General features: G+C 40.3%; 54 protein-coding genes (2 of these 54 only partly in view). 36 read left to right on the forward strand and 18 right to left on the reverse strand.

The window, feature by feature from the left end:
- The 3 genes from trhP to yiaA form a co-directional block, all read right to left on the reverse strand.
- On the reverse strand, nucleotides 1–170 hold the 5' end (the start) of the coding sequence (gene trhP, locus NDN11_RS07490) for a prephenate-dependent tRNA uridine(34) hydroxylase TrhP (RefSeq protein ID WP_251111271.1). It extends 1198 nt beyond the left edge of the window; only the first 170 of its 1368 coding nucleotides appear in the window; its start codon is at nucleotides 168–170; the stop codon falls past the left edge of the window.
- Nucleotides 171–315: 145 nt separating this feature from the next.
- Complete coding sequence (locus NDN11_RS07495; protein ID WP_016539803.1) at nucleotides 316–744, reverse strand: hypothetical protein; 429 nt, start codon at nucleotides 742–744, stop codon at nucleotides 316–318.
- 236 nt (nucleotides 745–980) lie between these two features.
- A complete protein-coding gene (gene yiaA, locus NDN11_RS07500; protein WP_251111272.1) occupies nucleotides 981–1448 on the reverse strand; it encodes an inner membrane protein YiaA in 468 nt (155 codons plus the stop codon).
- A 238-nt stretch (nucleotides 1449–1686) separates the two neighbouring features.
- Between yiaA and prfA the strand changes: the two genes are divergently transcribed.
- Complete coding sequence (gene prfA, locus NDN11_RS07505) at nucleotides 1687–2775, forward strand: peptide chain release factor 1 (protein ID WP_004653992.1); 1089 nt, start codon at nucleotides 1687–1689, stop codon at nucleotides 2773–2775.
- Nucleotides 2775–3593: a peptide chain release factor N(5)-glutamine methyltransferase gene (gene prmC, locus NDN11_RS07510; protein ID WP_167246596.1), complete on the forward strand. Its 819-nt coding sequence runs from the start codon at nucleotides 2775–2777 to the stop codon at nucleotides 3591–3593. Before prfA ends, prmC begins: the two co-directional genes overlap by 1 nt.
- Here prmC and NDN11_RS07515 read toward each other — a convergent pair.
- The gene (locus tag NDN11_RS07515; RefSeq protein ID WP_251111273.1) at nucleotides 3590–4222 is read right to left on the reverse strand and encodes an FMN-binding negative transcriptional regulator; all 633 of its coding nucleotides are present in this window, start codon (nucleotides 4220–4222) and stop codon (nucleotides 3590–3592) included. The genes prmC and NDN11_RS07515 overlap by 4 nt on opposite strands.
- Nucleotides 4223–4237: 15 nt before the next feature.
- Complete coding sequence (locus NDN11_RS07520) at nucleotides 4238–5296, reverse strand: AraC family transcriptional regulator (protein WP_167246600.1); 1059 nt, start codon at nucleotides 5294–5296, stop codon at nucleotides 4238–4240.
- Nucleotides 5297–5439: 143 nt separating this feature from the next.
- Between NDN11_RS07520 and NDN11_RS07525 the strand changes: the two genes are divergently transcribed.
- Both NDN11_RS07525 and NDN11_RS07530 read left to right on the forward strand, forming a co-directional pair.
- Complete coding sequence (locus NDN11_RS07525; protein ID WP_251111274.1) at nucleotides 5440–6210, forward strand: 3-hydroxyacyl-CoA dehydrogenase; 771 nt, start codon at nucleotides 5440–5442, stop codon at nucleotides 6208–6210.
- A 181-nt stretch (nucleotides 6211–6391) separates the two neighbouring features.
- A complete protein-coding gene (locus NDN11_RS07530; RefSeq protein ID WP_251111510.1) occupies nucleotides 6392–6934 on the forward strand; it encodes a hypothetical protein in 543 nt (180 codons plus the stop codon).
- Nucleotides 6935–6974: 40 nt separating this feature from the next.
- Here the strand turns inward: NDN11_RS07530 and NDN11_RS07535 are convergent, their stop codons facing one another.
- Together NDN11_RS07535 and NDN11_RS07540 are read right to left on the reverse strand one after the other, a co-directional pair.
- Nucleotides 6975–7550: a flavin reductase family protein gene (locus NDN11_RS07535; RefSeq protein ID WP_251111275.1), complete on the reverse strand. Its 576-nt coding sequence runs from the start codon at nucleotides 7548–7550 to the stop codon at nucleotides 6975–6977.
- A gap of 56 nt (nucleotides 7551–7606) precedes the next feature.
- Nucleotides 7607–8626 (reverse strand): helix-turn-helix domain-containing protein, encoded by a 1020-nt coding sequence (locus NDN11_RS07540; RefSeq protein ID WP_251111276.1) that lies wholly within the window; start codon nucleotides 8624–8626, stop codon nucleotides 7607–7609.
- Between the two features lie 278 nt (nucleotides 8627–8904).
- On the opposite strand from NDN11_RS07540, the gene NDN11_RS07545 reads away from it, so the two are divergent.
- The 9 genes from NDN11_RS07545 (at nucleotide 8905) to NDN11_RS07585 (ending at nucleotide 15928) form a co-directional block, all read left to right on the forward strand.
- Nucleotides 8905–9921, forward strand: coding sequence for a lipase family alpha/beta hydrolase (locus tag NDN11_RS07545; RefSeq protein WP_167246610.1), 1017 nt, complete (start codon nucleotides 8905–8907; stop codon nucleotides 9919–9921).
- 84 nt (nucleotides 9922–10005) lie between these two features.
- Entirely contained in the window at nucleotides 10006–11037 is a 1032-nt protein-coding gene (locus NDN11_RS07550; protein WP_251111511.1) for a lipase secretion chaperone, read from the forward strand.
- A 57-nt stretch (nucleotides 11038–11094) separates the two neighbouring features.
- Entirely contained in the window at nucleotides 11095–11538 is a 444-nt protein-coding gene (locus tag NDN11_RS07555; RefSeq protein WP_251111277.1) for a hypothetical protein, read from the forward strand.
- A 317-nt stretch (nucleotides 11539–11855) separates the two neighbouring features.
- Nucleotides 11856–12584 (forward strand): HesA/MoeB/ThiF family protein, encoded by a 729-nt coding sequence (locus NDN11_RS07560; protein ID WP_502801371.1) that lies wholly within the window; start codon nucleotides 11856–11858, stop codon nucleotides 12582–12584.
- Between the two features lie 56 nt (nucleotides 12585–12640).
- Nucleotides 12641–13939 carry an ABC1 kinase family protein gene (locus NDN11_RS07565; protein WP_251111279.1) on the forward strand — a complete coding sequence of 433 codons (1299 nt, stop codon included), beginning with the start codon at nucleotides 12641–12643 and terminating at the stop codon, nucleotides 13937–13939.
- Nucleotides 13940–13965: 26 nt separating this feature from the next.
- Nucleotides 13966–14346, forward strand: a complete 381-nt coding sequence (gene folB, locus NDN11_RS07570) for a dihydroneopterin aldolase (RefSeq protein WP_167246614.1) — start codon at nucleotides 13966–13968, stop codon at nucleotides 14344–14346.
- Complete coding sequence (locus tag NDN11_RS07575; RefSeq protein WP_167246616.1) at nucleotides 14303–14737, forward strand: 2-amino-4-hydroxy-6-hydroxymethyldihydropteridine diphosphokinase; 435 nt, start codon at nucleotides 14303–14305, stop codon at nucleotides 14735–14737. Before folB ends, NDN11_RS07575 begins: the two co-directional genes overlap by 44 nt.
- A 40-nt stretch (nucleotides 14738–14777) precedes the next feature.
- The gene (locus NDN11_RS07580; RefSeq protein ID WP_004806464.1) at nucleotides 14778–15329 is read left to right on the forward strand and encodes a DUF2799 domain-containing protein; all 552 of its coding nucleotides are present in this window, start codon (nucleotides 14778–14780) and stop codon (nucleotides 15327–15329) included.
- A 140-nt stretch (nucleotides 15330–15469) separates the two neighbouring features.
- Complete coding sequence (locus NDN11_RS07585) at nucleotides 15470–15928, forward strand: hypothetical protein (RefSeq protein WP_251111280.1); 459 nt, start codon at nucleotides 15470–15472, stop codon at nucleotides 15926–15928.
- A 60-nt stretch (nucleotides 15929–15988) separates the two neighbouring features.
- On the opposite strand, the gene coq7 is transcribed toward NDN11_RS07585, so the two are convergent.
- Together coq7 and NDN11_RS07595 are read right to left on the reverse strand one after the other, a co-directional pair.
- Nucleotides 15989–16624, reverse strand: a complete 636-nt coding sequence (gene coq7 / locus NDN11_RS07590) for a 2-polyprenyl-3-methyl-6-methoxy-1,4-benzoquinone monooxygenase (protein WP_167246620.1) — start codon at nucleotides 16622–16624, stop codon at nucleotides 15989–15991.
- A gap of 3 nt (nucleotides 16625–16627) precedes the next feature.
- A complete protein-coding gene (locus NDN11_RS07595) occupies nucleotides 16628–17947 on the reverse strand; it encodes an MFS transporter (protein WP_167246622.1) in 1320 nt (439 codons plus the stop codon).
- A 162-nt stretch (nucleotides 17948–18109) separates the two neighbouring features.
- Between NDN11_RS07595 and NDN11_RS07600 the strand changes: the two genes are divergently transcribed.
- The 7 genes from NDN11_RS07600 to NDN11_RS07630 all read left to right on the forward strand — a co-directional run bounded on the left by NDN11_RS07600 (nucleotide 18110) and on the right by NDN11_RS07630 (nucleotide 31930).
- Complete coding sequence (locus NDN11_RS07600; RefSeq protein ID WP_251111281.1) at nucleotides 18110–20827, forward strand: autotransporter assembly complex protein TamA; 2718 nt, start codon at nucleotides 18110–18112, stop codon at nucleotides 20825–20827.
- Between the two features lie 51 nt (nucleotides 20828–20878).
- Entirely contained in the window at nucleotides 20879–25384 is a 4506-nt protein-coding gene (locus NDN11_RS07605; protein ID WP_251111282.1) for a translocation/assembly module TamB domain-containing protein, read from the forward strand.
- A gap of 609 nt (nucleotides 25385–25993) precedes the next feature.
- The gene (locus NDN11_RS07610; RefSeq protein WP_251111283.1) at nucleotides 25994–26737 is read left to right on the forward strand and encodes a hypothetical protein; all 744 of its coding nucleotides are present in this window, start codon (nucleotides 25994–25996) and stop codon (nucleotides 26735–26737) included.
- Nucleotides 26738–27647: 910 nt separating this feature from the next.
- Nucleotides 27648–28115 carry a DUF4124 domain-containing protein gene (locus NDN11_RS07615; RefSeq protein WP_167246630.1) on the forward strand — a complete coding sequence of 156 codons (468 nt, stop codon included), beginning with the start codon at nucleotides 27648–27650 and terminating at the stop codon, nucleotides 28113–28115.
- 102 nt (nucleotides 28116–28217) lie between these two features.
- Nucleotides 28218–28577 (forward strand): hypothetical protein, encoded by a 360-nt coding sequence (locus NDN11_RS07620; RefSeq protein ID WP_251111512.1) that lies wholly within the window; start codon nucleotides 28218–28220, stop codon nucleotides 28575–28577.
- Between the two features lie 260 nt (nucleotides 28578–28837).
- Nucleotides 28838–31477 carry a bifunctional aconitate hydratase 2/2-methylisocitrate dehydratase gene (locus NDN11_RS07625; RefSeq protein WP_065342178.1) on the forward strand — a complete coding sequence of 880 codons (2640 nt, stop codon included), beginning with the start codon at nucleotides 28838–28840 and terminating at the stop codon, nucleotides 31475–31477.
- A 231-nt stretch (nucleotides 31478–31708) separates the two neighbouring features.
- The gene (locus NDN11_RS07630) at nucleotides 31709–31930 is read left to right on the forward strand and encodes a hypothetical protein (RefSeq protein ID WP_251111284.1); all 222 of its coding nucleotides are present in this window, start codon (nucleotides 31709–31711) and stop codon (nucleotides 31928–31930) included.
- A 110-nt stretch (nucleotides 31931–32040) separates the two neighbouring features.
- Here NDN11_RS07630 and NDN11_RS07635 read toward each other — a convergent pair whose 3' ends face one another.
- On the reverse strand, nucleotides 32041–33498 hold the full coding sequence (locus NDN11_RS07635) for a DASS family sodium-coupled anion symporter (RefSeq protein ID WP_251111285.1): 1458 nt from the start codon (nucleotides 33496–33498) through the stop codon (nucleotides 32041–32043).
- Between the two features lie 258 nt (nucleotides 33499–33756).
- On the opposite strand from NDN11_RS07635, the gene NDN11_RS07640 reads away from it, so the two are divergent.
- From NDN11_RS07640 to NDN11_RS07665, 6 genes are all read left to right on the forward strand, one after another.
- Nucleotides 33757–34740: an ion transporter gene (locus NDN11_RS07640; protein WP_251111286.1), complete on the forward strand. Its 984-nt coding sequence runs from the start codon at nucleotides 33757–33759 to the stop codon at nucleotides 34738–34740.
- 296 nt (nucleotides 34741–35036) lie between these two features.
- Nucleotides 35037–35993 carry an ABC transporter permease gene (locus tag NDN11_RS07645; RefSeq protein WP_251111287.1) on the forward strand — a complete coding sequence of 319 codons (957 nt, stop codon included), beginning with the start codon at nucleotides 35037–35039 and terminating at the stop codon, nucleotides 35991–35993.
- Entirely contained in the window at nucleotides 35983–36939 is a 957-nt protein-coding gene (locus NDN11_RS07650) for an iron chelate uptake ABC transporter family permease subunit (protein ID WP_251111288.1), read from the forward strand. Before NDN11_RS07645 ends, NDN11_RS07650 begins: the two co-directional genes overlap by 11 nt.
- Nucleotides 36930–37694, forward strand: a complete 765-nt coding sequence (locus NDN11_RS07655; protein WP_251111289.1) for an iron ABC transporter ATP-binding protein — start codon at nucleotides 36930–36932, stop codon at nucleotides 37692–37694. The genes NDN11_RS07650 and NDN11_RS07655 overlap by 10 nt, the downstream gene beginning before the upstream one ends.
- A gap of 9 nt (nucleotides 37695–37703) precedes the next feature.
- Complete coding sequence (locus NDN11_RS07660) at nucleotides 37704–38657, forward strand: siderophore ABC transporter substrate-binding protein (protein WP_251111290.1); 954 nt, start codon at nucleotides 37704–37706, stop codon at nucleotides 38655–38657.
- A gap of 95 nt (nucleotides 38658–38752) precedes the next feature.
- Nucleotides 38753–39361, forward strand: a complete 609-nt coding sequence (locus tag NDN11_RS07665) for a DUF2238 domain-containing protein (RefSeq protein WP_251111291.1) — start codon at nucleotides 38753–38755, stop codon at nucleotides 39359–39361.
- A gap of 21 nt (nucleotides 39362–39382) precedes the next feature.
- Here the strand turns inward: NDN11_RS07665 and NDN11_RS07670 are convergent, their stop codons facing one another.
- Entirely contained in the window at nucleotides 39383–40603 is a 1221-nt protein-coding gene (locus tag NDN11_RS07670; protein ID WP_251111292.1) for an MFS transporter, read from the reverse strand.
- Nucleotides 40604–40798: 195 nt separating this feature from the next.
- On the opposite strand from NDN11_RS07670, the gene NDN11_RS07675 reads away from it, so the two are divergent.
- Nucleotides 40799–41590, forward strand: coding sequence for a DUF4198 domain-containing protein (locus NDN11_RS07675; protein WP_251111293.1), 792 nt, complete (start codon nucleotides 40799–40801; stop codon nucleotides 41588–41590).
- 51 nt (nucleotides 41591–41641) lie between these two features.
- Here NDN11_RS07675 and NDN11_RS07680 read toward each other — a convergent pair whose 3' ends face one another.
- Nucleotides 41642–42337 (reverse strand): epoxyqueuosine reductase QueH, encoded by a 696-nt coding sequence (locus NDN11_RS07680; protein WP_167246654.1) that lies wholly within the window; start codon nucleotides 42335–42337, stop codon nucleotides 41642–41644.
- 390 nt (nucleotides 42338–42727) lie between these two features.
- On the opposite strand from NDN11_RS07680, the gene NDN11_RS07685 reads away from it, so the two are divergent.
- Nucleotides 42728–43648 (forward strand): LysR family transcriptional regulator, encoded by a 921-nt coding sequence (locus NDN11_RS07685; RefSeq protein ID WP_251111294.1) that lies wholly within the window; start codon nucleotides 42728–42730, stop codon nucleotides 43646–43648.
- A gap of 89 nt (nucleotides 43649–43737) precedes the next feature.
- On the opposite strand, the gene NDN11_RS07690 is transcribed toward NDN11_RS07685, so the two are convergent.
- Nucleotides 43738–44193, reverse strand: a complete 456-nt coding sequence (locus tag NDN11_RS07690) for a DUF441 domain-containing protein (RefSeq protein ID WP_005204306.1) — start codon at nucleotides 44191–44193, stop codon at nucleotides 43738–43740.
- 168 nt (nucleotides 44194–44361) lie between these two features.
- The gene (locus NDN11_RS07695) at nucleotides 44362–45216 is read right to left on the reverse strand and encodes a hypothetical protein (protein ID WP_251111295.1); all 855 of its coding nucleotides are present in this window, start codon (nucleotides 45214–45216) and stop codon (nucleotides 44362–44364) included.
- A gap of 448 nt (nucleotides 45217–45664) precedes the next feature.
- Between NDN11_RS07695 and NDN11_RS07700 the strand changes: the two genes are divergently transcribed.
- Nucleotides 45665–46225 carry a TetR/AcrR family transcriptional regulator gene (locus NDN11_RS07700; protein ID WP_251111296.1) on the forward strand — a complete coding sequence of 187 codons (561 nt, stop codon included), beginning with the start codon at nucleotides 45665–45667 and terminating at the stop codon, nucleotides 46223–46225.
- 134 nt (nucleotides 46226–46359) lie between these two features.
- On the opposite strand, the gene NDN11_RS07705 is transcribed toward NDN11_RS07700, so the two are convergent.
- Complete coding sequence (locus tag NDN11_RS07705) at nucleotides 46360–47139, reverse strand: ferredoxin--NADP reductase (RefSeq protein ID WP_004806522.1); 780 nt, start codon at nucleotides 47137–47139, stop codon at nucleotides 46360–46362.
- A gap of 118 nt (nucleotides 47140–47257) precedes the next feature.
- On the opposite strand from NDN11_RS07705, the gene tsaA reads away from it, so the two are divergent.
- From tsaA to NDN11_RS07730, 5 genes are all read left to right on the forward strand, one after another.
- A complete protein-coding gene (tsaA, locus tag NDN11_RS07710; protein ID WP_171526004.1) occupies nucleotides 47258–47971 on the forward strand; it encodes a tRNA (N6-threonylcarbamoyladenosine(37)-N6)-methyltransferase TrmO in 714 nt (237 codons plus the stop codon).
- A gap of 48 nt (nucleotides 47972–48019) precedes the next feature.
- Complete coding sequence (tfpB, locus tag NDN11_RS07715; protein ID WP_251111297.1) at nucleotides 48020–49798, forward strand: type IV pilus assembly ATPase TfpB; 1779 nt, start codon at nucleotides 48020–48022, stop codon at nucleotides 49796–49798.
- A gap of 88 nt (nucleotides 49799–49886) precedes the next feature.
- Nucleotides 49887–50252, forward strand: coding sequence for a NirD/YgiW/YdeI family stress tolerance protein (locus tag NDN11_RS07720; RefSeq protein ID WP_251111298.1), 366 nt, complete (start codon nucleotides 49887–49889; stop codon nucleotides 50250–50252).
- Between the two features lie 100 nt (nucleotides 50253–50352).
- Complete coding sequence (locus NDN11_RS07725; RefSeq protein WP_167246668.1) at nucleotides 50353–51012, forward strand: response regulator transcription factor; 660 nt, start codon at nucleotides 50353–50355, stop codon at nucleotides 51010–51012.
- A gap of 4 nt (nucleotides 51013–51016) precedes the next feature.
- Nucleotides 51017–52351 carry a sensor histidine kinase gene (locus NDN11_RS07730; protein ID WP_251111299.1) on the forward strand — a complete coding sequence of 445 codons (1335 nt, stop codon included), beginning with the start codon at nucleotides 51017–51019 and terminating at the stop codon, nucleotides 52349–52351.
- Nucleotides 52352–52446: 95 nt separating this feature from the next.
- On the opposite strand, the gene hemP is transcribed toward NDN11_RS07730, so the two are convergent.
- Nucleotides 52447–52617 carry a hemin uptake protein HemP gene (hemP, locus tag NDN11_RS07735; RefSeq protein ID WP_004653932.1) on the reverse strand — a complete coding sequence of 57 codons (171 nt, stop codon included), beginning with the start codon at nucleotides 52615–52617 and terminating at the stop codon, nucleotides 52447–52449.
- Nucleotides 52618–52794: 177 nt separating this feature from the next.
- On the opposite strand from hemP, the gene NDN11_RS07740 reads away from it, so the two are divergent.
- Nucleotides 52795–53706: an NUDIX domain-containing protein gene (locus NDN11_RS07740; protein WP_251111300.1), complete on the forward strand. Its 912-nt coding sequence runs from the start codon at nucleotides 52795–52797 to the stop codon at nucleotides 53704–53706.
- A gap of 2 nt (nucleotides 53707–53708) precedes the next feature.
- On the opposite strand, the gene NDN11_RS07745 is transcribed toward NDN11_RS07740, so the two are convergent.
- On the reverse strand, nucleotides 53709–54266 hold the full coding sequence (locus NDN11_RS07745; RefSeq protein WP_251111301.1) for a tetratricopeptide repeat protein: 558 nt from the start codon (nucleotides 54264–54266) through the stop codon (nucleotides 53709–53711).
- A gap of 19 nt (nucleotides 54267–54285) precedes the next feature.
- Nucleotides 54286–56697, reverse strand: a complete 2412-nt coding sequence (gene mrcB / locus NDN11_RS07750; RefSeq protein ID WP_251111302.1) for a penicillin-binding protein 1B — start codon at nucleotides 56695–56697, stop codon at nucleotides 54286–54288.
- A 234-nt stretch (nucleotides 56698–56931) separates the two neighbouring features.
- Between mrcB and NDN11_RS07755 the strand changes: the two genes are divergently transcribed.
- Nucleotides 56932–57671, forward strand: the 5' portion of a protein-coding gene (locus NDN11_RS07755; RefSeq protein WP_032858932.1) for an NAD(+) kinase. The gene runs 169 nt beyond the window's last position; the window shows 740 of its 909 coding nt (coding positions 1–740); its start codon is at nucleotides 56932–56934; the stop codon falls past the right edge of the window.

Below are 57671 nucleotides of genomic sequence, written 5' to 3' on the forward strand. Positions count from 1 at the left end.
AAGGCGTGGGCTTCATCAATCCCGATTTTTAAATTGTCATGGTCAAATTCATTGTTGCGTACGCGTAAGCTATAACGTGGCTGACCTGCATAGACCGCATCGGCACCATAAGCAAAGGCATAACGCATATTTTTAAGTGAACCAGCAGGAGAGAGTAATTCAGTCTTCATAATGCAGCATAAAAGGCATATAAAAAATATGGAATTATTCTAAAAAGTTCAGCACGAGGATTCAACCTAGCATTTTGCTCAGGATTTTATAGATGTTTATGGAAAATCTAGACCATAAAAAAGCACCCGAGGGTGCTTTTTAGAATTAGTGATGACGATGCTTTCTTTTTTTCTTGTATTTTTTAGACTGGTAATTGTCATAGTCGCGGTCTTGACCGACTTTACGGCCTAGAGCAGAACCACCCGCTGCACCTGCTGCAGCACCAATATAACCTCCTGTAGTGCCACCAAGGTTTTTGCCGACAGTATAACCACCAACGCCGCCTAGACCACCACCAATAGCAGCTTCTGTACGGGTACGTTTGCTACTTGCAGCAGCTGCACCACCAGCACCACCGAGTGCAGAGCCAATCATTGCGCCACTATTTCCACCCATTTCTTTACCAATAGCAGTACCTACAACACTACCAAGTGCAGACGTCGCAGCAACACGGGTTGCATTATCAGCATGAGCAGCCGTAACCAGTGACGAGCTTGCAAAAATAGCAGCACATAACCAAGCATTTAATTTCATTTTTGACTCCGTGTCCGAAACATAGCGGACCTCTTTCTAATGGCAGCAAATGTAACAAAATTTGCATATGAAAGTGTGGAGAAGCTTTCCTTAATTATTACTCTTTAGTTTCTGGATTGTAGTGTTTTGTTGCTGAGAATGACGAGGAATGAGGGTTAAGTTTGATTAAACAATAAGATAGTCTAAAAGCGCACAAAAAAATGAAACCTTATTTTAAGGTTTCATTCATTTTTTAATTAATCTAATTGATCATCTTTTACAGCTTGTTCTTCAAGTTTGAGTTGACGAGGATTCAGTTCAGTTTGTAAGCGTAGATAGTTCATGTCACGAATATTCTTTTGGGTGGCAACCACGCCAAATAGACTGAGCAAGAATGACATAATATAAAAGCCCTTTTCACTCATGGTGAGTTCTGCATTCCATAAGCTAATCAAAAGCAGCACAATACACACCGCCATCGAAGCCCAACATAATCCGTAATAAATGGCAGTCACAGGAATTTCTTCAAGCTGATCACGGACCGATTTTTGTAAAGATGCAGCAGAGAAAAGGCCGTAGAGCAAAATCACAAAATAATAGCCTTTCTCGTGTAGTGGCATGTTGGCATTCCATAAGCCAATCATAAAGCCAGCCCCACCTGCGAGTAAGGCAACCCAGCTTGCAGCAATAAAGGCTGATGTGGGACGGTTTATAAAATTATTCATAGATTATCCTGTTGTTTTATCTTTCTATTTATCCTTCATTATTTATATATAAGCCTTGATCAGAGAACAAGCTATGAAAACTAAAACTGAACAATTTGTGATGAAATGGGTGAGGAATAGTAAGTTCCCCTGATTCTCTATGTCTTTTAAGCAGTAGAGTCTGTAAACTATGCGCAATTTTTTGATTTTGCTCGTGCTTCATTGGCACTGAGTCTTTAGATTTTGAGATATTCCGCCCATGAAAGCATCACTCCGTTTAAGACTCGATCAACTTTGTGATCGTCATGAAGAGCTGACTGCATTACTCGCTGATGTAGAAGTAATTTCGGACAATAAACGTTTTCGTAAACTGTCTCGTGAACACAATGATTTAACTGAAATCACTGAGGTTTGGAGCAAATATCGTCAAGCTGAAGAAGATATCGAAACTGCTGAAATGATGAAGTCGGATCCTGATTTCAAAGATATGGCAGAAGAAGAAATTAAAGAAAACAAAGCACTTTTGGTTGCACTTGAAGAGCAATTGAATGTATTGATGATTCCGAAAGATCCAAATGATGCCAACGCGGCCTATCTTGAGGTGCGTGCGGGTACAGGCGGTGATGAAGCTGCGATCTTCTCGGGTGATTTATTCCGTATGTATAGCAAATACGCAGAAACACAAGGCTGGCGTATTGAAGTGCTTTCTGAAAATGAAGGCGAGCACGGCGGCTACAAAGAAATCATTTGCCGTATTGATGGCGAAGGTGTTTATGGTCGTTTGAAATTTGAGAGTGGTGCACATCGTGTACAACGTGTTCCTGCGACTGAATCACAAGGCCGTGTACATACTTCGGCTTGTACCGTTGCGATTCTGCCAGAAGTTGATGTGGATACCACAGTAGAAATCAATCCAGCCGATTTGCGTATTGATACCTATCGTGCATCTGGTGCGGGTGGTCAGCACATTAACAAAACCGATTCAGCGGTGCGTATTACCCATATTCCATCGGGTGTGGTAGTGGAATGTCAGGAAGAGCGTTCACAGCATAAGAACAAAGCCAAAGCGATGGCTTTGTTAGTCTCACGTTTAGAAAATGCAAAACGTGCGGCTGCTGATGCAGCAACCTCAGAAATGCGCCGTGACCTCGTTGGTTCAGGTGACCGTTCAGAGCGTATTCGTACTTATAACTACCCGCAAGGTCGTATGACCGATCATCGTATTAACCTGACTTTATATAAGTTGGATGCGATTATGGAAGGCGATTTAACGGAACTGTTAGATAGTTTGCATCGCGAATATCAAGCAGATCAGTTGGCGATGCTTGCACAGGAAAATGGCGGCTAATGAATATTGCTCAAGCATTAGAAATCAAAGGCGAAATAGATAGCTATGAACGTCAAGAGGCGGCATGGTTACTCGAGCATCTTTTGGGGATTAATGCCTTAGAACTTAAATTAAGACTTGAGCAAGAACTAACAGAAATACAAGAGCAAGCTTATTTAGATGGGCTGGCTCGTATCGAACAAGGTGAACCTTTGGCCTATGTCACTGGTTCACAACCTTTCTGGACACTCGATTTAAAAGTCACCCATGATACTTTAGTGCCACGTCCCGATACTGAAATCCTTGTCGAAACAGTATTAAAGCTTCCAATTGATCAACAGGCCAACATTGTCGATCTAGGCACGGGAACGGGGGCGATTGCTTTGGCACTTGCGAGCGAGCGTCCACACTGGCAAGTGACTGCAACTGATATCTATGCACCAACTTTAGAGGTGGCTCAGGACAATGCCGTGCGACATGGTCTCATGCAGGTCAAGTTTGCTTGTGGTGCTTGGTTTTCGGCTTTAGAACAGCAACAGTTTGATCTGATTGTATCTAATCCGCCTTATATTGATCCTGACGATGTGCATATGCAAAAGCTCAAGTCGGAGCCTGAGCGTGCATTGATCGCAGATAAGCAGGGTATGGCAGATATTGAGATTATCATCACCCAAGGTAAAGACTGGCTTAAACCGAACGGCTGGATTGTGCTTGAACATGGTTATGACCAAGGTCAAGCAGTACGAGATATTTTTGAGCAGCATGGCTTTAGCCAGATTAAAACCATTCAGGATTATGGTGGTAATGATCGTGTCAGCTTAGGACAAAAGCAGGCTTAATCCTCAATATAGTGTTGTACTGCATTGGCTAAACGGCTTTCACCTTGTAGTTGCAGTCCATCCACCACGCCCAAAGCATCTGGCTTTTCCCGATTTTGGCTGAGTTTAAACTTTCCTGTGATCTGTGAGATTGGAATTTCGATCCCGACAATGCCTTGCAATTCCTGAGCAATATATTCGTCTGGTGCATCCGACATTTTCCAAGGCGTTGCTTGTTTGGCTTCATGGGTACGTGTCAGTCTGGCCAAGATGCCGCGTAGTGCTTTTTCATCATGTAAGAAATTGATGCTTCCTTTGACGTGAACCACTTGATAGTTCCATGTGGGTACATGTCGATGGTGTTGTTGCTTGCTTGGATACCAATTCGGTGAGATATAACCTTGTTCACCCTGAAAAATAATTAAAACTGTTGCACCATTTTCAATTTGAGTATGTAGCGGATTATTCTTGGCAATATGTGCAATCAGCGTCGCTGCGTGGCTGTGCTCATCACGTAGTAAATGAAAGGGTAAATGATTGGCTTCTAAGCCTTCAGAACTATGACTTATTAGCGTGGCAAAAGGGTAGTCCTGAATCAGTTGGTATAATTTTTCAAGATCTGTTTCTTCAAATATTTCAGGTAAATACATAGCTTATTCCTTCGATTATTCTAAATGCCCCAAGCGTTTCTTTTTATTGGGTGAAGACTTTCTGTAGCTGCCGGGACTGACACCCGTCCATTTTTTAAAGGCACGATGGAAAGCACTGGGATCATGGAAATGCAAATCATCACTGATGTTCTGGATTGAATCATTACTTTTACTCAGTCGTTCAATGGCAATATCACAGCGAATATCATTTTTAAGCTGCTGATAACTGACGCCTTCTTGCTTTAGGCGGCGTTGAATGGTGGCAGTCGACATATTCAATTGCTGTGCAATCTCTTTCAGCTCGTCCCATTGTGATGGTGGCTGTAGCAGCAGTTGACGGCGGATTTGCAAGCTTAACGAGTTCTCATTTTTAAAGCGTACAATCAGGTTATAAGGCGTGTGTTTGAGAAAATCTTTGAGTGCTTGTTTATCTTTTTTGATTTTATGCTTGAGATAATGCGCGTCAAACTCGATTTGGTTTTGCTCGGCATTAAATTGAATGTTCTCGCAAAAACGCACCCGATAATCTTGTATTTCCACAGGCGGGTGGCATCTAAAACTCATTTTATGAAAGCCAATGCGCTGATCACTCAACCAACACATCAAACTATGCACCAACATTAAATAGGTTGAATAGGTAAACATCCGTTTTGGGTGCTCACGATCATGCAAGATCAGATAGGCCTTACTGCCTTTTTGAATCAATTCACCCCGAATATCATCCAGCACCAAACTTAAAAATTTTAAAATTTCTTGGATGGCTTGCTCCAGCGTTTCGGCATTAAACGCTAATTTGGCTAATAGGCTATAACTGCCTCGGCGCATGGGATGAGTGTCCATACCGAGAAACTCATCATTCATACTTTCAGCAAGCTCGACCCATAACTGAGCACATTGGGTCACAGGCACTCGCGCCTTGGAGGAGGTTAAGAGCTCTGCTGAAATACCTGCACGATTGGCGATATTGACAATATTCAACCCACGACTTGCAGCAACACTTAATGCTTCACGAATTAAAGCATTTGAAATAGTGTCCTTAGCCGAATTAAGATCGAGGTTGAGGTTTTTGTTCATATATCAATAAAATACAGGAGAAGAATGAAATCGAATGCTCAAAAGCCGCAGCAAATTTGCTACTTTTTGAAATTGTATCGGAAAATACTTGCCTTTAGGCTTAGTTATAAAAATTTATATCTTTAATTTGATAGGAAACGTAAATGAAAATTCAGGGAAAACATTTTGTTATTACAGGTGGCGGTTCGGGCCTAGGTGCAGCAACAGCAGAATATTTAGTTGAAAAAGGTGCTTCTGTGACACTCGTCGATATGAATATCGACGCTGGCGAACAACAAGCGCAGACCTTGGGTGCAGCAGCAGAATTTGTAAAACTGGATGTGACCGATGAAGCGGCAGCAGAACAGTTTTTTAAAGATGTATTGGCGAAACATGGCAGCGTTTATGGTTTGATCAACTGTGCCGGCATTGGCCCATCTGCAAAAGTCGTCGGTAAAGAAGGCGTACATGATTTGGCGATGTTCTCTAAAACCTTGCACATCAACGTGACAGGTACATTCAATATGTTGCGTTTCGCAGCGGAGGCCATGAGCAAAAATACTGTTGCTGAAGGCGATGAAGATCGAGGCGTGATTGTAAATACAGCGTCAGTGGCTGCCTTTGATGGTCAGATTGGACAAGCGGCTTATTCAGCATCAAAAGGTGCTGTGGTGGCGATGACTTTACCGATTGCACGTGAGTTAGCACGGCATGGTATTCGTGTCATGACCATTGCTCCAGGGATTATGGAAACCCCAATGTTGAAAGGCTTGCCTCAAAATGTACAAGATGCCTTAGGACAAATGGTACCTTATCCATCACGTTTAGGTCGCCCAGAAGAGTTCGCGCGTTTAGTGGCGCATATTGCTGAAAACTCTTATTTGAATGGTGAGGTGATCCGTTTGGATGGTGCAATTCGTATGGCAGCGAAATAAGTTTTATTTTGATTCGGACATTAAGCTCTGGTTTGATTAAAAAACCGTTGTGGATCTCACAACGGTTTTTTACTTTGGTATTTAATATTGTTTCCGAATCGATTTCGCTTTAAGGTCGAACAAGAATACTTATTTGGATGATAATAACAACGATGAAAGCAATGATTTTTTATCTGCTGCAATGACTGTGTCTTTAGCAGGCTGTGTGGGCAATATGAACCCGACGGGTGGCAATTCAAGACCGAATTATCCCTACTATGTGACACAGCAACCGATGTTGGTTAAAAAAATTCATGTTCCAGCTGGAACGACCTTGGTCTATAAGGAACAGTACTTCAAAAAAGGCAAACAAGACCAGATTATGTTAGAAAATAAACTGACCGATATTCGATTGCCCATTGGTCAAAGTATCGATTGGGGTGGTGTGCCAGTCACCATGATTTCGCAGTTTTTTAATTCAGCTATGCGCGGCTATTCTGTACATGCCGATTTTAAAAAACTAGATGCAGATAAACGAACCAGATTTTCTCAGCTATGGCAGAGCTGTGATGATGATCTAGGTATCAGCATCATAGATCGAAAGGATTGGTCATTTAATAAAGCCAATATTGCTGATGTGCAAAGCTGTAGTGTTCTTTATCAACGTTACTTTAAAAATGACCAAGAACAGCAGCAATTTTTAGATCTTATGTATCGTGAATTGATGAAAATCAATGATCAATAAAAACAGGCAAAGCTGGTTTGGCCTTGCCTTATAGCAAAGACTATTTGGCCTTAACTTCATCACCAATCAGATAAAATGTACCGCCTGCAATATAATGCAGACTACGCAACGCTTTACTGGTTTCTTGAAAGTGCCAATGCCCATCACGAAATACCCGTGAATCAGCCCAAGCACCCACCACCGAGCCGATAAATAGATCATGCGCTTGTTGATTGTGTAGTTCTGGAATCACTTTACAGATCAGCCAAGCCAGACTACCTGCTACCAGTGGGACAGGAAAATCATCTTGGTAAAACAATTCAGTTTCACAATCTTCTAATTTATTCGGTTGATCAAACTGACTGATAGTTCCGAGCTGATGCACCATATCAATTTGCGCATAGCAGGGAATTTGTAAGGCAAAATAGCCACTTTGCTCAACCAATTGGCGAGTCTTGGTACTTTTATCCAAGACCACAGTGACCTTTGCAGGTGTTAATTCTAAAGCACATGCCCAAGCTGCGGCCATGACATTGCGTTCTTGCCCATACTGAGCAGAAACCAAAACTGTCGGACCATGATTGAGCAGGCGATAGGCTTTGGATAGTTCAACAGCGGTAATTTCTGGGTGACTCATATAACATCCACAAGGTTGAGACATCGCTCCATTGTTACATAAACTTCCCTAAAATTTTATTCAATTTCCCAACGTTTATAGGCACGATTAAAACTTGAAAGAGAGGAATACCCCAGCTTTTTAGCCAGCTCATCTTTGGTCATAAATGGATTCAGCATCAGTTTCTTGGCTTTTTCCTTTCGGACTTCATCGTACAGCATTTGAAAGCTGATCATTTTTTCTTGCAACATCCGTTGTAAAGTTCTTTTGGTCAGGTTTAGCTTTTGAGCAACTTGATCAATACTCAGTAAGCCTTCTGTTTTATCATCAATTAGATATTTAACCCGTTGTAAAATATCCTGAGTCGCAAGCAGTTCATCCAATTCTTTTTGGCACAGTAATTTAAATTTTTCTGCGGTGAGTGGATCGGCCATACTGAGTGGTGCATCTAGAAAAGTTGCAGCGGCAATTAAGCGGGTATAAGGCTGTTCATAACGTATGTCTGCAAAAGTCGATGTCAATATCTCCGTAAAACGAGAAAAATACGCTGGATATTTACATTGTAGATCAACACTTGGTTTGAAATCTGGAATAAAGAAACGGACTAAATGTACAAAACCAGTCAGAAAGAAAATACAGCTAAATTCGTAGGCTTGTGTGTCTGATTCATCATTAAAATTCAGCAAGGAACGATCATAAGCGATACTGTAATAGGCGAGCTCATTTTCAACTTTAAAATTTAGTTCGACAAATGAACATTGCAAGCTGACAAATTGATTAATAGTTTCAATGGCTTCTAAAGCATTTTTTGAAATGGCAACGGTAAAACCGAGTAAGCCGTGTGAACTAATCTTTAACTGCGTACCTGCATAAAAACCGATGCCTTGTTCTTGTGTTAACTCAATGGTTCGGGCAATTACTTTTTTAAAGGCATTCAGGCTAATTTTATCATTGAGATCAGATAGTTTTTCGATCTCAACACCAGTGCCCCAAAATAAGGTTTCAGCTGAAATATTCCATTGTGATACCACCTCACTCAGTAGATGTGCATAAGAGCTGCTAATAAAATGCTGATTATGAAGACGGGGAATACTCATAGTGCGAAGTAAATTCCATTTTAAAGCTGATCCAATTCATTCTGAAATTAAAGCAGAGTGATGGATTTGAAAATGTGCATTCATCGGAATTTTTTCAATCCAGCGTAATTTTGGCACGAATTGTTATGATTTTGGCACAGTTTGTTTTAGTCTAAAAATCACACAATATTTCGAAGGAGTATAATTTTTGCCAGTCGTTTGTATGCTCGGAATGATTCCAGATACGAAGAAAAAGACTAAATCGTTGTAATAAAAATGAAAAATGCTAGGAGCAAAACGTGAAGAAAAAATATTTAAATGTCATGGCGCTAATGGCGGGCATGTTGGTGAGTAGTGGATCTGTGGTACATGCAGGTTTGTTCGATTTTTTTGCACCAAAGGCATCATGGCAAAACTGTAATGTGAACTCTTGTTCAGTCGGCGGTAGCACCAGTGTTACATCAAGCTATGCAAAAACTAAGTATCCAATTCTACTTGCGCACGGGATGGCAGGCTTCTCTGCTGTTGGTCCTTTGCAATATTGGAATGGCATTACCGAGGACTTGGTGGGTAATGGTGCGAATGTCTTCGTTGCACAGCAAGCTTCTTTTAATTCATCGGAGGTACGCGGCGAGCAATTGTTGCTACAGGCGAAGCAAGTATTGGCAATTACAGGTGCGGAGAAAATTAACTTAATTGGCCATAGTCATGGCTCTCAATCGGTTCGTTATGTCGCAAGTTTGTTGCCTAACAAAGTTGCGTCAGTCACAGCAGTGGGTGGTCCAACCAAAGGTTCAGATGTTGCAGATGTGGTTGACTCAGTGGTTAAGTCACCTGTGGGTCCAGTACTCGCACCCGTGATCGCAGCAGGGGTAAATGCCTTCTTCTCATTGGTGGGTATTGGTTCAGGGCATTATTATGATCAAGATGCACTGGCGGGCTTAAATTCATTAACCACCAGTGGTTCAGCTAACTTTAACCAACGCTTCCCAGCAGGTGTACCAACCACAGCATGTGGTTCAGGAACAGAACTGGTCAATGGTGTGCGTTATTATTCATGGAGTGGAACCAGTCCATTTACCAATGCTTTAGATCCAATGGATTATGCATTAACAGCAACTTCTTTACTGATTTCTGGTGAAAATGATGGCTTGGTGCCACGTTGTTCAAGTCATTTGGGCACCGTGATTCGTGACAATTATGCATTTAACCATTTGGATGAAGTGAATCAGATCCTTGGTTTAGTCGGATTCTTACAAAACCCAGTGACACCATATCGTACTCAAGCAAATCGTTTAAAAAATCAAGGTTTATAATTCATTTGCTAAAGGGGCAATCCGTTGCTCCTTTAGTTCTTAACGGTTCAAACAAAGAAAGAATGATAAATAGAGCAAGGGATGATGAACGGTAAATTTTTGAATAATAAAACCATCAGTATAGTTTTAATCGCATGTTTATTGCTCTTATTGGCTTTAATCTATTGGATATTTAAACCCGATGCTCAAAATAGCCAGCATGCGCCGAATCAGCAAGCTCAATCACAGGTTTCAGAAAATGGCTTAGAGGCAAGTCAGCAAAATAATCAAAAAGGCAAAATGCCTGAATTGGCATCTTCATTGCGAGGCACCGAAATTGACTGCCCGATTCAGGTTGATGCCAATGGTAAATTGATTTTAACGGTTGGTATTCGCAGCTGTTTTGATTATTTCTTTTCTAGTTTAGGTGAAAAAACAGAAACAGAATTGATTGCCGATATTCGACAGTATCTCAGTGCGACTTTACCTGACACGGCTTCAAGTTATGCCAGTTATCTGCTAGATCAATATGTTGCCTATACGCACGCTTTAAAAAATATAAAACCGACGGGTAATTTTAAAACGGGTGATATTGATGGTTATCAAAAAGTGGTTGAGCAGATGTACAAAGTACAACAGCAGTTTTTTAATGCCGCTGAGATCAATGCTTTATTTGGCAATGAACGTAATTTGAACCAGTTTAATATCGATCAAATGCGTATCCATGCCAATAAAACCCTAACCGCTCAGCAAAAGGCGGCTGAGTTGGCGAAATTGATTGATCAACTTCCAACAACTTTGGCTGATGGTGTTCGGGTTTCGATGCAATTTGCTGAATTGCAGCAACTGACGCAAGAGGTACGGGAAAAGGGCGGTTCTGCACAAGAGCTTCGCAATATGCGTGAAAGTTTATTAGGGCCCGATGCAGCTGATCGTTTGGAAAAGGTTGATCAAGAAGAAGCAGGATGGCAAACGCAGGTGAATGGATATTTGGCTGAACGTGACCAAATTTTAAAAAGTGATGCGAGTGATGCCAGTAAGCAGCAATCGATTAGTCAGTTACGTAATCAATCCTTTGGGACTAAAGAAGATTTATTAAGAGCGCAGTCTTATGAAATGATGCATGATCGGAAGTAGAGTCAAAGTAATAGATGGAAATATAATCGGTAATCATTTTATTAGGCAAAGTTGAATATGTATGTGGCTGATTATATTGGTTTAGAATCGATCCAAGATATGACAGATAAGTGTTCGCCTCAGTCTGAAGTGATGATTAAGGGGAAAAAGACAGGGGTTATGGTTGAGGGTAAAGTGTTAGAAGGTGTGGTATGTGTATATTCTCACTGCTATCTTCTTTTCCTTAGCCATGATTGTATCTTTGAGGAAACTTTAACTTTGGCGTTAGTCGATCTGGATAAAAATATATTGTTGGAGTCATTATGGATAGGGTTAGCTTATCAGACAGATATCTTTACTGGCCCGAGGATATGTGATGATAAGATCTTATTTGAATTTTTAGCTGAAAAAACATGGGTTCTTCAAGTATTACAAACTGCCAGATTTCGATTTCCTATTTCTTTAAATGCTTTGATACATCGTGGTTTTCGATTTAAATCTTATCTCCAGTTAGAACATTAATTTATGTGATGTATGCCGTCATGAACTATAAAATAATGAAAATAATATAAGCTAAAACATAAAGTTAAAATCAAAAAGGCATAAATACCCAAAGTTTTTAACTGATATAGTAACTTATTGATTTTATTAAGCTGTTAAGGAGTAAGAAAAATATTGGGGTAAAAATAGCTTTTTGTCAAAAGAAAATAGTGTTCGTTCCAATTTATTACTTTCCTCAAATCCTACATCGACTTAAAATCAGCATTACCCTTGATGATAAAGAAGCAAGTCACGTGTCAGACCATTTAGAAAACGAATTTGAGCTAAGCAATGAGGAAATGCATCTCTATAGTCGTCAGATTTTATTAGATGGTTGGGATATCGAAGCACAAGAAAAACTCAAACTTGCCAATGTACTGATTATCGGTGCAGGGGGAATTGGCTGTACCAGTGCTGAGCTACTAGCACGCGCAGGTGTGGGGAAAATTTCCATTGTTGATGCTGATACTATTGAGATAAGTAATCTTCAAAGACAAATCGCATTTACAGCAAATGATTTAGGTCGATATAAAGCCGAAATTTTGGCAAAACATCTACAAGACATTAATCCACATATACAGGTCAGCTATCAAAATATACGATTCGATGAAACGAATGCTGATGAACTCGTACAGCATCAAGATGTAGTCTTAGATGGCTGTGATAATTTTACCACCCGTTATCTGGTCAATGCGGTGTGTAAAAAGCATCAAGTACCACTCATCAGTGCTTCAGCCATCGGTTTTGAAGGGCAGATGTTTATGGTGGAATCGGATTCAGCTTGTTATGAATGCCTCTTTCCAAAAGAAGAGCATGCCAATGAAGGCCTACGCTGTGCAGAGTCAGGTGTATTGGCAACTACGCCTGTAATGATAGCGTCATTACAAGCACATCACACTTTGCTGTTTTTAGGGCTTGGTCTGATGCCACTCAAGCAAAAACTGTTGCTTTGGAATGGTTTGAATTTATCGCAACGCATTCTTAAATTTGAAAAAGATGTAAATTGTCCAGTTTGTCAGGCAACTTGATCGGTAAATTGAGCAAAATTTGCTAAACTAATGCCATCTGTGAGGCAAGAAAGATTATGAAAAGAAATATTTTATTCGATGGATTACGATCTGTTGCACGTATTGGTGAAACAGTGGTGGTTGCAGCACAAGCAGGTGTGAAATATGCAACTGAAAAACCAAGCAACGCCAAACTTATGCGTGAGACCTTTGAGTCGCTTGGCTCGACTTATATCAAACTGGGACAATTTATTGCCAGTACGCCGTCTTTATTCCCACGTGAATATGTTCAGGAATTCCAAGGCTGTTTAGATCAAACGCCTACTTTACCGTTTAGCTATATTCAAAAAGTATTGGCAGAAGAGTTCGAAGGTCGCAATCTCAATGAAATTTTCAGTTTTATTGACGAAAAACCTTTGGCTTCCGCCTCAATTGCACAAGTCCATGCTGCTCGATTAGTCACGGGCGAAGATGTGGTATTAAAGGTTCAAAAACCTGGTGTAGAAACCATTTTATATACCGACTTAAATGTGGTGCATTGGGCGACAAAACTTTTAGAAAAAGCTGTGCCAAAAATCAAGTTTGCGTCGCTTTCTGAAATTGTAGATGAGATCAAAACACGTATGGTACGTGAAGTTGATTTTATTGAAGAAGCTCAGAATTTGGATGATTTTATCCAGTACTTAAATGTGTCTGGTAACCAAGCTGCAACTGCGCCAAAAGTTTATCACCAGTTTTCGACTCGCCGTGTGCTCACGATGCAGCGTTTATATGGTGTGTCATTGACTGACTTTGATGTGGTGAAACAATACGCTAAAGACCCGACGCAAGTCTTGATTACTGCGATGAATACTTGGTTTGGCAGCTTAATGCTATGTAAGAGTTTCCATGCGGATTTACATGCAGGTAATCTGATGTTACTTGAAGATGGGCGTATTGGTTTTATTGATTTCGGTATTGTTGGGCAGTTAAACCCTGAAGTATGGACAGCATGTATGGCGTTTATGGATGCTTTACAGCATACCAATTACAACGCAATGGCTGAAAACATGCTGAAAATGGGTATGACCCATCAGAAAATTGATACCCAAGTATTGGCTGATGATTTAGAGCGTTTATTTAGTGGTGTGTTATTGGCAGATCCACAAGAAATTCTCAGTTCCAATCCAGCAGATTTGAATGACATCATGATGGACATGGTAGCTGTAGGCGAGCGTCACGGTATCAAATTCCCGCGTGACTTCGCTTTGTTATTCAAGCAAATGCTATATTTTGATCGTTTCATGCGTGTTCTCGCACCATATATCGATATTTATGCTGACCAACGTTTAAAAATGGTTCACAATATTGAACCTGCTTCGTTTTTAAAGCATTAATTTATTTATCGGTTCATTAGGTCATTATGGATGCCATTATAATTGAAGGATTGAAGGTTGATACTGTGGTTGGCTGTTTCAATTGGGAACGCCAGATTATTCAACCTTTAATGCTAGATCTCACCATTCATAATGATCTATCACAAGCTGCACACTCGGATGAGCTAGAAGATACGCTAAACTATGCGCAAATCTGCGAGCTTGCAGCTCAAGTCATACAAGAGGCGAAACCGAAACTGATTGAGCACGCTGCTCAATTGGTACTTGAATGTCTATTTACGACTTTCCCCTCGATCGAATCGATCAGTATCACCATTCGCAAACCCGCCATCATTGCACAAGCCAATGCAGTAGGAATTCGCCTTGAACGCAACAGAAACAATTTTTGCGCTCGCACTGGCGAGTAATGTCCAGCAACAACAAAATTTCACTTTTGCTTATGAACAGCTCTCAAGTTTGGGCGCAGTGGAATTTTCTCCGATTTATGAAATTCCATGTCGGGATGGGATCGGGGCTGATTATTGGAATTCTGCCTGCCTATTAAAGAGTCGCCTTTGTGTCGATGAAGTGACGGAAATCCTTAAACAATTAGAAATGCAATCTGGTCGAGTTCGTCCATCACACCATATCAGTTTGGATATTGATGTCATCGCATGGGGTGAAACTTTAGATCATATGCAATTTAATCCAAAAAAGTTACCATTGGCTTTGGATGTAAAAATTCCTCTATATGATTTATGGCAGCACGCAGATTTAGCCTATCTTCAAAGCATGCATTATCCTGTCATTACAATGTAATACTTTAATGAGGTAACACTATAATAATAGGAAGTTTTTTATGAAACTTATTTTAATTTTATCGACTTTAACGGTTTTACTTTCGGGTTGTGCGGCGATGAGTGTCGAGCAATGCAAAACAGCAAATTGGTTTAATGTGGGTGAAAGAGATGGCTCCGATGGGCATGAATCCCGTTTAGATAAATACTATTCTTCCTGTCAAAAAGCCAATATTGTGCCCAATCAAAAGTTATATGAGCAAGGGTATCAAAAAGGTCTAGGCTATTATTGCCGACCAGAAATTATATTTAGTGAAGCGCTCGAAGGTCGTGGTGATATTCGGGTTTGCCCAATCGAAAAACGTGAATCCTTGCGCAGCTACTATCAAGTTGCCAATGAATATTATCAAGCAGATTCAGAGTTTGATCGTTCTCAAAATGATATGAACCGTTATTTGAAAGAGCTGGAACGTAAAGACCTTTCAAGTAAAGTTCGGGATGATTATCAAAAACGTTTATATGATTTGCGCATCAATAGTAGTTGGGTACAGTCACGTTACCATCAAGCTGTTCGAAATCTAGAACGCTTTAAGGCCGAACATGGTTTGTATTAAGCAGTGATGCTTGAGTGATGATTTAAAAATCCATGGCTGCGTCCATGGATTTTTTGTTTGCGACGAACACACTTGAGTTACATACGCCTGTATACAAGGATGTTTAAATAGATAACAAGCGAATAATGAAGGAATTATTTATGCAAGCCAAGTTACTTATTGCTGTAGGGATTATCCTCTGTGGCAGCATGAACTCAGCCTATGCAATTGATGCCAAATATCGACAACAATTAGAACAATCAGGTTGCACCCAAGTCAGTGAAGCACAGGGCTGTGATATAACGAAAAGCAAAGAGGAAAATAGCCAGGCGGGATTTGTCGAGCAAACGGTAGAAGTACCTAGTTCGAGTATATCGACACAACAACCACAGTGGATTGCAGAAAGATCAGATGGTTCAACATTGGCTTTGATTAAAATTGATCAGCAGCAGCGGGTTTGGGTGAATGACACGCGTGTTATTGCAGTAAAGAAGAATGATCAGTTGAGTTTTAGACAGGGTAAAATCGACTACACGATTTTTACTGATTTAGATAAGCAGTCGCAAAGCTTTTGGAGTGACCGTTATTCAACTGATAAAGGCAAAATTATCTTTCGTTAATTTTTGATTGTATCTGTTAAAACAAAAGGGAATTACCTCGCAATAATTCCCTTGGATAACTTAAAGATAATAACTGGTTTTAGTCATGAGTTTTGAAATGGCAGTCATTGTAATCCGTACAGGCGCAGGTAAGTCTACACCACCTGCTTCTAAGGCGGTATCACGATGATGCAATTCATCTTCATTCATCTGGACTAAAATTTTACGTGAACGTTCATCATGTGCAGGAAGTTGTTGAATGTGTTCCTGTAAGTGTTGGCTAACTTGACGTTCAGTTTCTGCGACAAAACCTAGACTATATTTATCGCCTGCAATCCCTGCAATCGCACCCATACCATAAGATAGGCCATACCAAATTGGATTTAATACACTGGTGTGGCTATCTAGTTCTTTTAAACGATCTTCGCACCACGCCAAATGGTCTTGCTCTTCAATCGCCGCTTGCTGCATTTCTTCACGGACATGCGGTAATTTTGCAGTGAGTGCCTGACCATGATAAAGCGCTTGAGCACAGACTTCACCACTATGATTAACTCGCATCAAACCTGCAACATGACGGGCATCACTGACGCAAAGTTGTGAAGGTTCATCATTGGCAGGATTCGTCCGTTGTGCACTGGTTGCACCTGGTACCAAACTACGTAAGGCTTGATCAAACGAATGAATCATTTTATCGAGACCTGTGTAATGACGCATAGATTAATCCTCTAAAGTATTGGGAGCATTTTCCAATAAAGGTTTTAGGCGTTTTAATAACCAAAATGAAAAAATTGCACTTAAAACTGCGGTAATGGTAAATAATATTTTAATATCAATTTTTAAAATGCTTAAGATTAAAATTGAAAAAACTGCGGAAGAGACCATAAATACAGCATTTAAAATGTTATTTGCTGCGACAACACGCGCTCGGTGTGAGCGTGGTGAATAGGCCTGCATCATGGCATAGAGTGGCACAATATAGAATCCACCGCTAATGCCCAGCAAAGTCACTGCCAACATCACATGATAATAGACGGCACCGAGTGTAAACATATCTTTTAAGCTGAGTAACTCACCTGTACGTTCAGGCACAAAGGCTAGACTTGCTGCCAGATATAGCGCAAAAACGGTTAAACCAATTGCGCCATAAGGCACCATCTTGATATTAATATCTGACCCACCAATTTTTCGGCAAAGTAAAGAGCCAACACCAATCCCGACCGAGAAAAAGGTAAGCAACAGGCTTACCACATTTTCGGAAGCATGTAGATTTTGTTGTGTCAGTTGTGGAATTTGGGTTAAGTAGGTTGCGCCATAAAACCAATACCAAGAGTTACCTAACAGAATTACAAATACAACGGGGATGCTTTTTGCATATTTGATGGTTTGAAAACTGGTACGAATGAAGTTCCAATCAATTTTTAAATCGGGTGCTGCAACTTTCTGTGGCAGAATAAAACGGCTACATAAATAGCCTAAGCATGCGATCACCACAACGGTGACACTGATCCATAACAGATTGCCTTCAGAAGAAGCAATCACAGCACCACCTAGAATCATCCCCAGCAAAATCGCAATGGAGGTGCCAGATTGGAACAGCGCATTGCCTGACATTAACTCTTGTGGTTTTAAAATCTCAGGCAGAATGGCGTATTTGATCGGGCCAAAGCAGGTTGAATGGGTTCCCATTAAAAATAAGGCGAACAAGAGTAACCATAAATTTCCAAGTAGGAAGCCAGCGGTACCAATCAACATGATCACGATTTCTAATATTTTAATAAAGCGAATCAACTGTGATCGTTCGTACTTGTCGGCAATTTGACCAGCAGTCGCTGAGAAAAAGAAGTAGGGCAATATGAATAATAAAGCAGCTAAATTATTTAAGGTACTGACAGGGGCACTTTGTTGTTGAATCCACCCATAGGTAATAACTAAAAGCAGCGCTTGCTTATAAACATTATCATTAAGTGCGCCAAAGAACTGAGTGAAAAACATCGGGGCGAACCGACGTGATGTCATTAAGTGCTCGTCTTGTTTCATCGTGTGTTCACTTCATTGTGATTTATAAAAAAATGTGACGAACTGTAAAAAGGTGATGAAATGCATGTATGATACCAAGGTCTGATTGGATGAAAAATCAAAGATTTGAAGTTATTTCACCCATCAAAAACGATAAATTAAAAAACAAATTTAGAGTTTTACATGCCATCTAAAACGAAGTTTAAACAGTCGACACTGGTTCATTCTATGCATTTAATTTTTAAAATGCAGGGTTTTCCTAAACTTATTTGTAGTGGTTTTTTAATTAGTTCTTGCATATCAGGTGTTTATGCTCAAGAGCAAAATTTAACTATGCCTGAAAATCAAGCAGTTGAACAGACCGAACAGCCGATCGAATTGGCGGTTGTAGCGGCCGCGCCAACAGTTCCAGCAATCAATCTTGCAGATCAAGGGGTATTGCCAGGGCAAGACAGTTTGGCTGCGTTAAAAGAACAACAACAATCCACTAATCAAATTAACGAATTGAAACCGATTCAGTTGGATGACAATTTAGAAAATTTGCCTGTGATTCCTGTGGATCAAGGTATGGCAAATGAAATTTTCCGTGTTGCAGAAGATGCAAAGAACGAAGCGCAAGCGTATCGTGAGAATACTGCAAAGAATCCAGCACCAATTATTGCCGACGCATCACAGACTGAGCTGACTGAAATCAAGCAAGCACCGCTGAATATTGACCAGTTAATGGGTGAGATTCAAGCGGATAGTAAGATTGTGGTTGAGGCCAATGAAACTGGTAAAACATTAGCTGATTTGCAGCCTAAGTCTGATCAACCGCAGGAAAAGGTTGGATTCTTTAAACGAATAGTGAATCGTTTCCGTCCAGATAATTTACTCAGTACGGATAAAATTCCGCGTATTTCTGCAGATGTGACTGGCGCACCTGCGATTTTGGCACTGAATATCAAAGCCAAACTATCTAGCTTCACTCAAGAATCCTTTGAAGATTTTAATGTTGCCTTACCGCAATTGCGTGCTTTGACCAATCAGGCGGCACAGGCAGTAGGTTATTACAATGCCACTTATACTTTTGTGAAAGAAAGTGAAAGCAAAGTGAAAGTCATTGTAGTACCAAATGAACCCGTTAAGATTAAAGAACAAAATATTGAATTCACTGGGGCAGGTGCCAATACCCCGCAATTCCAAGTGATTCGATTAATTCCAGAGCAAGATGTCGGCGATATTTTTAATCATGGCGCTTATGAAGCAACCAAAACCAAAATTACCACGGTGGCTTCGGATAACGGTTATTTCGATGCATTTTGGCGATTACATGATGTCAAAATCACACAACCAGAAAAAACTGCTGAAATTAATTTAAATTATGAAACAGGCGAGCGATATAAATTAAAGAAAGTTGAGTATCGGATGAGTGATCCGAGCAAGCCATTGCCACTTACACAGAAGGTCCTAGATAGCTTGGCACCTTGGAAAGAGGGCGATGATTATGCCTTCTGGCGTGTCAATGCTTTGGCAAATAACTTAACCAATACCCGTTATTTTAACTATACCTTGGTTGATACGATCAAACCGGATGCCATTCAACCACCGTTGGATTTACCACCTGACTTACAAGCTTTGGTTGATCAGCAACGTGTGCAAGAATCACAATTGATGAATAGTCAACAAAAAGCAGATCTTGCCCGTGCAAAAATCACTTCGGCACAAGAAGTAACACAGGATGTTGTAGATGAATCACAGTTCTCTGGTGCTGAACCTGCACAACCTTATGCATTGGCTCGTTCAATGCCGATGCCGCCTGCACATGATGATGACGATGAAGAACGTCAGAAGCTCGAAGAACAAGCACGAGCAGAACGCAAAATTCCTGTTGTGGTGACGCTGAATGCCGATCGTTTAAATAGCCTTGAAACTGGTATTGGTTACGGTACAGATACTGGTGCGCGTATTCGTACTCAGTATCGTCGGGCCATCGTCAATAAATATGGTCATTCTTTCGATGCCAACGTCGAGGTTTCAGAAATCCGTCAATCGATTGATGGTCGTTACAGTATTCCGTATAAACATCCATTAAATGATTACTTTAACCTTGTTGGTGGTTATGAGCGCGAAACTCGTGATGACATTGGTCCAGATGTAAACCTATTGGTCGAATCTGCTGTACTGGGCGGTGAGCGTGTGATTAAAAATCCACTGGGGGACTGGCAACATACCTTTGGTTTACGTTATCGCTTAGATCGCTTGACCAAAAAAGGTGATGTGGATGTCGATAAATTGCCTGATGCATTCAAAGTTTCAGGAATTGATTCTGAGCAAGAATCTTTGCTGTTAGGTTATGAAGCATCAAAAACCAATACCAACACCCGTTTAAACCCAACGCGCGGATTCAAACAGACTTATAAAGTGGAATTGGGGACTGAGTCTTTACTCTCAGATGCCAATATGGCAATTGTAAGTGCGGGCTGGCGTTTTATTTATTCATTGGGTGAAAATGACAATCATCAATTCGTTGGGCGCGGTGATGCCAGCTATATCTTTACAGATGATTTTAATAAAGTGCCTTATAACTTACGTTTCTTTACGGGTGGTGATCAATCTTTACGTGGTTTCGACTATAAGAGTTTATCACCAGAAGAAAATGGCTATAAATTGGGTGGGCAAGCCTTAGGGGTTGGTTCCTTAGAATATAACTATCAATTTAAAGATGGCTGGCGTGCTGCTGTGTTCTCAGACTTTGGTAATGCTTATGACAAACAATTTAGCAACCCAACAGAATACAGTGTCGGTGTTGGTATCCGCTGGAGATCTCCAATTGGACCAATTCGATTAGATATCGCATCAGGTATTTCGAATGATAATAATCCAATTCGATTACATTTCTTTATTGGTCCACAGCTTTAAAAACTTTTTTAGCTCTGTACTTGATCAGGGCAAAACAATTTCGGGTTGATTATGACGGAAGTAGAGCAGCAACTTACCCCTCCAACTGAACCAAGACAACAGCGGCGTATTCTACGAAATATTCTGCTGATTGTACTGATCATTCTTTTATTATTGATCAGTTCTCTAGCTGTGATGATGTCAACGGACAAGGGTAGCCGTTTCCTATTAGATCGTGTACTTCAAAGCCAGAAAACCATTAAATATGAATATGAAAGTGGTAATCTGATCTCAGGTATTATCTTAAAAAATGTCTTGGTGAGATTAGAAGGAATTGATGTTTCTTTGGATCGTGCCGATGTGTCTCTGGGCTGGCGAGCCATCCTTAAAAAAGAAGTGCATCTTAGCCATGCTGATGTTCGTAATCTAAAAATTCTCGATAAGAAGCCACCTTCAGGCAAACCATTTGGATTTGACCCGATCAAACTTCCTTTTGTATTGCGGGTTGATGAAGCGAGCCTGGATCATTTAGAACTTCAAACCACCACATCTAAAGTCGATTTTAGCGATATTTATCTTAAAGATGCTTTGTGGTCTGAAACCAAATTAAAGTTCAAAGATTCACGCATGAAAATGGAGTTTTTGGCAGTAAATAAGGCAACAGGAGAAATGGATTTTAGTGGTAAATATCCACTTAATGCCACAGCTGACCTGATCATTCCATCACTTAAAAGCCTCGATATTGATGTCATTAAAGTTGCTGCCAGAGGCTCTTTAGATACGTTGAAAGTTGGTATTGCAACACGCACTCCTGATTTATTGACTGCTTGGGCGGTTGTACATCCTGTACGTGATCATGTGCCAATGAACGGTGAGTTGTTTTTTAAGAATTACCATTTACCTTTGTTGAAAGATCAGAAACTTTTTGCCAAAGATGGTGTGGCAAAATTTAATGGCGATATCCAAAAATTAGCTTTAAGTTTGAATACAGATTTAAAAGGCGAACAAGTGCCAGAGGGGCAATATACTGCGCTGATGGATACTGATTTAACTCATCAATTGAATATTCGTGAATTTAATGGCCAGTTGATGGGCGGTGCAGTGAGCTTACTGGGTTTTGTCAATTGGCATGATCATGTCTCTTGGGATGTTAAAGGGCGTTTGGATCGCTTGGACCTGAAAGACAAAACTGTTCCGCAAATTGCACAAGATTTCTTACCGCCAAATTTGGATGCGAGCTTGAGCTCAACAGGTTCAATGGAAAAAGGTTTGGTGCTGAACGCACAACTTGCGTTTGACAAATTTGAAACTTGGGCGGTTAAGCTGAATCAAGCAGAAGAAAAAGACAATAAAGCACAACCGATGTTGTTGGATGTTTCATGGAAAGGGATTGACCGTGCCATGCCATATATTGGCTGGCTCAGCAGTGAAGAAGGTCATACCAACCTGACATTAAAAGAAGGTCAGCAAGACATTTACCTCACCACAACGATTCGCCCGCATGAACAAGCGTTATTACCAACAGGAAAATATGATGCGCGTTTGGATGTAAAGGGTGATCTATTAGATGTGGAAAACTTCCGTTATGAAGCGGAAAAAGGCAGTTTGTCAGGTCAGGCCAAAGTTAAGCTGCCAACCGAGAAGCAGCAGCTTTCATGGCAAGCTCAGCTCAAAGCACAGAATTTTAATCCGCAAACTGTTACTGCGGCTGCACCGATTAACTTATTGAATGGTGAGATTAAAGCCACTGGATTTGCCAAGCCGAATCAACAAATTATTCAGCTTGAACAGATTGATTTAACAGGGCAATTGCCACAAGAAAATAAAACAGAAACGATCGCCCTAAAAGGCAAAAGTACTGCAGCACTGATTTTCCATGATGAGAAAGCTGGTGGCGGCTTTAAAAGCTTTGCTGTTGATTATAATGGTTCTCTGAATGCTTTGAATCAAGGCAATGGTGTATTAAAGATTAAGGTTGCAGGTACGCCTGATTACATCAAGATCAATGAACTTAATCATGATGGTGTTGCAGGAAAGATTTATGCGACGGGTGCGGTCAATCTCAAAGATAAATTGGGTTGGGATATTGACGCCTCATTAGTCCGTTTTAAACCACAATATTTTGTTTCAAGTGTCAAAGGTGAAGTTTCTGGGCGAGTTAAAACACTTGGTGTTTGGTCAGATAAGCTGAAACGTATTGATATTCGTGAGCTCAATGCCGCAGGTTTTATCAATAACAAGCCAATTCGAGGTCGTGGAAATCTAAGCTTGCTGCTGGATTCAAATCAAGAAGGATTCTTACCACAACAATTTGAAGCCAATGATTTATTCCTTGCTTATGCACAGAACCAACTTCAAGCAACTGGTAATGCACAAAATTTAGCTATTAAATTGAATGCACCTGCATTGTATGAGCTTTATCCAGGGTTGCGTGGGCGTGCTTATGGCAGTTTAAATGTACAGTCGAAACCTCGCTTGAAAGCTACAGCAAATATGGTGGTTGATAACTTTGCTTTTAATGATCTAGTGACGATTCGTTCGCTAAAAGTACAAGGTGAATTGCCTACCTCTGAAACTACACCAACACAACTTACTGCAACATTAGATCAGTTACGTAATGGTAATCGTGAAATTGAACATGCAACTTTGAATTTGGCTGGAACGCGTAAAGCACATCTATTAAAGATTGAAAGTAAAAACCGCCAATCTAATTTTTATGTACAACTTGCTGGTGGTTTTAATCCAAAAAATGATTGGTTGGGGTTGATTCAGAAAGGTAGCTTTAAATCTCACAATATCAATTTGGTACAGAACCAGAATGCTCCAATTATTTACACAACAGCGCAACAAGAGCTATATGTTGGTCAGCATTGCTGGCAAAGTGCAAATAGCCAATTATGTCTAGATCAAGCTGCACGGATTAGTAAGGAAAAAGGTAGCTTTTCATTTATTACTAAAAATCTAGATTTAAAAGACTTTACTGCATTCATGCCGGAGGGCTTGGCCGTAACAGGTCAACTCAATGGCTATGCTAAAGCATCTTGGGCTCAAGGTAGTCATCCTAAACTCGATGCACGATTGGTAACGCGCAAAGGTGAAATTGGATTGGCTGCGGACGATCCACAAGATCCTGCAACGACGGTAACCTATGACGAATTAAGTGTAATCGCAAAAAGCATCAGCGAAGGCTTACTGTTACGTGTTGATATGAAGACACCTGATATTGGTACAGGTTATGCCAATGTGATTATTAATCCATATCAGGCCAATATGCCAATGCGTGGTGAAGTTGCATTTGATGATGTGCAACTAAAAGTCTTTAAACCCTTTATTAAAGATGTACGTTCAATGTCTGGTACCTTGGCTTTGGCAGGTAAGATGAATGGTACCTTGACGCAACCAGAGTTCGTCGGTGAAATGCGCTTGAAAAATGGTGCAATTTCGATGATCTCTTTGCCTGTCAACCTTAGTAATATTCAGTTGTATTCCTCTATACGCCAGCAATCTGCAAGTATTGATGGTGCTTTTAATAGTGGTCAGGGTGTTGGACGCTTAAAAGGTAATTTTGATTGGAAAAATGATCCACATTTAAATCTGACGTTGAAAGGTGACAACCTATTGGTGCGTCAAGCACCAATGATCACGGCGATTGTAGAACCTGACCTGACATTAGATGTCTATCCATTTAATCAACGGTTAAGTTTGAAAGGCACAATTGATATACCGCGCGCTCGAATTTCAATGCCTGAAAGTTCTGCAACCGTAGTGAACTTGTCACCTGATGTTCGTGTGGTTCAACAAGGTCAGGATTTGCTTGCGACGTTAAAAGCAGCAAAGCCTTGGGATATTCGTGCCGATATGACCGTGACTTTAGGCAATCAAGTCATTTTCCAAGGTTTTGAAAGTACCATTCCATTGGTTGGTCGTTTGCACTTATCGCAACGCGGTTTGGAAACGGCAATGCGTGCCAATGGTGCGATCGGTGTAAGTCAAAAAGTGAAGATCGAAGCCTATGGTCAAAGTCTTGATTTGAACCGAGCGATTGCACGTTTTAATGGACCATTGGCGAATCCAACCCTAGATATTGATGCAAATAAACCTGTTCAAGGTAGTATGGTCGGGGTACGCGTCACGGGTACTGCCACTGTACCGAATATTCAAATTTATAACGATGCGGGATTGTCGGAACAGGAAGCATTGAATGCCTTACTCACAGGCCGTATTAATGAAGGTAACAGTGGTTTAAGCAATACCGAAGGCTTTAAGTCTGACGTGAATAATACCATTGCTGCTGCGGGTATTAGTATGGGCTTGGGGGGTACGCGTGCTTTGACCAACCAGATTGGTCGAACCTTTGGTCTAAGCGGTTTGGCATTGGATGCACAGGGTACGGGGGATGATACACAAGTAAGTCTGACAGGTTATATCACGCCAGATTTGTTTATTCGTTATGGTATTGGTGTATTTACCCCAGTGAATAAATTGACCTTGCGTTATCAGATGAACCGACGTTTATATCTGGAAGCGAGCCAGTCTTTAGAACGTGCGATTGACGTATTCTACAATTGGAGGTTCTAAACAGGATTTATAGCTTGATTTAGAATCAGAAAGAGGAATTATTTCGATGAAATAGTTCCTCTTTTTTATGTTTGTAACACTCCCCCAAACCGCTAAAAAAACATCCTCATAAAAATTAATCAGGACAGATATATTAACTGTCTGGGACAGTTTTTAATGTCTATGCTGATGGTTAATTTAAGGGTTTAAAAATCCAACTTATTGTTTTGTTTGAATAAACTATAATTTTTATACTAAATTTCTGGATGTTTTTTAATTTGTTGGGAAATTAAAATTATTGCGATTTATTGATTTAATTCTTATAGTTGGAAAATAAATTCATTGTTTTAATTAGCTTTTTTTGATTTTTAAAGTAGGATTTCTACATTTCCTAATCAATATGTTTAGCACTAAGGTTTGATGAGCATCAATAATTTGTGAGGGTAGTTATTAGATCTATTGCAAAAATAAAAATTAATCAGGTATTTGATTTTTTTATAAAATCATTGATGGGATTTAGATCAAAATTAAAATGATTAATTGCGTCAATGAAATGTTTAGATCTAATTCATTCCTGAACACAAATAATTAAACAAGATAAGAGATTTTTCTAAGAGGGCTATATACACCATGATTGATCTATTGATCAAAATAATTGAAACGGGAAGTGTTCCAAGTTTTATTATATATATCATTTTTGTCTTGGCTATTTACTTTTTTGCCAAAAAAGTAAGAATTATTCAAGACGTTTTTTCATTATATGATTCTACGCGGAATCGTAAAATCAAAGAGCTTGATCAGAAAATTGAATCTGATATTTACTCAGAATATGAAAAGGATGTTTTTAGATATAAAAGAAAAGTTCTGAGCTATCAAAAATCTTTAAAGACAGCTGAGACTCATCTGCCATCACTGGTACATGTTAATAGCTATGAAAATAGTAAATTTATTGTTGATAAGCTAAAGAGTTGTGGCAAGCTTGTTGAGTTCGATGAGTCTTTAGGTCAATTTAAGCTTAAGCAGCCAATAGATGAAGTACGTGCAGAAAAAAGAAGTAAGATTGGTGAAGTTGTTTTCATGATTAATGGAATAGCTGCTTACTTTACAATGTTTGTACCTATACATTTTTTTGAAAAAGAAATTAATGCGACCAATGTAATCCCTATTGCTTTATTTTTATTTTTCGCAATGATTCTCCAGGTTTTTTTAGGTGGGGTGTTTATGCGCTATATGAGGCAGCATAAAGATGCAATCCTACTTACTAAAATAAAACCTATAGATTTGGAATATCTTAAAAAATTGGATGCTAAAAAATCAAGTCAAGATACTCCAGTTATTGAGCAACAAGATCAAGATACTGAAAATTCACCATAAAGCTTTTTTGAGCATAATCATTGTTAAGTTTGTTTTTTCGCCTGTTATTAAAAACTGCTTAGCAATGAATTATTTTGGTTGTATGAAAAAGCAGATTTATTTACCCCTGAAATACTATCCACATAAAAATTAATGAGGATTAACCATCTGGGGAAATTTTTTAATACTTATGCTGATGGTTTGGATAATATTTCTAAGTACCAATCCATTATTTTATTTTAATAATTTAGAATTTTAAGTCTGTTATTTAGGTCATTCTAGTCTTTGGCTTAAAGTTAAAATCATGGTTCTGAATTGCGTTGATTTTATGGTGGAATATATAAATCTGTTTTTTGAGTGTGCATGTTGTGATGTTTTGGCAACCGTAAAATCGAAGGATGTGCGTAAAAGAAGAGTCTGAAATGAATAAATCTTTAAAAGAATTACGCAGCAATCATAGCAATGTGGTTCATAGCAGGGACCCCAACTTACAGGTTGTTGGATAAAGACATGGGAGGGATTGCACTATCGCCAAAAGGTGGTGTACTAGGAACAACAGTCTGAGCAAATAGTAAAGCAGAACGCTTAGCACTAGCTGATTGTATAAAGAAAAGTGACGGAGCTTACGAGCTGCCTATCATAATCAATGTGCAGTGATGGTTTTGTGAGACAACATATAGAACTGCTCGGGCAGAAATTATTGAGGAAGCTACAAAGCTAGCTGTTAAGGTTTGTTCCCAAGAGGACATTAACTGCTGCGTTTATTACTCAGCCTGTACCGAACAGTGTTTTGTTAGCTACTAAAAATACAGATCTACTTTATTTAAAGCAGGTTTTTTATGGCGGATTATTTTAGAAAATAAAAAATGTGATAGAATTAATATAACTTATTGAAAATTAATGATTTTATGACATTTTTTGGAGAAAATAAATGAAATCTGTCACTTTTGGTCAGCTTTGGGCAGTGCTTGGCTTAGTGCTATTCAGTTCGACACTCCAAGTCAATGCTAAGGAATACTATAAGTGGGTCGATGCCAAAGGCGTCACCACTTATTCAGCAACGCCACAACCTGTACAACGACAAGAACCTCAGCTCGATCCTGTTAAAAAGAATAGCAATACTACAGCACAACAGCCGACTGCACCCAAAGAGCCAAAAATTACAACGCTGACAACAACTACCGCAACAACACCTACCAAACCTGTAACTGCAGCCACGGCGACCACAAACAATTTTACTGCGACAAGTGAAATACTTATTCCTGTTAAAAACTGCAATGGGGTTAGATGTTGGGACAGTAAGGGAAAGCATTATAGTTTGGTTGCGGGTACGACTTATCTCTCTGCCAATGGAGGAAAGTGTCAAAAGTTAGGCAATAACATGCGTTGTAGCAAATGATTTGTATGTTTTTATTACGGAAAGCATGGTTTTAAAGGCTTCCTTTTGCAAAATAAACAAGTTTCAGTATGATGTGTGCATCAAATTAGCCGCAGTATGATGATGAAAAAAGTTTTGTTTATTGCAATAGGTTTAGTTTTGGCTGGTTGTGCTGAGAAAAAGCCGTTAACCCCTGAGGAACAGTGGCATGGATACTGTGTCAGTGTGGGTAACGCAGCGCGTTCGATTACTTTAGATCGTCAAAATGGAATTGAGCAAAAACAAGCAACGGAATATGCGGCAAAGATTGAAGATGAAATGACACGCAAATTTATCTTTAAAATTTTGGACACAGTTTATGCACTTCCTGTTGATCAATTGAAAAAAGATCCAGAAGCATTACGTGAAAATTTAAAGAAACAGTTTATGCAAGAATGCTTGGTTACCCCACACGACAAGCTGCCAAACTATAAACTTTTTTAATGTGTATATAAAAAAGACAACACCGTTTGTCTTTTTTTATGGATGTAATTTATTGTTTTATTAGACTTTAACCTAAGACCAAAGCGGTATTTCCAAGGGATGAACATTTCGCTATAAAATAATGGGCATCACGTAGAAATACGGTAGTTGCATTAACATTTAACGCGAAGTCTAGTAAAATTTTGCTTGTCCACATTACTTGTAAAGCTTGTAGCAAGCTGGAACTTACAAGTAATTTTTTAAAAAAGAGGAATAACACTGTGCTAGAAGCTTACCGCCAACACGTTGAAGAACGTGCCGCACTCGGAGTCCCACCGAAGCCGCTTGATGATGCTCAAACTGCTGAACTCGTAGCCTTATTAAAAAATCCACCAGCAGGTGAAGAAGCTTATTTAGTAGATTTACTAGAAAATCGTGTTCCAGCAGGTGTTGACCAAGCTGCATATGTAAAAGCTGCTTTCTTAGCTGCTGTTGCAAAAGGCGAAGCAACCTCTCCACTCGTATCTAAAGAACGTGCAGTTTACTTACTAGGTACAATGCTTGGTGGTTATAACGTAGCACCACTTGTTGAACTTCTAGACAATGCTGAGCTTGCAGAATTAGCTGCTGAAGCGTTAAAGAAAACACTTCTTGTATTTGATGCGTTCCATGACGTAGCTGACAAAGCAAAAGCAGGTAATGCTGCTGCTAAAGCAGTATTACAATCTTGGGCTGATGCAGAATGGTTCACAAGCCGTGCTGACGTTCCAGAAGAAATCAAAATCACTGTGTTCAAAGTAACAGGTGAGACCAATACGGATGACTTGTCTCCAGCTCAAGACGCTTGGAGCCGTCCAGACATCCCATTACACGCAAACGCAATGTTGAAAAACGAGCGTGACGGTATCAACCCTGAAAAACCAGGTGAAGTTGGTCCATTAAACCAAATCAAAGATCTAATCGCGAAAGGCAACCAAGTTGCTTACGTGGGTGACGTTGTTGGTACAGGTTCTTCTCGTAAATCTGCAACTAACTCTGTACTTTGGTTCTTCGGTGACGAACTTCCACACATTCCAAACAAAAAAGATGGTGGTGTGTGCTTAGGTTCTAAAATCGCGCCAATTTTCTTCAACACAATGGAAGATGCAGGTGCATTACCTGTAGAAATCGACGTTGCCAACATGAACATGGGCGACGAAGTTGTATTGAAAATTGATCACGCTGCTGCAAAAGTAACTGCATTCAAAGACGGTGCACAAATTGCAGAAGCTGAGCTTAAAACCCCTGTACTTTTAGACGAAGTACGTGCTGGTGGTCGTATTAACTTGATCATCGGTCGTGGCTTGACTGCGAAAGCGCGTGAAGAATTAGGTCTTGCACCTTCAGCATTGTTCCGTACACCAGTACAACCTGCTGACACTGGCAAAGGCTTCACTCAAGCGCAGAAGATGGTTGGTCGTGCATGTGGTTTAGCTGAAGGCCAAGGTATCCGTCCGGGTACTTACTGTGAACCGAAGATGACCACTGTTGGTTCTCAAGATACAACGGGTCCTATGACGCGTGACGAGTTAAAAGACTTGGCGTGCTTGGGCTTCTCAGCAGATTTAGTGATGCAGTCTTTCTGTCACACTGCTGCGTATCCAAAACCAGTTGACGTAACAACTCACCATACATTACCTGACTTCATTATGAACCGTGGTGGTGTATCTTTACGTCCAGGTGACGGTATTATCCACTCTTGGTTAAACCGTATGTTACTTCCAGATACTGTTGGTACTGGTGGTGACTCGCATACTCGTTTCCCAATCGGTATTTCTTTCCCAGCGGGTTCTGGTCTTGTTGCGTTCGCAGCTGCAACTGGTGTTATGCCACTTGATATGCCTGAATCTGTACTTGTTAAGTTCAAAGGTAAAATGCAGCCTGGTATCACTTTACGTGACCTTGTACATGCAATTCCTTACTACGCGATTCAAGCGGGTGACTTAACTGTAGAGAAGAAAGGTAAGAAAAACATCTTCTCTGGTCGTATCCTTGAGATCGATTTATCAGAAATGGAAAATGACTTGACTGTTGAGCAAGCATTCGAACTTTCTGATGCATCTGCTGAGCGTTCTGCTGCTGGCTGTTCAATCACACTTTCTGAAGAGAAAGTTGCTGAATACTTACGTTCTAACATCACCATGTTGAAATGGATGATTGCAGAAGGTTATGGCGATGCGCGTACAATGGCACGTCGTGCTGAAAACATGCAGAAGTGGTTAGACAACCCAAGCCTGTTAAAAGCTGATGCTGATGCTGAATACTTAAAAGTTTACGAAATCGATCTTGCTGACATCAAAGAACCAATTCTTTGCTGCCCGAACGATCCAGATGACGCGAAACTTCTTTCTGACGTTCAAGGCGACAAGATTGATGAAGTATTTATCGGTTCTTGTATGACCAACATTGGTCACTTCCGTGCAGCAGGTCAGTTACTTGACAAAGTACCTGGTGGTTCATTGTCTACTCGTTTATGGTTGGCTCCACCAACTCGTATGGACGAGCATCAATTGATGGAAGAAGGCTTGTATAACATCTATGGCCGTGCTGGTGCGCGTACAGAGATGCCAGGCTGTTCATTGTGTATGGGTAACCAAGCACGTGTAGCACCGAACACAACATGTGTATCGACTTCTACACGTAACTTCCCGAACCGTCTAGGTCAAGGTGCAAACGTTTACTTAGCTTCTGCTGAGCTTGCATCTGTAGCTGCGGTTCTTGGTAAATTACCAAGCCCAGAAGAATATCAACAGTACGCGTCGCAAATCGATAGTGCTTCTGCTGACATCTACAAATACTTGAACTTCGACAAGATGAGCGAATATACAAAAGAAGCTGATCAAGTTGATACCAAGAAAATCCAAGCAGCTCAATTAACCTAATACGTTAGTGAGCTAAAAATAAGGGCTGAGTAATCAGCCCTTATTTTTTTTGAAAAATTTTTAATTCATCTAAATTTTGAAATCAGCTATAAATCCAAAAAATTAGTAATTCCTGTGCTGTAACTATCTAATAAGCTTAATTGATATGACCATCTAAATTTGTCTTTACAGTTCAAATAATCCATCGTTTAATCATCGAAAATGAGTGATTTAGAAAGTTGATTTAATTATATGGCGAAACAATCCCGCTTCTTATGTATTGGTGGATTTCTTAACGGTTCAGCTGTGAAAGATCAAGGTGACAGTTTTATCTGTGTTGAAAATGGCAAACAAGTCAGCTACCACAAAAAGGAAATTTTCCATCAAGACTCGTGGCATCAAGATTACTACGTCTGCGAAACGACGACAGAGCAACAAGCACGAAACTGGGTTTATGATATCAAGCCTGATTAATGATGCTGATATCATTTTATTCGCTGTGTAGGTTTATAATTCTAGTACCCTTCAAATTAGCTACATGAAAAAGCCCCTTCTGTAAGGGGCTTTTTTTAAACTAAATTATCCTACCAATAACCCAACACTTTCCACCAAAGCCCGCCAATCACCACAAAGATGATGATATTGACGACACTCATGACAAAGCCAGCTTTCCACCATTCACCCAGTGTGGTGTAACCCGAACCGAATACCACAGGCGATGTACCCGTTGCATAATGGGTTAAGGTCATCATGATGCTCGAAGCCGCTGCCATCATTAAGGCAAATAACATCGGCGGTGCGCCCAATGCAAGTCCAGCCGTATAAAAGGCTGCAAACATGGCGGTGATATGTGCGGTGGTACTGGCAAACATATAATGTGCATATAGATAGGCCAGCATGAGTAATAAGCAGGCAGGCATCCAACTGAGACCCAAATGACCAATCCCTGTTTCTAGTACACCTGAGAACCATGTGATTAAACCGAGCTTATTTAAATAAGTCGCCATCATCACCAAAGCTGCGAACCAAGTGATGGTGTCCCACGCGCTTTTTTGCGTCAGGATATCTTCCCAAGTCAGTACGCCAGTAATTAGCAGCAAACCTAAACCAATAAAGGCAGTCGTGGTGGGATCAACCGCCCAAGCTGAGCCAAAAATCATGGCAGGGATGCCTGCCCATAACAGCAGTAAAATACCAAATACCCCCAGCATAATGATTTCATTTTTGCTGACAGGTCCCATTTCTTTTAACTTAGTTTTGGCAAACTGAGCTGCATTCGGAGTTTCTTTGACTTCAGGTGGATACATCCAGTACATAATCAACGGCATGGTGATCAAGGCAATTAAGCCTGGTAATAACATCGCCAGTGCCCAAGTACTCCAACTCAGTGAAATCTGACTATTGGTTGCTTTTGCCACTAGATCAACCACCAACGGGTTAGGGGCAGTTGCGGTAATAAACATGGCAGAAGTAATTGGATTGGCTTGGTAGTTGACCAAAGCTAAATATTTCCCCATACGACCCTCAGTGCCTTTGGTAGGATCAGAGTCATAGCTGGTGGAAATTGCACGGACAATCGGGTGAATAATTCCGCCACCGCGTGCGGTATTACTTGGGGTAACAGGTGCAAGAATCAGTTCAGACAGCACCATGCTATAACCGATACCAATGGTTTTCTTGCCCCAAACCGCAATAAATAAATAGCCTAAGCGTGCGCCTAATCCCGTTTTTTGCAAACCTTTAGAAATCATGATTGAAATACCAATCAACCAGATCAGCGGATTGGCAAAGCTGCTGAGCGCATCTTGAATTGCACCACTTGGGCTATCGTTGGTAACACCTGTCACAGCGACCAAAGTAATGGCAATAATCGCAATTGCACCAATCGGCATGGCCTTACCAATAATGGCAGCAATCACACCAACGAACATCGCCAGTAAATGCCATGCATCAGGATCAACGCCAGCGGGTACAGGAATGACGAACCAGATAATCAATGCAATAAATAAAGAGATCAGCGTAGGGAGAGCTTTGAATCCCATGTAAATTCCCCTTGTTGTACGGGTTTAATAAAATTTATAGTTCTTTATGAATGAATCGTTAAAGAAAATAACCACTAAGCTTTTATTATCGTTGAAGCGAGCGTCAAACTGCAAAGAAAGTTTTGTTGAAACAGCGTTATATAGGGCAAATAATTTTGTTTTAAACGAGAAAAATAGGGTGTTAGGTTAAAATCCCTTATTAAAAATGAAAGCATCATGCTACATTTTTAGCTTGCTTGATCAAACAATAAGTATGGTATGACTCAATTTTCATGGCAGCAATTAAGACGCTTTGTTTATGACAATCTGCACAATGATGACTATAAAAGTACGATTAGCCGCTGCGTAAACTATGTACTGATTGCCTTGATTATTGGCAATGTTGCTGCGGTTCTGTTGGAGTCCGTCAATGAATTTTATCAACTGTACAAGCCTTATTTTGATATCTTTGAAAATCTCTCGATCATGATTTTTAGTGGCGAATACCTGCTCAGGCTCTGGAGTATTGTTGAGGAAGAACCACAACAAGCTGCTTGGAAACAGCGGATTCGTTGGATGAAAAGTGGTGGGGCAATTATCGATTTATTGGCGATTTTGCCAGCTTATCTCAATTTTATTGTTCCGATCGATTTACGTTTCTTACGGGTCTTACGTTTGGTTCGGTTACTCAAGCTAACCCGTTATTTTGTTTCCTTGCAAATTTTATTGCGCGTTATCCAACGCGAAAAAGGCTCATTCCAAGCGGTTATTTTTATCTTGGTCATTATGATTGTAATGACGGCATCTGCGATTTATGTAGTTGAAAACAAAGCCCAGCCTGAGGCGTTTAGTTCAATACCACAATCGATGTGGTGGGCAGTAGTTACCTTAACCACAGTTGGTTATGGCGATGTGACCCCTGTGACTAACTTGGGGCGGATACTTGGTGCATTCATTACCATTCTTGGTGTCGGTATTGCTGCTTTGCCTGCGGGTATTTTGGCTTCTGGCCTTGCCAATGAATTAAATATGCGTAATCAGCGACTGGAGCAAGAGTTTAGGGAGGTACTCCAGGCCAAAGGTTTGGACCTGCTGCATGATCAAGTGGAAATTGAACGGATTCGCAAAAAGGTCGGTTTACCCAAAGAGCAGACCCATGAAATTATTATGCAATTGGTCAGGGAAAAGCTGCTTGAAGATCAGGAGCAGGAAAAGAAACAGTATCGTTTTTGTCCGCATTGTGGTGAAAAGCTCTCTGAATAATTTGAAATTTATTATAAAAATGTAGCCCAAGACTTAAGCAAAATTTTGCCTTGCTTAGTTATTTATCCTCAGTAGACGACACTCAATTTGCTCTAAAGCTTGTTAACACTGAGACTCAGGGCTTTTTTATTAAAAATTAAAAGTAAAGTTCAGTCCATTAAGCGCTACTTCACATAGATGCTATTTCATTTAAAAAAGTTAACAATAATCTTTATCATTTGTGATAGTTTCTTATTTAGTGTTTTGTAATTTTTAAGCTTATTTTAAGTTTACGCAACTGATGAAGTTCTCCCAACATGATTAAGCGGCGTTATCTAATTTTATTATTGCTTCCATTGGCATTTATTTCCTTATTTGTCGGTGTTGGTGAGATGAACCTTGCAGGCTTGTGGGCAGGAAATTCACATGACTGGCAGTTGTTTTGGACTAGTCGTTTACCGCGTCTTATGGCAATTATTGTGGCAGGTGCGGGGCTGAGTGTCTGTGGCTTGATTATGCAATCACTCAGCCGCAACCGCTTCGTTTCTCCAACTACCGCAGGTTTATATGACTGTGCCCGTTTAGGTGTATTGGTTTCGATTATCTTGCTGCCAAGTGCTTCTATCTTTGTCAAAACAGGTTTTGCGATTGCGGTGACACTGATCGGGGCGATGGCCTTTATGAGCATTCTGGCGACCCTCAAACATCGAGATACGGTCTTTGTTCCACTGGTGGGGATGATTTTCGGCAGTATTATCTCGGCATTTACCACCTTTATCGCCTTGCAAATGGATCTATTGCAGAACTTGGCGGGTTGGTTGCAAGGGGACTTTTCTACCATTTTAAATGGTCAATATGAGCTGATCTATCTCAGTGTTCCTGTCTTGATTCTGATTTATATCTTTGCCAATCGTTTTGTTTTGGCTGGCTTGGGACAGGATTTTGCCACCAATCTTGGACTCAATTATAAACAGACCTTATTTCTGGGTTTGCTACTGGTCTCGGTGATTACAGGTGTGGTGATTGTAACCGTTGGCGCGATTCCTTTTCTTGGGTTGATCGTACCGAATTTGGTCAGCTTATATCTAGGCGACAATATCCGTCGAACCTTATCTCATACGGCACTTCTGGGGGCTTTGCTGGTTCTACTCTGTGATGTATTTGGTAGGGTAGTGATCTATCCCTATGAAGTGTCAGTGAGTCTGGTTATGGGCATCGTTGGTAGTGTGATTTTCCTGTGGTTATTGCTCAGGAGATATCGCTATGCCACATAAAACCAAGCTCATTGTTTTAGCCTTTTTAGCTATCCTCAGCATTGCCTTGTATCTGGGTTGGAATTTGGGAGTGGCTTGGCAATATGCACTTGGTTTGCGCGTGAAAACTGTTGCTGCAATTATTGTCGCAGGTGTCGCTGTGGGTGTATCAACTTTGGTCTTCCATACCATTGTCAATAATCGGGTCGTGACACCGCAGGCTCTAGGATTGGATAAGTTATATGAACTATCCAAGACCAAGATTATTTATTTCTTTGGTGCCAGCACCTTGCTGTCATTTAACTTTGTCTTGGATTATTTGATCAGCTTGGTGTTAATGCTGAGCTTTGCCTTGGTGTTGTACCACTTTATTTTCAAGAAAGTTGCACAGCAAAATATTTACTTCCTACTGTTGGTGGGGCTGATCTGTTCGACTTTATTCGACAACATGACCACCTTCTTTCAAGTCTTGCTCGATCCTGATGAATTTCAGATTGCAGCCTATGCTGGTTTTGCCAGTTTTAATGTGGTGAAAATGGAAACGGTTGGGCTGTCTTTGCTGACCATTGTGCCGATTCTGTTTTACAGCTTAAAGCATTATCACAAGCTCGATGTGATGGCGCTGGGGCGTGATCATGCTTTGAACTTAGGTTTGGATTATGACAAGACCAGTCGTTTGCTTCTCATTCTTGTGGTATTGGCACTTGCTTCTGCGACAGCCTTGGCAGGCCCGATGATGTTCCTTGGCTTGTTGGTCCTTAACATTACCCTTGAGCTGTTCAAGACCCATCAACATCACATCTTATTAGTCGGCATTATTCTGGTCAGTATCCTGTGTTTGATGATCGGGCAATTCATCGTATTGCATCTTTTGAATTTCAAAACCACGCTCAGTGTGATCATTAATTTTGTCGGTGGAATTTATTTCTTCTGGATATTACTGAAGGAAAATAAAAAATGGCAATAGAGCTAAAGAATTTAAGCAAAAGCTATCAGCAACAACAGGTGGTACAAGAGCTTTCCCTGAGTATTGCCAAAGGTCAGTTTACTGCTTTTATTGGCCCGAATGGTGCGGGCAAAAGTACCGTACTTTCGATGATGAGCCGTCTAATTGAGGCTGATCAGGGACAAGTTTTGCTGGATGGACAAGATCTAAGTCAAATGAAAAGTGCCGAGATCGCGAAAAAGCTGGCAATTTTGAAACAGTCCAACCATACCGAGTTGAGACTCAGTATTGAAGATTTGGTGGCATTTGGTCGTTTTCCCTATTCGCAAGGACGCTTAACTTCAGAAGATCGCAAAGTGATTGATCGTTCTATTACCTACATGGATTTAGAAGCATTACGACATCGCCAAATTAGTGAATTATCGGGTGGACAACGCCAACGCGCTTATATCGCCATGATTCTGGCGCAAGACACCGATTATATCTTGCTGGATGAACCTTTGAATAATCTGGACATGAAACATTCCTCTCAGATTATGAAGGTTTTAAAAGATTTAGCCGAAAATCATGGCAAATCCATCATTGTGGTAATTCATGACATTAATTTTGCCTCAGTGTATGCCGATCACATCATTGCCATGAAAGAAGGGCAACTGGTCTACCAAGGTCATCCACAACAGATAATGGATGAACGCATTCTCAAGGATATTTTTGATTTTCATATCCCGATTCAACAAATTCAACAGCACAAATTAGGTTTGTATTTTATTAGTTAGGAGTTCGTTATGCTTTTCAAAAAAACATTGCCAGTCATGATGCTGAGTGTGGTCTTGGCTGCATGTAGTAATTCCGAAGCACCTTCTGCAAAACAGGACGTAAATACCACTGCCACGCATGACAGTTTGAGTTTTAATAGCAAGGCTGGCCAGATTCGCATTCCAGCTAATTTGTCTCGGATTGCAGTACTGGATACCAATGCGCTGAATACGATTCATGCCTTGGGGGCGAGTGATAAAGTGGTCGCTTTGCCAAAAGGCACACCTTTACCGAAAGTTCTGCAAGATTTTAACGATGGTAAATATCTTGATGTCGGTACAGTCAAAGAGCCGAATCTGGAAAAAATTGCGGCCAGTCAGCCTGAGCTGATTCTCATGAGTGGCCGTATGGAAAATCTGATGGGCCAGATTAAACAGATTGCGCCGACTTATTTTGTTGATGTGGATTACAACGATCAGTTTAATTCCTTTAAACAGCAAACCCTAAATATCGCTGAAATGGTGGGTAAAAAGCCAGAAGCTGAGCAGCAGTTGCAAACTTTAGAAAAAGACATTAACGCATTAAAAGCCAAAACCAAAGGTAAAACAGCATTGGTGATTTTGGTGAATAACAGCAAAATTGCAGCTTATGGTCCAGGGTCTCGTTTTGGTAATATTCATGATCTATATGGTTTTACTCCAGCAGATCCTTCAATCAAAGTCGGCTTGCATGGTATGGCGGTGTCGCATGAATTTATCGCTCAGAAAAATCCAGATTATTTATTTGTGATTGACCGTGGAGCAGCGATTACTGAAAATCAGCAGGGCGCCAAGCAGGTATTAAATAATAAGATTATCAATCAGACCAAAGCAGCTCAAAATGGCAATATTGTTTATCTGGATTCAAGTAACTGGTATTTGATGAACAATGGTCTAGATGGTATGAAGGACATGTTGAAAGAAGTGGCAGATGCTGTGAAGTAAAAATTCAATCTGCTGATTTTATAACAAAAACCCGAAGGACTTCCTTTGGGTTTTTTATATGATGGGATTTAATAAATCACTATTTTTATAACATCATGCGTATTTCTTTACTGTATTTGGGTACAGCGATTTTAGCCATTTTGCTGCTGATTTCTGGAATTCAGCCTTTCGATCGAACCACGTGGTGGCTTGAAGTGATACCCGTATTGATCGCAGTCCCGTTATTATTTGCCACTTATAAAACTTTTCCGCTCACTCATTTGTTATATGGACTGATTTTTTTGCATGCCATCGTGCTGATTGTAGGTGGGGCGTATAGCTATGCACGCGTGCCTTTGGGTTTTGAGATGGCACAATGGTTTGGTTTAGAACGGAATCCTTATGACAAAATTGGACATTTTATGCAGGGCTTTGTACCTGCCATAGCTGCGCGTGAAATCCTGATTCGCAATCATATTTTAAGCAAAGGTAAAATGCTCAGTTCTATTGTGATCTGTATTGTATTGGCAATCAGTGCCAGTTATGAATTGATTGAATGGGCGGCTGCATTGTCTTTGGGGCAAGGGGCAGAAGAGTTTTTGGGTACACAAGGGGATGAGTGGGATACTCAGTCAGATATGTTCTTTGCCTTGATTGGGTCGATCACAGCCTTATTGTTATTCTCTCGATGGCATGATCGACAAATTGCAAAGATTATTGAATAACCCAAGGAGATGAATCTGCCGTTAAGACACCACAGATTCATTTTTTTGTGAGTATTTGGCATACGCCAGTGCAATCAATAGAATTGCTAAGCCACCTAAGCTTAATACAAAACCAACCCAGATCGGCGCTAGCCACCCCATATTGTGGCTGAGAACCCATCCGCCTAAGAATGCACCGAGCGCATTGGCTAAGTTGAAAGCTGAATGATTCAGTGAGGCTGCCAAAGTTTGTGCATCACCTGCGATATCCATCAAATGGGTTTGCAAGGCACCGCCTAGACCAATCACGGTAAACCCAATCAGGAATAGGGCTGTAATTGCGGTATAGAGATTGGACATCATAAAACTGGCCGCAACAAAGGCGAGTGCAGAACTGATTAGGATGCCAATAATGGTTTTAAATAGATTTTTGTCTGCCAACCAGCCGGCAACTAAGCCACCAATCACCATACCAACACCCCAAATCGCGAGGGCCACAGGCACCACGCGGATATCGGCATGGGTATATTCGGTTAGGATTGGTGAGACATAACTATACACCGAGAACATGCCACCAAAGCCAATGGCACCAACGGCGAGGGTGAGCCACATATTGATATTTTTTAAACCCGCCATCTCCGCTTTGATACTGGCAGTTTTCTGTAATGGGATATTGGGAACAAATAGGCTGACACCGATCAGGGTAATAAACGCAATCACCGCAGAAAACTCAAAACCTGATTTCCAGCCAAATTGTTGACCCAGCCATGTGGCAATCGGTACGCCAATAACATTGGCAATTGTTAAACCCATCATGACCTGTGCAATCGCAGTGGCACGACGCTGTTTGCCAGCCAGTTCAGCCGCAACCAATGCTGCTACACCAAAGTAAGCACCGTGCGGAAAACCGGCAATAAAGCGAGACAGCAACATAGCTTCTGGTGTGGTTGCAAACGCGGTTGCTGCATTGGCCAAACCATAAAAAAGCATCAAGCTGAGCAATAGCATCTTTCGTGGTACTTTTGCCCCTAAAATCGCAATAATCGGCGCACCCACCATAACACCGAGTGCATAGGCACTGATGAAATAGCCTGCATGCGGCACACTGACATTTAAATCGGTGGCAATTTCCTGGATTAGTCCCATCGCCACAAATTCGGTGGTGCCGATACAGAAACTACCAACAGCAAGGGAGAAAATAACCAGAAATAAAGAATAGTTGTGTGAGGGTGTGGAATCTAAGGGAGAGCTTGGCGAGGACATAATATTTCGAGTTAAAAAGTACTGCTGTATTATATTCGACTCGCTTTAGGAAAGGTGAAATGGAACACAATTTTTATCGCAATTGGTTTGCAGATACAGCATAAAAATTGATTAATTGAATGATAATTGTTTTCATTTATGTATAATGCAAAGCAGACAATTTTTAGCTGAATGTTTATAAAGGGTGGGAAGAGAGTGAAAAAATTATTAATCAGTTCATTGGTTGTAGTGTCAGGTTATAGCTTTGCTCATGAACCCTATGTTGCACCGCTTGCATATACAACGGAACAAACCCAAGTTGCAATAATCTCGGGTTATGCAGAAGAAGCTTTACAGAGTGAATATGCATTAAAAGATGCGAAGTTTGAAATTACGTCACCAAATCATACTAAAACCACAATTGAGCCAGATTCTAAGCTCGGTTCGGCAACAGTATTTGACTTGAAATTGCCTGAAGCAGGGACTTATACGGTCAAAACCAGTGCCAGTTATCCATTGAAATATGTGCAAGATCAAAAAGAATGGAAAATGTTCTTTGATATGCCAGCAGACAAAGCACCTGCCAAAGCTGAGCGTGATTTTGTCATCCCTTCGGATTTAAAAGCGAAAAAATTTACACCTGTCGAAATTACCCGTGAATGGACATTTTTGACTTATGTGTCTAAAGAAAAGAGCACGCCAGTGCAGGCAAGCACAGCATCGATTCAAGTTGAGTTTTTAACCCATCCAAGTGAGCTAAAGGCCAATCAAACGGTGAAGATTAAGGTATCGAAAGCCAATCAAGCATTGACCAATGCCAATGTGGTCATTCGTGCTAAAGGTGCAACAGATAAGCAAGGCATAAGCTTTAAGACTGCTGCAGATGGTAGTGCTGATTTAGTTTTTGCTAAAGCAGGCGAATACCTGATTGAAGTTAGCGAAGCGGTCGATGCAAAGCAAAAGCCAAGCAATCAGTTCTATAGCATTATCAGTGTTGCTGTAAATTAAGAAGCGAAAAGGCTAATTCTGATGAATTAGCCTTTTATTTCAATGTCACTTTTATTGATTTGACTCATCATCCATGGCATTACTATAAAATTTAACGCCCAATTTAATTCGATCACGACCATTGCTCATACGCCATCGATTACTATCTCTAAGCGAATAAACACAACCACAATATTCCTGTTGATAGAACTCTTCGCGTTTGCTGATTTCTAGCATGCGTACCGCACCACCATGTTTACGCCAGTTATAGTCCCAATATTGAATATCAGGATAATGTGCAGCAGCACGTAGACCACAGTCATTGATTTGCTGCATATTCTTCCAACGTGAAATACCCAGTGAACTGCTGATCAAGCTAAAGCCATTCTCATAGGCATATAGTGCTGTGCGTTCAAAGCGCATATCAAAACACATGGTGCAGCGAATACCTTTTTCAGGCTCATTTTCCATGCCTTTGGCACGTGCAAACCAGTTATCTGTGTCATAGTCACAATCGATAAATGGAATATTATGCTTCTCGGCAAAGCGAATATTTTCCTCTTTACGGATTAGATATTCTTTGACTGGATGGATATTGGGATTATAGAAAAAAATTGAAAAGTCGATGCCTGACTCAATCAAGGTTTCCATCACCTCACCTGAACATGGGGCACAGCATGAATGCAGCAACAGTTTGTCGTGTCCTTCAGGGAGGCTGAGTGTTTGGCGTTCAAGTGTCTTTTGACTTTGATGGGTCATCGTAGGCATGGTCTGCAGCAGATAATCGTCTATTGTAAAAGTTTTAAAAGCTTGTTGCGGTTGAATTAAATGAAATGTTCTCAGTTCATGCTGAAAATTTTTTAATAAAGATTACTTCAATCTTTACAGCATCTTTTTTGCTTTGGTTTAAGTTTTCTATCAAGACTGAGATGTTCACGTCAGCCAAGATGAATATATTTCATTTGATGTAAAAATGATGAATTAAAATCAAGATTGAGACAAGCTCATTAATTTAATGCTAAGATGAATTATATTCAATAAAATCCTTTCCGACCTTTTAAAAGGATGGATAACCTAGTATTCAAAATCTGATTATGTGAGGTGCTAAGTTTCCCTTAAAAAGGGAAATTTAGAGGATTTAACTGCTAGGCCATTACTATGCTAGAACTTCGTCATTTAAAAACTTTAATTGCTTTAAGAGAACACGGTTCATTGGTCTCTGCTGCAACAGATCTATGTCTTACCCCATCTGCAATTTCACATCAATTAAAAGAATTGGATCACTGGTATGGGGTAGAGGTTGTAAATCGTCGTAGCCGCCCTGTGAGTTTTTCCAATGTGGGGGAACGTTTACTTAAACTGGCAGATGATGTATTGCCTCAGGTGCAAATTGCGCAAACCGATATTACGCGTATTGTGCATGGGCAAACTGGGCGAATTATTTTCTCATCTGAATGCCATAGCTGCTTTGATTGGTTGATGCCGTTACTCAATCAATATCGTCTGCAATATCCTGACGTAGATTTGGATTTCGCTGCGGGCTTTGAGTCTAACCCTCATGAACTCTTGCAAAATGCTGAGTTTGATCTATTGATTACGGCTGATCCAATTGCATTAAAAGGGATTGAGTATTTCCCGATCTTTGAATATGAGTCACGTTTGGTGCTATCGAATACCCATCCTTTGGTACGTGCCGATCATGTTTCAGTACAAGACTTAGCTGAAGAAACCTTGATTACCTATCCTGTTGATAAACATCGCTTGGATATCATGGCGCATTTATTTATCCCTGAAAATATTCAACCCAAGCATATTCGGACCACTGATTTGACTCAGATGTTGATCCAATTGGTGGCAAGTGGACGCGGTATAGCCGCTTTGCCAGATTGGGTGGTAAATGAGTATGAGCAAAAAGGCTGGGTGGTGAGCCGCCGTTTGGACTGTGTTTCACCTCAAGGTTTAAGACGCAAGTTATATGCAGGTTATCGTGCCGAAGACAAAGAAAAGAATTATTTTGAAGGTTTTATTAAGCAACTGGAGAAATTTTCAAAGTTACGTACAGTCTATTATGAAGAATAATAAGCTTTGGTTATTCCAAAGGTAGCTGGGTAAAACCACTACCTTTGCATTGGTCGGGATCGTGTTGTCAGTTCATCATTTTAAAGCAACTAAGATTTCCCTATCAGCAAGGATAAGATTCCTGCGGCAATCAGTGGACCAACAGGGACACCTCTGAGTAGCGCAACACCTGCGACAGTTCCAATCAGAAGGCCAGCTACCACATCGGGTTGATTACTCATTAGCTTGACGCCACGGCCACCAAGCCATGCCACTAATAAGCCAACAGCGATCGCAGCTAGGGATTTGATACTGATAAACGATTTCAGAATACTTTCACCGCTAATTTTGCCACTTGCGATAGGTGCCAGTACGCCAATTGTCAGGATGATAATACCAATATTCAGACCATGATTTTGAATATAAGGGAAAAATTGATTTAAAGGCGTAAGCTTGACTAAAATCAGGCAAGCAGCGGCTACTGTTACGGCCGTGTTTTGACTAAAGATCCCGCAGCCCAATAAAACAAGCAGAACCAATAAGTTGACATCGAATTGTGAAAACATGCGCGAAATGTTTAGGGGAAAGAAAGTTGAATTATATCGTAAATTGAGAGCCGACTTTGGCTAAATTAGCATTTGAACTTCATGGCGCATCGATACTCTGTTTTTCTGAATCTATAAAAAGCCATCATTCAACAGAAATGTTGAAGATGGCTGCTTGATGTAGGGAAATTAAGCCAGTTTTTTAAATGTTCCATAATATGCAATTTGTTCATCCCAGAACTGTTCCCACAAATCACAATATTCAAGACAAATTTGGCGGATCGATGCATATTCAGATTCGACACAGGCCTGCGCCAATACGAACCATAAATCATCTTCATGATCATCATCCGCAGCTTCCGCTGTTGCATCATGTGAAACGCCATGTACAAAGTAGTATCCACTATCTACATCAAAGCCTACAGCATTGGTAGCCTGACGTAATGCAGGGCTAAATAAAATGACTTCTTCTTCTGCCACAGCCAACAACGCAGAGACAGCTTGATAGCTATCAAATGAGTTTTCCAAATAGTTGCGAACACGTTGAGAAATAAGAGAAGGTTGGTAGTCATTACGTTCTGATTGACTGAGTTCAAAGTCATTTAACACATCTTCAAACAGTGGGTAGTGCGCATATTCTGGATTACCAGAATAGTAGCCTTCTTCATCGAGACCAGGACGGAAACCGAATTCATCTAAAATATTAAGATTAAGTAAAAAGCGCGGGAACATTTTAGAGCCAGATAATAAACGTGGTTCTAATTGTTTAGTTTGAAATTGTGCCATTAGTAATGCATCAGTAAATACCTGTACGATGGCATGGCGATATTCTAAATGAATGTGTTTTAAGGTTTCTTTATCAATTACACCGTCATTTAAAAGTTGAATGGCTGGGTGGCGTGAAACAGGATGATTTGAAATTTCCTCGCGTAATTGTTTCAGAAAGTTCAGATTCTTGTTCCATTGTTCTGCAGAAATACTATTCTTCATTCCTTCAATAGCTTTCTGTCTTGGGTTGTTAAAGTTTTCAAATTTTTTTGGCATAGTCTTGTACTCGATGAATTAATAATATTATTGCTTTTCCAATTATTTAGTTAGATTTTTTTTGGTTGCTTATGAATATAACTATTAGTTCAACCAAACATCTTTTTATTGGATGATTTAAATATAAAATGATTTTTTTGTGAAATCAATTTATTAAGTCGGCTAAAAAATAGTAAGAAAGTTTATGAATTAACTTAACTGTAAGAAAAAGGTGAAATGTTTCACGGAAAAAACAAATGTTTTAAAAATAGAAAGATTTTTTTACAAATGATCTTGTATGTAGACTGATTTTTACATACCCTATAAGAGGGAAAATTAAGAAAATATGACTTTTCTATAATGCTCTTAAAATAACATAAACATACATAGTGGCCAGAACTTTCCAGCATGTAAACTATGTCTAAAAAATGCATTAAATTTTTTGATAGAATTCTAAAAGGATAATAAAATGTCAAAAAAAGAAGATATTATTACAACGGCTCTAGACCTTTTTAACCGTCATAACTACAGCTCTGTGGGTGTGGATCGAATTATTAGTGAGTCGGGCGTTGCTAAAATGACTTTCTACAAATACTTTCCATCCAAAGAGAACCTGATCGAAGAGTGTTTATCTCGAAGGAATAAAAGTATTCAGGCAGCCATTGAACATGAAATTAGCTTAATTCCAGCAGATGATTATCTGGGGAAAATCAAGGCAGTCTATTTTTGGCATTTGTCTTGGTTTAATTCAGATGATTTTCATGGCTGTATGTTTCAAAAAGCTTCTTTAGAAATACTACAACAATATCCTTCAATTATTGGGCCAATTGTAGAGTATCGTGAGTGGTTAATGGCTTTGGTTGAGAATTTATTTGAAAAGGCCAAGGTATTTCAACCACATGTACTTACAGCGATGTATATCAATATCCTCGATGGTATGACAGCGTATGCAAAAGTGAATAAGGATCATGCACAAATTGAAGAGTGTTGGTATTATATTGAGCGTCTGATTCATTTAGACGCAGCTTAATGAATCATTTTATTTAGTTTTATTAAATGACGGTTTATGAAAATTAATATAAATAAAAATTAAGCTTAATTTAAATCATATTTAAAAAAAAAGCCGAGGTTAACACCTCGGCTTTTCTCTATTATTGATAAGTATTATTTTTCAACGAATGCTCGTTCGATGACATAATCACCCATAACGCCCATGCGTGGTGATTCAACTAAACCATGTTCATCTAATAGTGCTGCAACATCTTTAAGGAAAGCAGGGCTACCACATAGCATTGCACGATCAGTTTCACGGTTGAAACGTGGTAAACCAATTTTTTCAAATAGCTCGCCAGATTCAATTGCAGTTGTTACACGACCTTGAGTGTGGAATGGTTCACGTGTCACAGTCGGGTAATATACCAATTTGTCTTTGATGCCTAATTCTTCAAAGAATTCATGGTTTGGAAGTTCATTTAAGATCAAATCTTGATAAGCAAGTTCAGATACATAACGTGTACCGTGAACCATAATTACTTTTTCAAACTTTTCGTAAGTTTCTGGATCACGAAGGAGCGAAAGGAATGGTGCAAGACCTGTACCAGAAGATAGAAGGTATAAATTTTTACCTGGTAATAGATCATCGTGTACTAAAGTGCCTGTAGGTTTTTTAGAAATCAGGATTTCGTCGCCCACTTGTACTTTTTGTAAAATAGAAGTTAATGGACCGTCTTGTACTTTAATAGAGAAGAATTCGAGTTCTTCTTCATAATTCGCACTCGCGATCGAATAAGCACGCATTAAAGGCTTACCATTCACTTCAAGACCGATCATCACAAACTGACCATTTTTAAAACGTAAGCTAGTGTCGCGTGTAGTTTTAAAACTGAAAAGCGTGTCATTCCAGTGGTGAACATGAGTAATGCGTTCAACGTTAAAAGCAGCCATTAAAGGTCTCGATCACAGTTAAAAGAAACAGATCGCTATTCTAATCTAAAATCATTCTCGATAAACTGAATATATTTAATTGTGTTTATAAGAAAAAGTGATGAGCAACTCAGTAGTCATGCCGATCATTGGCCATATGCATTCTCCTTATCGTGAGAAGTTTGGTATTCCACGACAGCCAAACCTCGTACAAGTCGAGTCGTATATAGAGATGGCGGAGCCTTATAACGATCTTCTGGCTTTTGAAGGTATCGAAGATTTTAGTCATTTATGGCTGCTTTGGCAGTTCCATGAAAATAAAAATCAAGATAACTCTTTGAATCAAATGTCTAAATTTCGTCCACAAGTGCGGCCACCTCGATTAGGTGGTAATCAAAAAATCGGTGTTTTTGCCACACGGAGCATGTATCGTCCATCACCGATTGGCTTGTCTGTGGTGCGTTTTTTACGTGTTGAAAAGCAGGGGAAAGCGGTTCGCCTGTATGTGATGGGCAGTGATTTACTGCATGGCACACCGATTTTAGACATTAAACCGTATATCCAATATTCGGATGCAATTGCAGATTCACAGAGTGGCTATGCGCAACAACAGCCAATCCGGAAAACAGTTGTGTGGACGGAAACTGCACAGTCACAACAGCAACAGTTATTAAAGCAGGGGATTTTGGATAAAAAGATATTCGATGAACTGGAACAAGTGTTATCTTTAGATCCACGGCCTGCGTATCAAGATGATGCTGAGCGGGTTTATGGAATGTGTTTTTCAGAATTGAATATTCGTTTTACAGTGGATGACAGGAATGTCACAGTGATTGCTGTAGAGCAAAGTTAAAAACTTTAAAAAATATAATTGAGTCATAAATTTGGGGAACTGACGGTGATGCAAGCGCAAGCAAAATTTGCAAACTTTTCTTTTACGATTGACGTGACGTGGTGCTTAGAACAGCTCTTAAAAGATGGTCGTATTACTGAAAGGGATAAGTTATTAATTCAAACCACACATCGTCAAAAAGAGCAGTTGAAATGGCATCCTTTGCAGTGGATTGCCAATTTTAATTTGAAAGATCAGCTTAATGTAGATTCAACATTGACGTTGAATCGCTTATGTCAGTGGTTAGCTGAAAAAGCAGATATTCCATTATTTGTTATTGATCCTTTGAAGGCGGATGTTGCTGCTTTAACGAGTGTGATGTCGCAAGAGTTTGCGCTAAGAAACCATATTTTAGCGGTAGAGGTACAACCTGACCGAATTTTAATCGGGACAGATCAACCTTTTACCACGGAATGGCTCAATAATCTGGAGCGTAGCTTAGCACCGAAGAAAATTGAAAAAGTTCTATTAAATCCAGAACAGCTACAACGTTACATTCTTGAATATTATCAAGTCAGCCGTGCCGTTAATTCTTCGCAGAATGCAGGCATATATGATCGGGAAAATAAAGGTGTTGAGGCTTTATTGCAGCTAGGCGATACCCAAAATCCTGATGCCAATGATCAGCATATTGTAAAACTGGTAGATTGGGTGCTGCAATTTGCTTTTGAACAAGGTGCTAGTGATATTCACCTGGAGCCACGTAAAGACAAAGGCAAAGTGCGTTTCCGTATCGACGGTGTGTTACATACCATCTATAACATGCCTGCCAATACGCTTACAGCCGTGATTTCGCGGATTAAGATTCTTGGCCGTATGAATGTGGCAGAAAAGCGTAAACCGCAAGATGGTCGCTTAAAAACGCGTACACCGAAAGGTCAGGAGACGGAGTTACGGCTTTCGACTTTACCCACCGCCTTTGGTGAAAAGTTGGTGATGCGTATCTTTGACCCAGAAGTGTTGGTACGTAGTTTTCAACAATTGGGTTTTGAAGGGCATTTATTGCAGAGTTGGCAGCAACTGACGCAACATAGTCATGGCATTATCTTGGTGACAGGCCCAACGGGTTCAGGTAAAACCACCACGCTGTATTCATCGTTAAAACAACTGGCAACAGAACAGGTCAATGTCTGTACCATTGAAGATCCGATTGAAATGCTGGAACCAAGCTTTAACCAAATGCAGGTCAATCCAAACATTGAATTAGGCTTTGCAGATGGGGTTCGTGCCTTAATGCGTCAAGACCCTGACATTATCATGGTGGGTGAGATTCGTGATCACGATACTGCAAATATGGCGATACAAGCTGCATTAACAGGGCATTTGGTCCTTTCTACTTTACATACCAACGATGCGCCGTCGAGTTTGACTCGTTTACATGATCTTGGAATCCAACCGTTTCTTACCGCAGCAACAATTTTAGGGGTATTGGCTCAACGTTTAGTACGTCGCCTTTGTCCGCATTGCAAACAGCAAACAGCCATCAATGAACAAGAATGGGAGCATCTCACTTTTGACTATATGATGGACATGCCTACAACGATGTATAAAGCGGTGGGGTGCGAGGCCTGTCGCCATACAGGTTATAAAGGCCGTGTCGGTATTTATGAGTTTATGCCTGTCAGTCTGGAATTAAAGTCCATGATTAGTGCGAACGGAACGCTGAACGATCTGAGAGCGCAAGCCAAGAAAGAAGGGATTGAGCCATTACGTATTGCAGGGGCACGTAAAGTGATTGAAGGAGTCACAACCTTGGAAGAAGTTTTACGTGTCGTACCTCTGAGTTAAACAGAAAATTTGAATCTTCAGATTCACCTCATCTTCATTTGTTTTAATGTCTATATCGAAATGAAGAAGCCATAATGAGGGTATCAAGATGAACATTTTTTCTAAAGTTGCAGTCATCGCTAGTTTAGTTGGTGTGACAACTTTTGCAGTTGCAAATACAAATGCCGTGAATCAACAGGCGCTAGCACCAACTCAAACCACGACGGTTAAGCAAGCATTGACGATGAAAGATGATACGCCAGTGCAATTAAAAGGTTATGTGGTGAAAGCAACTGGTGACGAGAAGTATCAGTTTAGCGATCAAACAGGCACAATCACCGTAGATATTGATGATGATTTATGGCAAGGCAAACCTGTATCTGCAAAAACACCAGTGACTTTGATTGGTGAAATTGATATTGATTATAAACCAACCAAGCGTGTTGAGGTTGATGTAGACCAAGTTCAATTCTAAGCAATCTGTTTATCCCAAAAGACCACATGACAATCATGTGGTTTTTTGCTTATGCTTTATTCTCAGAAAAATTTTATAGATCAAAAGAGAGGATTATTTTATGCGAATTTTATTGGCTGAAGATGATGCCTCTCAGGCTGAGAGTATTAAAAACTGGTTAGAGATGGATGGTTATAGCGTCGATTGGGTCGAGCGCGGTGATTATGCGATCTTGGCGATAGAACAGCATCAATATGATTGTATCTTACTGGATCGGGGCTTACCACAGGCCACAGGTGATGACATTCTGAAAGCGATTCGCTGTCAGGACAGCAAAACGCCTGTTATTTTTATTACAGCTAAAGATCATATTCATGATCGGGTTGAAGGATTGGATCTGGGTGCCAATGATTATTTGGTGAAGCCATTTAATTTAGAGGAGCTATCAGCACGGATTCGTTCACAATTACGCCAGCATCAAGCTCAAGCAGGGCAGTATTTAAATTTTTCCGATTTACAGTTAGACCCACAAGCCAAAACATTGAGCAAAGCAGGACAGACCATTAATTTGACCGCGAAAGAGTTTCAGATTTTGCATAAACTCATGCAAAAGCCCGATCATATTTTGACACGGGAACAACTGGAAGAATCTTTATACGCATGGGGGGACGAAATTGAAAGCAATGCCATTGAAGTGTTTATTTATCAAATTCGTAAGAAAGTTGGTGGGCAATATATCAAGACCATTCGTGGTTTAGGCTATCGCATGCATCAGGAATAACAGCATGAAAGTGGTGTCTTTACAAAGCAAACTGGTCAAAACCTCGTTAATCAGCTCCGTCATTGCAGGATGTGTGGCATTACTTTTATTCGCGGTCATTTCTGTCTATCAGACCATGCAAGTACAAGACGAAATCATGGATGAGATTTCAGATATGCTGCTGATTACGGATTTAACCACCTCTTCTGGGCAGCAAATTGATGAACTCAGTGATCAGTTTGATATTCAATATCGTTTGAGCAATCAGCAGCAGGTACTCACCCAGTCAGAAAACTTTCATCTCGATCAGCAGTATTACAGCTTGATTGAGGCAGCACATAGTGACTACGGTTTGATTTGGCAGAAAGGTCAGTTATGGCGAAGTTATGCGGGTGAAGATGAAAATTCGCATATGCAAGTGTTGATAATGCAACCTTTAGAAGAGCGGTTTCAAGATTTGTTGCATAGCTTTATGGGATATGCACTGGTCTTAATTTTGGTCTGGTTAATGCAGTGGATCATGTTGCATTTCTTGATCAAGCGACAATTTAGCGTGATTCATCAATTATCAAAGCAAATTTCAGCCAAGAATGCGGATGATCTTACTCCCGTTCAAGCAGGTGAGGTGGAGTTAAAAGAACTGCAACCGATGTTGGGTCAACTCAATCGCTTATTACAGCGCTTGGACCAGTCTCTACAGGCTGAACAACGTTTTACCGCGGATGCATCGCATGAGTTACGTTCACCTTTGTCTGCGATTCAAATGCGTTTGCAGTTATTGCAGCGTAAATATCCAGAACGTGCAGCTGACTTTACCCAAATGCAGCAGGATGTAAGTCGAGGTATTCAAATTTTAGAGAATCTATTGTTGTTGGCACGTTTAGACCCAGAGCATGCGGAAAATTTACCGAAGACTCATTTTTCGATGCAGGAGAATGTTGATGAGGCAATTCAGGCACTTAAATTATTTGCTAATGAAAAACACATCCAACTGCATTGGCAGGTTATTGCAGATGTGCAGGACGAGATTCTTGCGAATCAACAGCTTATCTTTACCTGTGTACGCAATATTTTAGACAATGCGATTCGATATACACCTGAAAATGGAACGGTTTATATTGCATTAAATCAGCGTTCTGATGGGCTAGAGCTGAATATCGAAAATGATGGGAATGGTGTGAACACCGAAATGTTAGAACGGCTTGGCGAACGTTTTTATCGTGCTTTAGGAACTAAAACACATGGTTCTGGCTTGGGGTTATCGATTTGCAGAAAAATTATTGAATTACATCAGGGGAAAATCGAGTTTGAACAGTCTCAATACGGTGGTCTTAGAGTCACCATATCACTTAAGATCTAAGTCTATTTAAAAATTGGACTAACGTATTAAAAAAGCAGTATGCGCTGACATACTGCTATTCCCACGTTTATTGTTATTGTCCGATTATTATTATATTACTTCGTTAAAATCAGGCGATTATTACGAGTTAAACGTAAACGATATTCCTCACCAGCATGCATGATGCGGATTTCGCGACCTAAGGCAAAAAGGTTGTTTGAATGCAACATTGGCAATGATTGAGCTGCATCTGTACTACGAGTAAATAGGCTGAATGGTGCGTTCATTTGTTATGCTCCGTGGTGTGTTTTTTAATGTTTTAAATGATAATCATTATCGAATAGACCTGTCAACGGAAATTTTAAGAATTTACAAAATCATCTATTAATTTTGTTTTTCGACATGGGAATGCCGAGTTAAATTCCTTAGAATGGATCTGAAAAGCTGAGAGATTTTAAACGGTTATGACAAAGGCTACAGTTGATGTTGCGATCGCAATTTTATTACACAAAACTAAAGTTTTAGTGGGTTGGCGACAAGCAAACCAACATCAAGGTAACAAACATGAATTTCCTGGCGGAAAAGTTGAATCTGGGGAAAGTCCTGAGCAGGCCTGTCGCCGTGAAATTTATGAAGAAGTTGGCATTGGTCTAAAAGATTGGCATGCATTTGATCTGATTCGTCATGAATATGATGATCTCATCGTGAATCTGCATTTATTCCATGCTTATGTACCTGATGAATTACTTGGGCTTATCCATCAACCTTGGGCTTGGTATCACCGTGACCAGTTGGCAAACCTAAATTTCCCTAAAGCCAATGCTACAATTTTACAGCGCCTAAGTTGGCCACATCTGATTCAAATCAATGATCAACTAAGTCAGCTATCGGAACAGAATACCTTGTTCTATTGGCGTACATCTTTAGAAGATCAAGCGCAGATTGAAACACAATTGCAGCGCTTAAGCGATGCAGAATATTCGCGGCTGATAGTCAATTATGCGCTTTGGCAGCAGTTGAGTAGTGATCTACAAGCAAGAATTCAAACCATCCACCTGAAACAATCACAATTGATGCATTTAAATAAGGCGGGATTGATTGTAGGGAAGCGCTTTATTGCGGCTTGTCATGATGCAGTATCGTTGCAGCATGCACATCAAATTGGCTGTGATGCGGTATTTTTAAGCCCTGTTAACACGACCGTAACGCATCCCGAAGCACAGGGATTAGGTTGGAATGGTTTTGCGGCACTGGCACAGAACAGTGATATTCTTGTATTTGCTTTAGGTGGTGTTGCTCCCGCAGATTTAGAACAAGCCCAAAAGCATCATGCTTATGGGCTTGCAGGGATTCGTCAATTTAGTTTAACGAACTAAGATCAGAGCGTTTGAATCGCTTTACGTGCTTCTTGAGCCTTAATGGTATGGCCACGGGCTTCACTGGCTTTCAGGATAATCAACCAGAGCTGTTTCTTCATAGCGTTGCTTTGCGCATAACTTAAGCCACGACGTGCCAGTGCTTCGGCATTGGCATATTCTTTGCGCTGATCGGCAATCATGGCCAAATACAAATAAGTTTCCGTTGCTTGTGGTGCAATACGTTGTGCTTGTAGCGCATAACGTTCAGCTTCAGCAAGTTGCTGCTGCTTATAAGCAAGTTGTGTTTTTTGCATTAAGGTTTTAAATGCAGGCAGTTGACTGCCATCATTAAATTTTTGCTGAACTTTTTGCTGTGGCACAACCACAGGCACACTTTGACGTTTAATCTCTTTTTGTTCATAAGGTGTAATTTTTACACCTGAAGAAGGTTGGGTTACCTTCTTCTTTTGTGAACTATTGGTTGGTGGTTGATTCGTTGGCTTGGTGGTTTTCTCTGGTGCGGCTGTACAACCTGCTAGCAGCAACACCCCAATGATCACCGTAGTTTTCTTCATCATGTCCAATCATCCTTTAAATTTAATTTTCACTGTTACCGTTATAGCTGCCGCTAGAAATAACGCGTGTTGGAGTGTGATTGGATAAATCAGTATCCATTTGTGTTTCACTTTCACGAATATAGTTGCTGATACCATCATTGTGATCATCAGCAGGTGCTTCATCGTTTGGAATATACGTAGGTTCAACTTCGTAGTGTGATTGGCCACACAGGGTTGCACGGCGTGGTACTGTTTGACGCAATAATGGAATATACATCGCACCATCACAGCCTTGAGCCGATAAATCACCACTGGCACTATCAATCCATTGCCATTGAACATTATCCGTTTGGCGTAAATTGACAGGCTCTTGACGTAATTGACGCATCACATTAGTCCAAACAGGCAAGGCACCCGAAGAACCTGTTAAGCCAGTCACTTTGTTATCATCCAAACCTAACCAGACAACCGCAACATGGTTACCAGAATAACCAGCAAACCACGAATCTCTAGTATCGTTCGTTGTTCCTGACTTACCTGCTAAATTCAGCGATTCTGGTAGACTATTATAGGCAGAACGCCCCGTACCAGAACGCATCACTTGTTGTAAACCATAGTTAATAATATAGGCAGCGGCTGGATCGATGGTTTGTTGAACATTCAAGCCATAACGCTCAAGCAAATGTCCTTTGGCATCGACTACGGTGCGAATTGAGCGTGGTGGATATTTAAAACCACCTGTCGCAAAGTTACCGTAAATACTTAATACTTCCATTGGTGACATATTCACAGCACCAAGATAGATCGACGGGTAGGCAGGAATATCAGAGCTTACCCCAAACTGTTTGAGTTTGTTGCTAAAGGCAGATAAACCAAATTCATTTGCCAAGCGTACAGTTGAAAGGTTGTATGAATTCGCTAATGCTTGTTGCATCGGCACAACACCATGTTCACCACCACTGTAGTTCTTCGGTGTCCAGCTCTTATCGCCATCAATTGGAATATTGACCGCACTGTCTTCAATTGGACTTGCCCATGTATAGCGACCAGACTCAATTGCATTTAAATAAATAATTGGTTTGAGTAATGAGCCCACTTGACGTTTTGCATCTAAAGCTCGGTTAAAGCCTGTAAAATCTTGAGTTGAACCCACAGCTGCAACCAATTCACCATTTTCAGGATGAGCAACGAGTACAGCACCTTGCAAGTTTTTCAAACGGGCAGGGTTGGCTTTGGCTAAACGATCTACAGTACTCTTAAATGCATTTTGGACTTGAGTCTGTGCAATTGGATCAAGTGTGGTAAAGATTCTTAAACCTTGATTGGTAATGTCACTTTCTTGATATTCAGTGCGGAGTTGACGACGCACGATATCTAGGAAATCTGGAAACTTTGCAGGACCTAAAGTTGGTTTACTCACCACATTTAATGGGCGTGCAATTTCATCTTGGTATTCTGCTTCAGTTAAATAGCCCATGACTTTCATGTTGTTTAATACAACATCACGGCGTTTCTTGGCAGATTCTGGATTACGCCAAGGGTTATATAGAGAGGGGCCTTGAACTAGACCAACCAAGTACGCTTGCTGTGAAATATTCAGCTCACGTAAAGGTAAACCAAAATAAAACTGTGATGCTAGACCATAGCCATTAATCGAATAGCTTCCATTTTGGCCTAAGTTCACTTCATTTAAATACGCTTCAAGAATCTCATCTTTGCTGTAATGTAGTTCAATTAATACTGCCATCAAAGCTTCATTAACTTTACGTTTCAGCGTCTTCTCTGGTGAAAGATAGAAGTTCTTGACTAATTGCTGCGTTAAAGTTGAACCACCTTGACGGCGGCCACCTGTGGCATTACTGACCAAAGCACGTGCTGTACCACGGATTGAAATACCATGATGATGATAGAAATTACGATCTTCTGTTGAAATTAAGGCTTCAATCAGGGTTTTTGGTACTTTATTTAATTTGATGAGAACGCGGTCTTCATTATGTTGAGGGTAAATACCGCCAATCAATAAAGGTTCTAAACGTGCAACGCCTGTATTGGAAGGTTTAGTAGAACGGATTTCACTCACCTGACCATCTGCAAAAGCAAGCTCCAGCACTTGCTCAGGTTCATTACTATCGCCATAGTCAAAACCACGGGTATGCACATACATCTGGTTGCCTTGTACCACATAACTGCCAGATTTATCGTAATTCGCCGTGTTTTTATAGCCCAGTAATTTTAGCTCTTGGGTAAAATTCTCTTGGGTAATCGGTGCATTTGCATAGATTTCCAACGGGCGAGCAAATACCTTGGCAGGAATGTCCCAACGCTGACCTTCAAATTTGTCACGAATAATATTATCTAAGCGGATCAGATAGATACTAAAAGCAACAAAGACACCTATCACTAACATTGAAAAAATGAGTGCTAGAAAACCAATACCACGTTCAAACTTCATAGATTTGCGTTAAAACCAAAACAATGTCGGTAATGATGCGATAGCTTATTGTCATTTTGCAATCATAAAACTGTGAATAAATAGCAACATGCAATAAAAACTTTAAGAATGCGTTGACATTAGATGTATAAAAAAACAACGGATAGACATTTTTATACTTTTTAATCAATCATCAACGCAACATTGGTTGTTAATGATATGATAGTCAGTAATCGCGACGGAGCTAAATTATTCGTGCAAATTTCACATAAATCCTTTCGAAATATTGGTCTAATTGGACGACCAGACAAGTATTCTGTAGTAGAAACGTTATGTTTAATTCATGATCATCTGATCACTTTAGGTTTAAATCCCGTTTTTGATCAGGAAACAGCCAAACTGGTGCCTTATAGTTATGGGCAAACAGTCAGCCGAAATTTACTTGGGGAAGTGGTTGATTTAGTTGTGGTTGTGGGTGGTGATGGTTCATTATTACATGCTGCACGTGCATTGGTTCGACATAATACGCCTGTGATTGGGATTAACCGTGGTCGATTAGGTTTTTTAACAGACATAAAACCTGCGGAAGCGATATTTAAACTGGATCAAGTGCTACAAGGTCAATTTCAGCTTGATCGCCGTTTCTTATTGGAAATGGAAGTGCGTACCAATGGTGAAACGATTTATGATGCAATTGCATTGAATGATGTGGTACTACACTCTGGGAAATCGGTTCATATGATCGATTTCGAGCTGAATATTGATGGGCAATATGTCTATCGTCAGCACAGTGATGGTTTAATTGTTTCAACCCCAACGGGTTCAACTGCATATTCATTGTCAGGTGGTGGACCAATCTTACATCCGAGTATGGATGCCATAGCATTGGTGCCAATGCATCCACATACTTTGTCATCACGACCGATCGTGGTGGGTGGTCACAGTGAAGTTAAAATCACCATTCGTGAAAACCGTGTCTTACCGATGGTCAGTGC

The organism is Acinetobacter sp. C26M, assembly GCF_023702675.1.
Classification (GTDB): domain Bacteria; phylum Pseudomonadota; class Gammaproteobacteria; order Pseudomonadales; family Moraxellaceae; genus Acinetobacter.

Bases quoted from the DNA above. Each gene is read 5' to 3' on its own strand.
- NDN11_RS07495 (WP_016539803.1), bottom strand. From the start codon at position 744: ATGAAATTAAATGCTTGGTTATGTGCTGCTATTTTTGCAAGCTCGTCA.
- yiaA (WP_251111272.1), bottom strand. From the start codon at position 1,448: ATGAATAATTTTATAAACCGTCCCACATCAGCCTTTATTGCTGCAAGC.
- prfA (WP_004653992.1), top strand. From the start codon at position 1,687: ATGAAAGCATCACTCCGTTTAAGACTCGATCAACTTTGTGATCGTCAT.
- prmC (WP_167246596.1), top strand. From the start codon at position 2,775: ATGAATATTGCTCAAGCATTAGAAATCAAAGGCGAAATAGATAGCTAT.
- NDN11_RS07515 (WP_251111273.1), bottom strand. From the start codon at position 4,222: ATGTATTTACCTGAAATATTTGAAGAAACAGATCTTGAAAAATTATAC.
- NDN11_RS07520 (WP_167246600.1), bottom strand. From the start codon at position 5,296: ATGAACAAAAACCTCAACCTCGATCTTAATTCGGCTAAGGACACTATT.
- NDN11_RS07525 (WP_251111274.1), top strand. From the start codon at position 5,440: ATGAAAATTCAGGGAAAACATTTTGTTATTACAGGTGGCGGTTCGGGC.
- NDN11_RS07530 (WP_251111510.1), top strand. From the start codon at position 6,392: ATGACTGTGTCTTTAGCAGGCTGTGTGGGCAATATGAACCCGACGGGT.
- NDN11_RS07535 (WP_251111275.1), bottom strand. From the start codon at position 7,550: ATGAGTCACCCAGAAATTACCGCTGTTGAACTATCCAAAGCCTATCGC.
- NDN11_RS07540 (WP_251111276.1), bottom strand. From the start codon at position 8,626: ATGAGTATTCCCCGTCTTCATAATCAGCATTTTATTAGCAGCTCTTAT.
- NDN11_RS07550 (WP_251111511.1), top strand. From the start codon at position 10,006: ATGAACGGTAAATTTTTGAATAATAAAACCATCAGTATAGTTTTAATC.
- NDN11_RS07555 (WP_251111277.1), top strand. From the start codon at position 11,095: ATGTATGTGGCTGATTATATTGGTTTAGAATCGATCCAAGATATGACA.
- NDN11_RS07560 (WP_502801371.1), top strand. From the start codon at position 11,856: ATGCATCTCTATAGTCGTCAGATTTTATTAGATGGTTGGGATATCGAA.
- NDN11_RS07565 (WP_251111279.1), top strand. From the start codon at position 12,641: ATGAAAAGAAATATTTTATTCGATGGATTACGATCTGTTGCACGTATT.
- folB (WP_167246614.1), top strand. From the start codon at position 13,966: ATGGATGCCATTATAATTGAAGGATTGAAGGTTGATACTGTGGTTGGC.
- NDN11_RS07580 (WP_004806464.1), top strand. From the start codon at position 14,778: ATGAAACTTATTTTAATTTTATCGACTTTAACGGTTTTACTTTCGGGT.
- NDN11_RS07585 (WP_251111280.1), top strand. From the start codon at position 15,470: ATGCAAGCCAAGTTACTTATTGCTGTAGGGATTATCCTCTGTGGCAGC.
- coq7 (WP_167246620.1), bottom strand. From the start codon at position 16,624: ATGCGTCATTACACAGGTCTCGATAAAATGATTCATTCGTTTGATCAA.
- NDN11_RS07595 (WP_167246622.1), bottom strand. From the start codon at position 17,947: ATGAAACAAGACGAGCACTTAATGACATCACGTCGGTTCGCCCCGATG.
- NDN11_RS07600 (WP_251111281.1), top strand. From the start codon at position 18,110: ATGCCATCTAAAACGAAGTTTAAACAGTCGACACTGGTTCATTCTATG.
- NDN11_RS07605 (WP_251111282.1), top strand. From the start codon at position 20,879: ATGACGGAAGTAGAGCAGCAACTTACCCCTCCAACTGAACCAAGACAA.
- NDN11_RS07610 (WP_251111283.1), top strand. From the start codon at position 25,994: ATGATTGATCTATTGATCAAAATAATTGAAACGGGAAGTGTTCCAAGT.
- NDN11_RS07615 (WP_167246630.1), top strand. From the start codon at position 27,648: ATGAAATCTGTCACTTTTGGTCAGCTTTGGGCAGTGCTTGGCTTAGTG.
- NDN11_RS07620 (WP_251111512.1), top strand. From the start codon at position 28,218: ATGAAAAAAGTTTTGTTTATTGCAATAGGTTTAGTTTTGGCTGGTTGT.
- NDN11_RS07630 (WP_251111284.1), top strand. From the start codon at position 31,709: ATGGCGAAACAATCCCGCTTCTTATGTATTGGTGGATTTCTTAACGGT.
- NDN11_RS07635 (WP_251111285.1), bottom strand. From the start codon at position 33,498: ATGGGATTCAAAGCTCTCCCTACGCTGATCTCTTTATTTATTGCATTG.
- NDN11_RS07640 (WP_251111286.1), top strand. From the start codon at position 33,757: ATGACTCAATTTTCATGGCAGCAATTAAGACGCTTTGTTTATGACAAT.
- NDN11_RS07645 (WP_251111287.1), top strand. From the start codon at position 35,037: ATGATTAAGCGGCGTTATCTAATTTTATTATTGCTTCCATTGGCATTT.
- NDN11_RS07650 (WP_251111288.1), top strand. From the start codon at position 35,983: ATGCCACATAAAACCAAGCTCATTGTTTTAGCCTTTTTAGCTATCCTC.
- NDN11_RS07655 (WP_251111289.1), top strand. From the start codon at position 36,930: ATGGCAATAGAGCTAAAGAATTTAAGCAAAAGCTATCAGCAACAACAG.
- NDN11_RS07660 (WP_251111290.1), top strand. From the start codon at position 37,704: ATGCTTTTCAAAAAAACATTGCCAGTCATGATGCTGAGTGTGGTCTTG.
- NDN11_RS07665 (WP_251111291.1), top strand. From the start codon at position 38,753: ATGCGTATTTCTTTACTGTATTTGGGTACAGCGATTTTAGCCATTTTG.
- NDN11_RS07670 (WP_251111292.1), bottom strand. From the start codon at position 40,603: ATGTCCTCGCCAAGCTCTCCCTTAGATTCCACACCCTCACACAACTAT.
- NDN11_RS07680 (WP_167246654.1), bottom strand. From the start codon at position 42,337: ATGCCTACGATGACCCATCAAAGTCAAAAGACACTTGAACGCCAAACA.
- NDN11_RS07685 (WP_251111294.1), top strand. From the start codon at position 42,728: ATGCTAGAACTTCGTCATTTAAAAACTTTAATTGCTTTAAGAGAACAC.
- NDN11_RS07690 (WP_005204306.1), bottom strand. From the start codon at position 44,193: ATGTTTTCACAATTCGATGTCAACTTATTGGTTCTGCTTGTTTTATTG.
- NDN11_RS07695 (WP_251111295.1), bottom strand. From the start codon at position 45,216: ATGCCAAAAAAATTTGAAAACTTTAACAACCCAAGACAGAAAGCTATT.
- NDN11_RS07700 (WP_251111296.1), top strand. From the start codon at position 45,665: ATGTCAAAAAAAGAAGATATTATTACAACGGCTCTAGACCTTTTTAAC.
- NDN11_RS07705 (WP_004806522.1), bottom strand. From the start codon at position 47,139: ATGGCTGCTTTTAACGTTGAACGCATTACTCATGTTCACCACTGGAAT.
- tsaA (WP_171526004.1), top strand. From the start codon at position 47,258: ATGCCGATCATTGGCCATATGCATTCTCCTTATCGTGAGAAGTTTGGT.
- tfpB (WP_251111297.1), top strand. From the start codon at position 48,020: ATGCAAGCGCAAGCAAAATTTGCAAACTTTTCTTTTACGATTGACGTG.
- NDN11_RS07720 (WP_251111298.1), top strand. From the start codon at position 49,887: ATGAACATTTTTTCTAAAGTTGCAGTCATCGCTAGTTTAGTTGGTGTG.
- NDN11_RS07725 (WP_167246668.1), top strand. From the start codon at position 50,353: ATGCGAATTTTATTGGCTGAAGATGATGCCTCTCAGGCTGAGAGTATT.
- NDN11_RS07730 (WP_251111299.1), top strand. From the start codon at position 51,017: ATGAAAGTGGTGTCTTTACAAAGCAAACTGGTCAAAACCTCGTTAATC.
- hemP (WP_004653932.1), bottom strand. From the start codon at position 52,617: ATGAACGCACCATTCAGCCTATTTACTCGTAGTACAGATGCAGCTCAA.
- NDN11_RS07740 (WP_251111300.1), top strand. From the start codon at position 52,795: ATGACAAAGGCTACAGTTGATGTTGCGATCGCAATTTTATTACACAAA.
- NDN11_RS07745 (WP_251111301.1), bottom strand. From the start codon at position 54,266: ATGATGAAGAAAACTACGGTGATCATTGGGGTGTTGCTGCTAGCAGGT.
- mrcB (WP_251111302.1), bottom strand. From the start codon at position 56,697: ATGAAGTTTGAACGTGGTATTGGTTTTCTAGCACTCATTTTTTCAATG.